We start from the raw sequence: 56,532 nt of genomic DNA, 5'->3' as shown, positions 1-56,532 counted from the left end.
GCGGCGTACTGGCGAACGAACTTGACGATGCGGCAACTCGGCCCGTTGTTCGGCATCTCAAAGTCCGCTGCTGGACGAGTCATCGACCACCTCGGGCCCCTGCTTGCCCTCCAGCCCCGCAAGCGATTCCGCAAGGACGCGGTGCTCATCGTGGACGGAACCCTGGTGCCTACGCGCGATCACTCAGTGGCTGAGCAGTCCAAGAACTACAGGTACTCCACCAACCACCAGGTCGTCATCGACGCCGACACCCTCCTGGTCGTCACGATCGGTCGGCCCCTGCCCGGCAACCGAAACGACTGCATGGCATGGGAGCTGTCCGGGGCGAAGAATGCCGTCGGGAACACCACAGTGATTGCCGACGGCGGATACCGCGGAACCGGCCTGATCATCCCGCACCGCCGCGCCCCTGGCCACGCCGAACTCCCGGCCTGGAAAGAGGAGCACAACCGCTCACACCGCAAGGTACGCGCCCGCGTCGAGCACACGTTTTCCCGGATGAAGAGCTGGAAGATCCTCCGTGACTGCCGGCTGAAGGGCGACGGCGTGCACCACGCCATGCTTGGCATCGCCCGCCTTCACAACCTCACCCTCGCCGAATAGCCAACCGGCACGTGGGGCACCGGTGTTCTCGATGTCCAGAAGATCATTGCGGGACATCCCTTAGGAGCGAAAGCATCGCTTTAAGGGCTTGGTCTTCCTGGGATTTAAGGGTCATGGTCTCGGTCTCCCCATCCTGAGAGGGACCGACGGCCGCGTGTTCGTCTACTCCGGGCCAGGATCGCGTAGCGGGTTACGGTGCCCGCAGTCCCAGCACTTCACAGTCTCCGGGAGGTTCTCGAATCGTGTGCCGGAGATGCCGAATGAGCCGTCGATGCGGAAGCCTCCGCAGCCCTGGCACGGCGTGGCCTGGAAAGGCTTGTCGCAGCGGAAGCAGTCACCTTCCGCGCTGTTCTGGTCGAGGCGGGTAACTCGGGTGTCTGCGCTGCCACATCGCACGCAGAACGCTTCTTGAGTCTTCATGGTCCTGGTGTACATCAGATCCGCAGCAACGTTCCCCCTGCTCCGATCCGGCGACGTCGCTGGCAGTCACCGGACGCGTGTCGATGCGTGAGGGCCTGCCGCACCAGGCCGCCCGGGACTGATGACCCGTAGCGCAGTTCACGGCTGGTCGGCAACGAAGCCGTGTCCACACGGACCGAACCAGTACCTGAGGGGATACCCGTCGCCGCCGCTCCGCACCCACTGGTCCACCGGGCCCTGGCATTCGATACACCTGGGAAGCGGCCAGTCATGCGGATGAGGGAGGTCCCCATCGTTCATGGCTTGCGAGCGCAGCCGCACAATTCTGTCGAGGGCCTCAAGCCGTTCGCGGGAAAGAATCATGCGCCCGTCGATGTCACGTGGGACCGGCATGTTGCGGCGGCTCAGTTGTAGCGGGGGTCGACATAGACAATGGCACCCTTAACGATGCTGCAGGGCCACGGGGCCCCGTCACATCCATTGCACGTCGGCTCCGTGCGATTGCTCGGAGCATGCTCGGTGAGGTGCTTGCCAGCGTCAGCCCTGACCGTGCGCTCGTCAGAGGACATTCCCCTGTACGTCTCGCTCGCCAAGGACAAGGCTCGGTCGTACGCAGCAAGTTGCGTGTGAAGGGCGTCCATCACTGAGGCCTCCCTAGGGACCATCCTTGGACTTCAGCAATGCGGGTGCGCCAGAGCGGCCGTTCCGGTCCTTGCGGCGTGATGCCTTCCATGCTGCCCAGGTAGTTGGTGATGAACTTGGCGTTCCTCAGGTGCAGGAACTGGTTCGGATCGTCCTGGTCGTGACCCGCTCGCTCCTGATCGATAGCGTCGAACACAGTCGCAAGGACGTCGGAACTACCTCCGATGGTCGCCAGCCATGCCTTGAACTCGTCTTGCCACCTGCCGTGACCGATCAGTTCTCCAGTCACAAGAGCGCCACCTACTTGCAGAGTCACGCTTACGGCCGACTTGTTAGATGAGTCCTCGTCCAGCATCGCGAGGATCGTCATCAGGTAGACGTCCCGGACGGGGTCAGGACGCACGACATGGCTGTGGCCCGCAGACTGATCTTCGCTCACGTTCACCATCCACACCTCTCGAGCGGCGTCACTGCGGCCGTGGCGCAGGAAGCCCTGATCAGTCCCCAACGGTATCGAGGGCCACTGACAATTGTGGCTTTTCTTCTGCCCCGTCAGTTGTCGGCACGGGCACGGGATCGGTCAGGGGACGGCGCCCGGCCGGTGGCGCGAGACGCGCGCGTCCGCGCGGGCCCCCTCGCAATCCTCCCCGTTCAGCTGATCAGTTTCGGCGCAGATCGAACCTTGTTTGGGAGTCGGCCGGCTCCTGGCGCAGCAGGTCGAGGCGGGCTTCAGCGAGGTCGAAGGCGCGTTTGAGGCCCTCCAGGAGGGCGGGCTCGATCCAGTAGATGCGCCTGCGGTCGTCCCGCTCAAGGAGGTTGGACCGGTTGTCGGGGCCGACCCGGCGCCGTACGGCGCGGATGCTGGTGAGCGTGCCGCCGATCCGCTTCGGGTCGATCGGTGTCTCGGGGTGCACGGCGAAGTGGTCCTGGACGTCGTCGTACGAGGCGGTGCCGCCCACTTCGACCAGGCGGCGCAGCACGGCCCGGGCGCCGGGCACCACGGCGGCGACGGTGTCGAACAGCATCCGCTCCGTCCAGCCCTGTCCCAGGTCCTCGCCGTTCAGGCTCTCGGGGCCCGGCCGGGGCACCGCCGCGGGGGCGTCGGGCCAACTGCTCGCCACGGCGGCGGGGTTGAGGCCGTAGGCGGCCTGCACGGCCGCGATTGCCTGCTCGTAGGTATCGGTCTGCGTGTCTATCGTCAGCTGCACACCTTCCCTCCCCGGAGCCGTGGTCCGCCCGGCCGGCGGGTCCCAGACCGAGACGGGCACGACGGAAGTCGTTGGCCGCGTCGCGTACGGCCTGCGCACCCTCCCACTCTGTCCGGAACTCCCGCTCGGGCAGCCGCCGGTGACGCACCAGTTCCTCAGCAACATCCGCCACTGTCTCGGGGGCAGCCACGGGGGTGCGCAGCACCGTGACCACGGTATAGAGCAGCACGTCATGGGGAGCGAACCCGGTCAGGGCGTAGTACCAGCCCTGGCGTTCCTCCCAGTCCAGCCGGATCCCGCCGCGGCCGCTAGTGCGGCTGACGTCCCAGGCGAGAGTGATGTAGGTGGTCAGGCCGCGCTCGAGGCCGTGGTGGCTGGCCCGTACGGTGCCCGGCGGGATGCCACGTGCGGTGAGGGCGTCGTCGACGGCCTTCACGTAGGGCCAGTGCGGCATCCCCTGGGGCTTGCCGCGCGGTCCTGGCGGGTCGAGGAGCACGGTTCTACCTCCAGCGGGAGCAGGTCGGGGGTGGGGTTATGAGGCGCGGCGGAAGACGGCGGCGGGGCCGATCACGCGGGGGCCGAACTTGTCGCGGACGCGGTCGATGGCGGTTTCGGCGGCGAGGCGGGCCTCGCGGCTGTCATCGAGGGAGAGCTGCCGGGGCGCCTGGTCGGCGTCGATGAGGTCTTCGCCCTTCAGGGCGATTCCGGTCAGGCGGCCGCGCTGCAGGCCGGCGGCGTCCATCAGCTGGTAGGCGAGCTGGCGCAGGTCGTCCTCGTGAGCTGACGGGGCGGCCAGGCGGCGGGTCTTGTCCCAGCTGCCGCCGCCGGCGAACTTCAGGGTCAGGGTCAGCGCGCGGGCCACCTGGCCGCGGCCGCGCAGCCGGGTGCCGAGCCGGACGACCATGTCGAGCAGGGCGGCGCGGACGACGGCGCCGTCCAGGGTGTGCTCATCGAAGCGGTGGTGCACGCTCGCCGTGGCGGGCAGGGCGCGGGGGACGACGGGGCGGGGGTCGATGCCGCGGGCGCGGTCGGCGGCCAGACGGCCGGCCTTCCCGCCAAGCAGGCGCTGTACGGTCGCGGGCGGCACCGCGGCGAGCAGGCCCACGCAGTGGATGCCGTAGTCGCGCAGTACTGCCGCCTGGCGCGGACCGATCCCGTGCAGGACGTCGACGGGCAGCGGTCCGAGCCAGCCGGTGACGTCCTCGGGAGCGATCGCCAGAACGCCGCCCGGCAGGGGGACCTGTCCAGAGGCGGTGGCGGCGATCGTGATGGAGGGCCCGACGCCGACCCGGACGTCGATGCCGAGGCGGGAGATCGACCTGACCCGCAGCACCTCCCCCAGCCGGCGGGCGTCGACGCCGTGGTAGCGCATCGCTCCGCGCAGGTCCACCAGGGCCGCGGTCGGGGGCAGCGCCTGCACCACAGGCGACAGGCCAGCCAGCTCCTCCAGGACCTGGCGGAAGGTCTCTTCCGGGAGCCGGTCCGGGCAGCGCACATGCATGACCAGGCCATGCCCGCCTGCCGTCGCGCGGGTGCTCATCGGCCTCACCTCCCCCACCACATTATCGAACATAAAATCGAACACGCGAGGGCGCGAGCGGTGATCATGAGCATAGAATCAAAAATGTGTTCGATGATCTGCCGCCCGACCTGGAGCGACTACACACCCTGCGGGTGTGGCATGCCCTGTGGCTGAACCGCATCGACGCGAAGATCGCCCTGCTGCAACGCCGCGAGGCCGAAGCCGAACACGGCCGACGGGCCCGGCCGCGGCCGCCGGAGTGGGTCGTCGAGATCGGCATCGGCACCAGCAAGACACCCGTCCAGGTCCACGCCGGCACCTGCCACATGATCGGCTCCCGCCGCCGCCCCGTCAGCCGCGACGAAGCCCGCCGCCTCCTGACCGACGGTCTGCACGCCTGCACCCACTGCCAGCCCGACACCCAGCTCCACATCATCGACTTAGAAAGTGTCCTAAGCGGTGAGGCACGTGGGACTCAACCAGAGCTGCTCAGCCTCACCGTGGGATGATCAAATCGGTGAGCTGCCCCGCAGTCGGCATCCGACCACGGTTGAAAACGACCGCGACAAACAGCACCACCACCGGCAGCAAAGGGACGAGTGCCGCCTCGGGCAACCCGAGGACAGCTGCACAAGCCATAACCAGCACGACCACAAGCCCCACCACTCCCATCCGCAATCGCTCCCGCGGAGCGGTCGGATCCACGTCGGCGAGTTGATCTGCGTCGAGAAGGTCGTCTATGCGGCCCTCGGCATAGCGTTCCGCGATCGTCAGCAGCATCACGATGAGGTCTTCAAGGGCCCGGCCCGGCTCGGAGTCCTGCCGTGCTTCGGCCTTTCGTAGCGCGCCCACCACCAGTGCGGCGTGTGCCTTGAACTGCCGCTCGTTGTGCCGTCTGGCTCTGGCGCGGCGGGTGCGGTGTGCCTTCCAGATCACTTGTTCAACCGGTTGCATGGAAACCCGGGGGATCTGGCAGTCCGGCTGGGTTTCCTCCCAGCGGCGAAGGACTGTGGCGCACTGGGCTGCGACCGTCAGTAGCGCCACGGCAGGCCAGCAACGGCGATACTCCCTTCGCGCACCCTCTTTGGCTGGGTACTCGCCGAGGGCCTCCAGGTCGTATGCGTCATGCGTCGCGCCGTTTCCAGAGCTGGTCAAGTTGGTGCGATTGAGAAGCCGTACTTCAGCGATCAAGATCAGGGCAAAGAACAGGAACGGCGGTACTTGGCCGATCACCGACAGGTCCCAGGTACGCACCGCCGTCGGCACAGCCACGATTTTGCTGAGCAGTGCCTGCACCAGGCCCGGCTGCGGTCCGGGATCCGCACTCAGCCGCAGATGCTCCCAGTCGGCCACGTTGTCGATGTTCGCCACAACGACTAACAGCAAGCCAAAACGGAGTGCCTTGATCGGCATGGCCAGGGGCAGAGCTCGCCACCATCGCACGACATACGCAGGGGTCAACCCGTAGCCGTCGACCCGATCCAGTATTCGAGGCGGCAGCAACAGGATCTGCATCAGAAGCGGGACAGCTCGACGCAACCCCGAGGCGAGGCGGAGTCGCTCGAACTCCTCCAAATGCCCAAAACACCACCGCTGCACGGGTCCAGGAATGAAGAACAGCGCGATCGCGACCCCGAGCACCAGCTCGATACCTACGACGAGAGAACCGATCAACACATCCGCAGTCTCACGTATCCCACCGGAAGCGACGCCCGGAACGCGAAGAACCGACGACGGCGATGACAGATTCGGCACCACCCTGGTGCATGGCAGCACACCTGCACCGGAAGCGCCCGGGGGCGTGGACCGCTCGTGCAGTACCTGGACGTGCCCTCCCGGACTCGCCGCTGCTACAGACGACTCGTCTGCTTCACTACGAACGCGGTCTCAGCCGCCCGGCGCACGGGCGTGCCATCGACCACGTCACTGGCTCCGCCCCCGACGACTCCTGACCCCTGGCCGCCGCACCGTCGGCGGCCCTGGCGCGGCGGCCCCGCCCGGCGCGCAACACCAGCGAACGCGCCCCGATCCCCTCGCCCGCCGCCCGGGACCTGACCCACCACCCACCTTCCTTGTTCTTCCTGCTGTGGGGCGTGGTCCGGGGGCGTAGAGGGGAGGTCAGAGCCCCGACCACGCCCGTACGGTGGGGGTGACCTGCACGGATGCGGCGGCGCCCGTCAGGCTCGCGCAAGAGAAGTCGCAAGAGTTGGTGCAGGAGAAGACGCGAGGGTTGGTGCAGGAGATGTTGCCGCGCGGCAGACCGGAGCACGGTTCGAACAGCAGTACCTTTACTCCGTGGCAGCTTCGTACGACTTCCCGAAGGACCTGACCGACGCTCAGGACGAACTCCGTCAGGTCCGCGCTGATCTGCAGACGCTCTACCGGCGGGTGCCGTGGTCGGTCGAACCGCTGGACGCGTGGGAGACGCACGAGAATGCCTGGCGGCCGGCATCGCGCCCCGCCTCCCCCGGCTGGGACCCCCAGGACGCGGCGGAGATCGCCCGGCTACGGGCACGGGAACGCGAACTCGCCACGGCGATCGTCACGCACCCGTACTGGAGCAACTTCGCCGCGGCCGACGTCCTCGCGGCCCGGACCGCGCTCAAGCACCACCACGAGCAGCAGACGGCCAGCGCCTCCAGCTAACCGCCGACGCTTGTCGTCCAGAGCGCGCCGCGCGGCCCGACCGTCCCCCGGCCGCCGCACCCGTCGACGGCCCGGCGCGGCGGCCCCCGCCCGGCGCGCAACACCGGTGAACGAGCCCCGCTCCCCGGCCGCGCCCGCGCCGCCCATCCCGCCCTCCCACACCTCAACTCCTGCCAGGGCATGGGCGAAGGGGGTCGCAACGGGGATGTCCGCGGCCCGACCACGCCCTACGGGCGGGGTGACCTGGGCGAATCCCGAAGTGTTGGTAAGGCTCGCGCAACATCCAGCGCAACGGATTCACATCGTGGCCCCCGGACGGCAGCCCGACACCGGCCCCCTGCGCGCGGCAGAACCATCAGGCGCTTCGTGATCGGCGTGCAGTCGTCTTCTTCGTGGTCTTCTTCGCCGTCGTCTTCTTGGCCGGCTGCTTCTTCGCGGCCTTCTTCTTCGGCATCTCGTGGACGTCGGCGTCCTCGCCACGGGATGCCTTGGCCTGCTGGACAGACTCGTTGAGTGCGGCCATGAGATCGAGGACCCTGCCCGGCTGCTCCGGCTCGGGGGCTTCGGGAAGGGGCTTCTCTTCCCGCTTCGCCTCAATGATCTTCGCCAGGGCGTCGGTGTAGGTGTCGGTGAACTCGGAGCCCTCGAGGTCGTCCTGAGTCATGCGGTCAATAAGGGCGAGCGCCTGCTCGATCTCCTCTTCCGACACCGTCTCGTGCGGCGGGTCGACAGCGGCCGGATCGCGGACCTCGTCCGGCCAGCGCATCGCATGCAGCACGATCGCATCGTCACGCAGGCGCAGCAGTCCCAGGCGTTCCCGGCCCGACCATGCATATTTGGCGATCGCGACCTTCGACGACCTGCCCAGGGCTTGGCGCAGCAGCTTGTACGGCTTCGCCGCGACCTGCCCGTCCGGCACCAGGTAGTAGCCCTCCGCGATGCGGATCGGATCGATCGACTCCAGCGGCACGAAGGCCTGGATCTCGATGGCCTTCGCCGTGGGCAGGGGCAGGTCCTGCAGCTCCGCGTCCGAGATCGCCACCACCTGGTCTTTGGCGTACTCGTAGCCCTTGCCGATCTCCGACTGGGGGATCTCGCGGTCCTCAAGGTCGCAGATCTTCCGCACCCGTACCCGGCCCATGTCCTCCAAGTGGTACTGGTGGAACTGGATCGAGTGATTCTCGGTCGCGGACGCGACGCGGATCGGGATGGTCACGAGACCGAAGCTGATCGCACCGGACCAGATCGTTCGGGGCATGGCAAGCCTCCTGCGATACGCCCCGAGCCCTCCCAGCCTAAAAGCACCACCGGCACCAGGCACCCGAGCAGCAGATGGCCGCCACCGCCAGCGGCTGGGTTCGCCAGCGCGCTGACCTGCCGTGGTCGGCCTCGTGGTCGGGTCCTCCGCCGTGGTCGGGGCTGGGCTCCCATGCCGACTCTCGTCCCCGGACGGGTGAAGCCCGCACGATCGCCAGAACCTTCACCGGCGACGGCACGTCATGCCGGGTATGAGGCCGATCCATGACACGCACGTTGAACAGCCGGGCCTGGCCGTCGTCGAGGTCGCAGCCGCCGACGATGCGACCGCCTTCGCCGTCCAGGACCTGCTCGCCGCCAACTACGCGATCGCACCGGCCGACCGCACGGTCCACGAGCCCGGAGAGCCCGGCGTCCGGCTGCGCCTCTTCCTGGACCTGCGCCAAGAGCCCGGCTCGTAGCGCTGCGGGGGGCAGCCGCGTCCCGCTGACCAGCCGTGGTCGCAGTCATGGACGGGGCTGGCGGCAGCGTGGTCGGCGCCGTGGCCGGTCTACTCGGTGGTGTGGTCGGGTCGGGAGCCCCGGCGGGAAGTGCCGCTCCCGTATCTCCCCATTGGTGTAGGCCGACGAAGCCGGTGGCGCCGGCCTACACCTGGAGCAGTACTGGACGGTTCGTCCATGGCCGGTACCACACCGCCGCAGCCTCGAGCCAGCGGGCCCGACAAGGGCACAGAGCTCAGTAGGTGTTTTTGATCCCTGGCCGTGAGCTGCGCCTGCCTGGATGATCTGTGGTGTGGGGGTTGGTGGGACGGCTCGGCGTTACTGCCGGGAGTGTGGTGATCCGCTGCCGCAGACGATGGCGGCGGAGGCGGTGTTTTGCTCGGGTCGGTGCCGGTCACGGCGGTGGCGGAGGCTTCATCGGACCCGGCAGCGGGTGGCTGCGATGCAGCGGGGAGAGCACGCGGAGTGCCCGGTGTGCGGGCGGTCGTGGACGGTGGGGGTGGAGCGGTCGAAGGCTGCGGTGTACTGCTCGGACCGTTGCCGGGTGCGGGCCTGCCGTCAGCGGCGGACATCACGGAATGACGTTACGGAAACGCCATAGCCGAACGCCTCGTGGACACCTTCAACACCCCATGTTGTGCACGGTAGTTGGGAGGGACTGCCGAGCGCTTCGAGCGCCCCCGGTTCACGCTCTGTCTCGGCGTGTCGCGCCCGCGTCACGGTGGACGGTGACCGGGGCCGGAGCCCCCTAGACCGGTCACGTCGTGGTGGCCGGGCCGGACCCGGGCGAGGCGGTGGTCCTCATGACCGACGTGGCCGACCGGATCGGGAACGTCACCCGGCAGCGTTACGAACAACTCGTCACCAGGGCGAAGGAGCTGATCGCCCAGATCGCCCGCTCGCAATTTGCTCTGGGTGACATGGCGTTGGAGATCGAGCCGATGAGGGCGGTGGGCGGGTCGATGCCGAACGGCACGGATGACTTGTTCACGGTGACGGAGTCGTTGCAGCTGTTCGCGGATGACATCGGCGTCGAGCGCCGGACTGTGGAGGACTGGCGCTACACCGCCAACCGATGGCCCGAGGGACGCCGCAAGGACGGCGTGTCGTTCACCGTCCACCGCATCCTCGCGTCGGTCGCGGACGAGGACGAACGATGGGCGGCGATCGCGGACGCACCGTTCAACCCACGCACCGGGGCGCGGCAGTGGACGCCGGACGGCGCGAAGCGAGTCGTCGGCCAGCGGGTCGACCGGCCGGTCACGGTCGATGAGAAGGTCCAGGCCGTCGCCGACCTGACCCGGGACGACGAAGTCGCCGCCCAGGTCGCTACCGACCTGCTGAAGCGGCCGGCGGTCACCGAACACGTCACCCCGGCCGAGCGGGTGCGGGTCGTCACGGAGCTGACCAGGGACGACACCGTCGCCCAGCAGGTGACCACGGACCTGCTGCGCCGCCCTACCGTGGCCCGCAAGACGATGCGGGACGACACTGCCCGGATGCTCGTCAACCGCGCCCAGTTCGACAACTCGCACGAGACACGCGACAGGATCCGGGAACGGACCCCGGCCGTCCGCGCGATCGAGCACACCATCGAGTACCTCGACCTGGTCGGCTCCTGCCACGGCTTTGTGGCCACGCTCGGCCGCCTGGTCCCGCAGCTGCGGGACCAGGAGTTCACTGAGGACGAGCGCGAGACCGTGCGCCGGCAGATCGGCCGGGTCCGAGCGGCGGCCGACTGGCTCGAAGGGGCGCTCGACAACGGCGAGTTCACCCTGGACGAGCAGCTGGTCCAACTACTCAAGGGCGAGGAGTAGCCATGCCGCGACGGCGGGAGGCCCGGCCGCTGGCCGAGCACTACGGCGACCTGGTCCGCGTCGCCCTGATGGAAGCCCGCCCCGCCGGCCTGCACACCTACCAACTCATGGCCGCCACCCGCCTGACCCGCTGGCAGGTCGGCCGCGGCATCCGGCACGTCCGCGATGTCGTCGCCGCGGAGAACCTGACGCCGATCACCTGGACACGGCGGGACGGGTTCATGTTCTCCGACGACCCCGCCGACTGGATCGAATACGACAAGCGGCAGTTCCGGCAGATCCTCGGCCGCCTCACCCGGGTGATCACGGGCACGCTCGACCCGCACCTGGCCCGCTACCCCGACGACGAATGGGCCCAGCTCGCCACCGCCCAGCTCACCGGGGTGCGCGCCACCCTCGCCCAGCTCTCCAAGTAGCCCCCGCCACCGATCATCCCTGCCGAGCCCGCCATGCCCGCTTCATCCCGTCGCCGCCGCTATCCCTCCGACACCTCCGCCGCCGAATGGGCACTCCTGGAGCCCCTGCTGCCCGTCCCAGCCTGCCAGACCAAGACCGGCGGCCACCCGGAGAAGTGGCCACGGCGAGAGATCGTCGACGGCATCCGCTACATCGTCGACAACGGCGCGAAATGGCGGGCGCTGCCTGCGGATTTCCCGCCGTGGGAGACGGTTTACGGGTTCTTCTGGCGGTGGAACCGGGCCGGGGCCGTCACCTACATCCGTGACCAGCTCCGGCGCCGGGTCCGTACCGGCAAGGGCCGCTGCCCGCACCCGGTGACTCTGATCGTCGACTCCCAGTCCGTCAAGGGAGCCTCCACTGTCGGCCGCAACAGCCGCGGCTACGACGCCGCGAAGAAAATCAACGGCCGCAAGCGACATATCACCGTGGACACGCTCGGCCTGCCCGTGATGATCACGGTGACGCCCGCCGACATCCAGGACCGCGACGCCGCCCGCGACGTGTTCTGGCGCCTGCGTCTCACCCAGCCGCAGATCACCCAGGTCTGGGCCGACCGCGGCTACGCTGGCGACCTCGTGGACTGGGCCCGCGACCGCCTCTGGCTGAGCCTGCGCATCGTCTCCCGGCCCAAGGGCGTCAAGGGCTTCGTCGTCCTGCCCCGCCGTTGGAAAGTCGAGCGCACGATCGGCTGGTGCATGAACGCCCGCCGCAACGCACGCGACTATGAACGTCTGCCTCAGCACTCCGAAGCCCACCTGAACTGGGCACTCATCACCATGATGACCCGGCGCCTCACCCGCAAAAACGCCCGCGCCAGCATGTGGACCAAGAGGCCCGCCTCAAGCTAGGGGCTGATCACTGAGCACGACGCCCACGACGCCGCTTGGCACGCCCGGATCCCCGGAATCCGTCTCGCAGGTTGATGAACTCAAGGGCTCCAGCGATCCCTCGGCCGATCCATCGCAGTAGACGGGGCGCTGAACTTGTCAGGTCATCCACGGTGTTTCCCCCCAGCGGCTTTCACAGCGGAGCCTGCCGCCATGATCGGAACTCTCCTCCACAAGGTATCCGATGTCACCGAGCCGAGTCCGACAGCCAGTTCGATGAGAGACGCGCCTGCTGACATGCCGGTTGAGGAGGCCGACGCACGCAGCGCAGACGTCGGGCAATCGGCACGCTCTGGTCTCCTGCCCGTAGCCAGTTTTGGGTTCAAAAACACCTACTCAGGGACTACCCGACTGGGTGACACCCTGCGCGAGTTGGCCGACGACATCGAAGACGGTCTGGCCGAACGCGGTAGGGGCGATCAGCACGCCGAACACCAACACGATCACGACGGTCAGCTTCTCGTCGTTCCGGCTCCGGGCCTCCGTACGCCTGCGCAGCCGCACGACGATGATGACCGCCAGCAGAACCGCAACATTGATCGACAGAACCACCGGCCCGCCCTCCCCGTCACACGAACGTCCCAGCCCACAAGTAGCTCGAACCACTCCATGCGGTGGGCTGATTACTGATCGTTGGCGGCAAAACGCTTCTGCCCGGCCGGATTTCCGGCCTTGACCGGCCCGCACAGCCGCGTTCCACCCCACAGGCTGCGCGGTGCGAGCAGAGGCCCTGAACCTCTTGTCGGGCCATGACCGCCCAGGGCCTCCGCCTGCCCGGGCCCGAACCCGGCCAGAGCTCGGTCCCGCATCCGCCACCGGAACGGACAAGGGACCGCGGACACAGCGCGGGCGGGTCACACGACCAACGCGAGCGGCATCCCAACGGACACGGCCCACGTCAGCGTCGATCCTGTTCGTCAGCCCTGCGGAAGGACTTCCGTGGGGGGCACGACACGACGGCCGTCACCGTGTTCACCCGGTTCCGGCATCACCGGCTCGAGAACTCCCCACGCAGCGCCTGCGCAGCCTTCTCGCAGGCGAGGGCGACGTGTTCACGGAAGGGGTAGATCTTCGGGTCGGTCGCGGCCCTCCGCAAGGCAGCGAGTGCCTCGATCCATTCCACGGCGTCTTCGGGCAAGGTGTAGGGCTCCCCGTTCAATCGTTGCGCTGCTCGGGGTGCCAGCGGGATCCGGTCCGGATCCTGGAGTACGACGGTGCGCACCACGGTCTCGGTGCGCTGCACGACTTCACGGACCGGCTCGCGGCTCTGGCCTCCGTCGCTGACCGGGCACTCTGCGCGGTCCTGCGCAGTGCGCAGCTCCCAGGCCCGGCGGCGGTGGACAGGGCTGCAGTAGCGCGGCGGTCTGCCCCGGCCGCTGTAGGCGACCGGTTCACCGCACCACGCGCAGGTGCGTCCCACGAGCTGCTCGCGTGCGGTCGACGTCTCGGAGACGGAACTCCGACCGAGATCGTCCGGCCCACCTTCCGGGGCTACTTTCGTCACAAACGAAACTCTAGAGGCGTGTGTACCGGGCCATTCACCTGGTTCCGGCGAGATTGACCCAGGAGTACGAGACCGCCGGAGCCGTCTTGCATCACCTGCATGACGTCGCCTTGGGCCAGGCCCTCGATGCGCACCCCGCACCGAGTCCTGCGCATGATGGACATAGCAGGGGGGCGAACCGCGAAGAGGATCGTCATGAAGCTCAAGGCCGCCAGCATCGCGGTCGTCGCGGTCCTAGCCGTCGGCGGCAGCGCGACAGCCTGCGGAGGTGGCGGAGGTGGCGGAGGCAACTCCACCCCGCCCAGCAGCACGCCACAGACGCCCCAGCAGTCGCAGACACCCAAGGCATCGCAGATGCCAACCGACAGCACACCCAGGCTGGCCGTGGGACAGACCCTCCACATCTCCACCTCGCCCGCGGAGCTGGCCAGGCCGATCCCTCCCGGTGCCGCCGACGTGACCCTGCTGGAGGTGCGTGTGTCCAAGGACTTCGACGTGCAGAAGGCAGAACCCGGCAAGCAGGTCGTCATCTGGAAGTTCAAGGTCACCAACACCGGACCGGACGAGTTTGACTTGTACCCGTTGACTGCGCCGAGCCGGTGGACGTCCAACGCCCAGGTGGCGACGCCGGGACTGTTCCTTGGTGATGTCGGTGACTCACTGCAGCCCGACCCGCGCCCGGGGGAGAGTGTCACCGGCTCCGAGGCGGCAGTCGTTCCCGACCAGGACGGGGTGCTGGAGTTCGCCGACCGAAGCGGCAACCCACTGTTCGAGATCGCCGTCACCCGGTAGAGAGTCACCAGCAGCGGTCGGCGAGGTTGCCGGACGAACCCCGCACCACCGAAACGGGGCAGAGGTGATCTCTACTCCATCCGCTCAACCAGGGCGAACGACGTGCATAAACGCCGGAAGCCTCCGTGCCCACGTCCACGGCCGCGTCGTCGGTCGAGGGGGTGGCCGTCCACTCGTACTTCAGCGCTCGGCCTCGAAGGTCACGAGGCAGCCCGCGCATGCTCTGCGAGGATCGATAAAGCCGGAAACCCCGACCGTCGATCACGAACTTCTCGAGTTCTTCCTTCGTCTGTCGCTGGAGTCTGGAGTTGGGAGGGCTGCTTCAACACACTCTGCGGCAGCGTCGTTTCGGGTGTTCACCTGTCGTTGGGGGTTCCCTCAATTCCCCACCGGTGCGCCCGCTCCGCGAGCCTCAACAGGTGATGCGTGAGCTGGCTTCCCTCTCAGCACGCAGCTCACCTAGTAAAGTTCGGCCGCATGAGCATCCCGAGTCCCAGAGGAGAACGAGAGAAGCTAATTACAGCTCTCACTCCGAAGCTGCGCAGGCACCTGAAGATCCGCGCCTTTGAGCACGGAATGGACATCCAGGACGCGACCGAGCACGCCATCAAGGCCTGGTACGAAGCCGATGACGTCCCCGAAGTCGACACCGAGGGAGCCAAAACCTGGGGGACGTTCCTCCCGGTCGGCGGCCCTGACGAGTTCAAGGCCGCCTGCTCGGAGCGCGGCATCACCTACGTGCAGGGTCTCGCGCAGGCGTTGACTCTGTGGCTCGACAACCACCCCTCCCCCACGACCCCGTTGGTGTCGCAGCCGGTCGTGCGGGTCATAGTGGCCAACCAGAAGGGCGGCGTAGGCAAGACATTCATCTCCTCCGGCATTGCCCAGGCTCTCGCAGAGGCCGGGCATCGCGTCCTGATCATCGACTACGACCCGCAAGGACACCTCACTGCCGAGCTCGGCTTCGAAGACCTCATGTACGAGGACGACGTCGAGACGCTGATGATGCACATGGACGGCACCGCGAAGGGTGACATCCATGACCTGCTGGTCGCGTTGGACCAGGAGCGCTTCGGTGAGCGGTTGCATCTACTTCCCGCGTCCGACGACGCGTTCCTCCGGGACGTCGCCCTGTCCAAGGTGAGCTTCAGCGAGGCCGCCCTGGAACGTGCTCTGGAGCCGTTGGAAGAGGATTACGACGTCATCATCATCGACGGCCCGCCCAGCCTTGGTCTGAACATGGACACCGCCCTGTACTACGTGCGCCGCCGCGAAGGTGAACTTGCGGACCGATCAGGCGTCATCACCCCCGTCTGGGCAAACAAGGCGTCCCACCGCGCCTTCCGGTTGCTGAAGTCCCAGAAGGACGACCTGTGCACGAAGGGCCGGATCCAGGTCGACTACCTGGGACTGATCATCAACGCGTACGACAGCCGCCGCGGCAAGCTCGTCAAGGAGAACAAGGATGAGTGGGAGAAGAGCAGTTCCCCGCCCGTTCTGGCGGTAATCGGCGACCTGAAGGAAGGCCGCGAGGCCGCTGACGGCGAGATCCCACTGCTTGAGTACGCACCGGACAGCGAACATGCGCAGGCGATGCGCGACCTGGCGAAGGAACTGGCGGTATGAGGAACACCAGCAAGAAGGACGGTCAGCCGCGGATCACGCGCGGCTTCAGCATGGACGAGAGTGCGGCAGGCGGAGAGCAGGAAGGTCCCCGGCGCGTCCGGACGCGCTCCCAGATCATGAGCGGGGAAGGCAAGAGGCCCCCGGCCTCGGTTGCACTGAAGCTGCTGGCGCACAATCCGTTCAACCCGCGCGAAGAGCTCGCCAACCTCGATGAGACCGCGGATTCGTTGCGGGCCAAGGGGCAAATCCAGCCGGTCACCGTGGCGCGGCGCGCTGCCTTCCTGACGGCGCACCCCGGGCAGGAAGAGACGCTCGCTGAAGCCGAGTACGTCGTCATCGACGGCAACCGGCGTCTGGCTGCCGCCCATCTGGCCGGCCTCAAAGAGCTGCGGATCGACGTCAACGACGACCTCGCGGCAAGTGCGGCGGACCTCCTGGAGTCCGCGCTGATCGCCAACATCCACCGCGAGGATGTAGCTCCACTGGACCAGGCGAAGGCTATTCAGGATCTCGTGAAGGTACACGGGTCGCAGGGCGAGGTGGCCAGGCGCCTGGGGAAGACGCCCCCCTGGGTGTCGCAGCGCCTAGCACTCCTGGAACTCACGCCCGAACTGCAGGAGCAGGTGGAGACGGGAGAGTTGAAGGTGGAACCGGCTCGCCGAATCGGCCGGCTCCCCAAGGCTCAGCAGGCGGGCGAGGCGAAGAAGGTCATCGAGGCCGCCAAGGCCCCTCGCCAGCGGCGCAAACCTGCGGTGGAACAGGCCGGCGAGGCCTCAACCGTTAACGCCGTTAATACCTCCGAGGGCGGGGCGCCAGCAGGTTCCCCCGCACCGTCGACCGTTAACGCCGTTAATACCCAGAGGGCTCAGGCCCCGGAGAGCGCGGCGCAGCCCGAGGCCGAACAGCCGGACCAACTGCCGTACGGCGATGCGCTCTCGGTGGTCACTCAGCTGCACCTGAAGATGACGCCAGAAGTCTTCGCTGAGGGGGCTCGCGTGTGGCTGAGGATCCTGCGCGAGGAGCACCCTGACGCGTACGTCACCCTGCTCCAGGAGCTGGACCAGCAAGCGCAGCAGCTTGCCTGATTTCCCACGGCCCTGAAACGCAAAGAGGCCCGTACGCCCCGAAGTTCGCGGGGCGTACGGGCCTTTGCCGTGCTCAAAGTTCTATGTCATGCCCCCGAGCGGCGAGCTCGTACAGCGCTCTGGTCACGCAGTTTCCGCCTGGTCGATGGTGGCCGCCAGGAGTGTCCTGGCCAGGTCCCACTCGGCCTGGCCACGTTGGGGTGAACATCTCGGGTACGTGGCCACGACCTAGTCGGCGCTCAGGTCCACCAGACGCGAAATCTGGTGGGCAGCAGTCTGAGATGGTCCAGTTCGGCGGCCAGTTCAGGCGCTGAGACCTCGAGGCGCTCGCCATCAACCAGCGGGGCAGAGCTGTAGATCTTGCGCAGCGCGTAGTTCCAGGCCGACGGGTCATCGGGAACTCCACCAGATACGACCTTCAACCGGTGCAGTTCGTATCGCAGCATGGTGCCCTCGGCACGTGTGGCTTCGAGAGAGTCGAAGGCGGACCACAGTTGCGGATCAGTCATCCGGGCCAGCCGGTATGGATCGGCTGCCCCGCCGTCGAGCAGTCGGCAGACCAGCCGCCGCACTACGGAGACTGGGCCCACATTCTCCCACGAGGTGTGCAGTCGTGCTTCTGCGCAGACGAGGTCGACAAGCGTTCCTGCCGTTTCGCGATCGGTTGAGATCGCAGCGTCCTTGAGTTCGAGCCGATCCAACAGAACGGCCGGATCGGCGTTGAGCCGCCCAGAAAACCGCCCGCTGCGGACGTAGGAGTCAAGGTGGTCGAGGTTGAGCAGGCTGGAGTGACTGCTCAGCGGGGAGGCGGACCGTTTGTCCATGGTGGCTACGACCGCATCAGTGCTGATGCCGTGCCTTGCGAGTACAGCGCGGACCGCGTCGGCCTGGAGCAGATCGGTGCCAATGGCGTGGTGGTTGAGGTCGGCGACGCCCTCGAAAGTGTGGCTGAGCGGCAGATGGCCGATGTCGTGCACCAGCGCCGCGACCCGCAGCACTTGGTCATCGCGGCGGAAATGCGAGACCAGGGCCAGGACCCCCAGGCTGTGCTCAAGCCTTGAGTACGACTGCAGGGTGCTGATCGCCGAGGCCCCGCCGTGCGCTATGAAGTGCAGGCGCCGCAGCGGCTCACTGCGCAGCAGGTCGACTTCCACCGGGGTGAGATGGACGGAGATGCGCCAGAGCGGATCAGTGAACACCTCGCGCAGGCCCACCACATTGGTCGGCACGGACCCTACGGCGACTGCCCCGCGGTCTTCCCCTAAGACTTGATCATTCCGGCTACTCATCGGGGCACTTTAATCCGCGGGTCCTGGCCATGCAGGTGAGATTTTCCATCCCCGCCTGCGATGGCCACAAGCAGCGAGACACCCCGAAGACCAGCGTCTCACCCCATCTGTCCAACCCCAGGTCAGCGACTTACCTCAGGCCACGATCACGGAGACGGGACAACAACTAATCGGTCTCGCTATTCGGGCGACATCGGCCGTCGGTTAAGGGGTATCGCCGACCTGTTGCGATCGGGCGTGATCGAGCACGGGTCGCGGGAGTTCGGTGCCGTACGCGTGGGTTTGGTTGAGTAGCTCCCTCAGGCCGGCGGGGGCGTGATGCCAGTGGTCGTCCAGGCTCACTTGCGTACTGAGGTCGTCCATGAGTTGGGAGATGACCCAGGCGGCCTCCGTGGGCCGGTCTCCTCCGCCGGGGCCCCACCAGAGGTGCTCTCTTGGGGTGCACGGCCCGGGATGGATCCGGTCGTCCGTGGTCCGTATCCACACGGTGTCTTCCAGGATCACGGACTTAAGCTGGGCGTCGGGATCCGGTATCCGCAGCGGGGCCAGGAAGACCCATGTGCTGTCGCGCGAGGACCCTTTGCGGATGACAGGAATGCCCGACGTGCAGTCGGTGTAGAAGGTCACGTCCTGAGCGTCGTCAGCGAGGACGGCGTGCAGTGCGGTAGGGGCGCACGGTGTCAGTTGCTGTCCCCATCGGCGGGCGGCGGACCCGCGGGCGTGCACTTCGGTGTGCGGTCCGAACGGCAGGAGGTCGGCTGCGTAGCGCATACCGATCTCCAAGGGTTCGTAGGCTTCGAAGAGCCGGCTGAAGGCGATGGTGCGCCAGCCTGCGGCGAGCACGTCATGGTCATCAATGCGGGGCAAGGGATAGCCCTCGGTGCGGTGCCGGGCAGCGATGAGGAGCGGGTCGCCGTGGGGATTCCCACCGTGCTCGCCGAAGATGCGTATCTCACTGTCAAGGCTGCCGATGTCTTGATTGCGCAAGGAGTTGGCCAGATCCACCAGTGCCGTCCCGGCGGCGTCGTCAGGCCACCGGACGGTGGCTGCCTGCCGCAACGTGGTCTCCTTTTCGTCGGGCAGGACCTCGGCGAGCGTGACAGGTGCGCCGGGTGACCATTGGCTGATCACGTCAGAGCGTCGCAGCGCACTGGGCCACCAGGGCAGCGGCTGTCCGACGAGTCGAGTGACCAGGCCCCACTGAGCCTCGTACTCCAGATGTGGCTGTGCGGTGTCGGCCGCGATCAGGGCCGGTCCCGTGAATCCGATATCGCCAAACAGGGCACACACTGTGATCACGCCCTGGGAGCCTGCGTCCTCGGCCAGCTCTACGGCCATGGCGCAGGCTGCACCGAAGCGGGTGATGTGCAATATGCGCACGACACCGAGATCTGTCTCCCAGTCCATGGCCGGCCCCTGTGAAGTGGGCTGGAATCCGACCCACTTGCCGGGAGCGACAGCCCGTGTGCCCAGGGATGGATCAAGCAGCACGGCGCCCCGCTCGCGAAACCGGCCGGAGCGGGCGGCCCAGACGTAGACCGAGCCGCCATCCCACCCCCAGTGGGGCTCCGTGCCGAGTACTTGGTCAAAGTGACTGAGATATCCCTCGGATCCATCAGGGAAGCCTTCTTCCTCCTCCAGGAGACGATCCAACTCGCCTTTGCCCAGGTGGAGGAGTCTCTCCACTTCGTGCCTGCGCAGGAATGCCATGTGCCGCCCGGCCAAGATGCCCTCTCCTTGGTGAAGTTGCTCTACGGATGGTGCCGTGCGACGTGCCGATTGCCACAGTCACAGGTGCTTCTCGAGTGGGAGGTACCACTGTGCGACGTCGGTGCGCGTGCGCCGAAGGGAGATGCCGCGCCCCAACGGGCTGCATCCATGAAATGACGTCACCGCAGCTGCTACCAGCAACATTGCGTCAACTTGCTTCGTGTCAGGACCCGTTAAGCATGAATGCTCCTACGATGCTGGCTCGGTCCTGTAGCGCCGTAAGGAGTGTGCGGTGTCAGCCATCGGCGGTTTCCCGTCTTACTCGGCCCGCGGGATTCGTTCGCTGCATAGAGGAAGGCATGGATGCCCAGCGGAATCTGGCACCTGGAGCCCCGGAGAATCCGGCCTTGGTACGAGCGTGCCGTGGCGGCGTCGGTCGAGCACCCGGAGATCCGGACGTATCTGGACCTGGACCGGCCGCAGGTCACCGAGGAGCACCTGCGGCAGGCCTTCGACCAGCCCCGGATCATCTCCGAGGTGCTGCGGGCCGATCCCGCCTACTTCGAGCTGCGCGGGAAGGCGGCCCGCGTCGACGCCTTGCGCCAAAGCCTCATCGAGGTCCGGGAGCAATGCCGCGCCACGCCCTTCTTGCCCCTCGTGTTCCTGGTGGCCCTCACTTACTGGCTGACTGACGCAGCGATCGGAATCCCATGGTGGGTGCGCCCAGTGGTCCTTATCTGGCCGCTCGGCTACTGCGGCTGGAAGGAGTTCAGGGACCCGGACAACCGGAGCAACTTCATCGACCAGATGCAGACTGCCGCGTATGGCGTGCTATGGGCAGGCCATACGCGGCCGACACCGAGGTGCGCCTGGCCTGGTGGGCGCTCGTCAAGCTGAAACGGACGATGAACCCGATCATGCGGCGCGAGATGACGGCGCTGCTCGGGCCTGATCACGAGTCACTGCTCGTGACCCACAGCCATGACGGTCTCATCGACGCCAGCAACTCCCGATACTGGATATCGACGCAGGTCGAGTCCGCCCTGCAGCGCAAGCTCGACCAGATGAGCGGCGGGGCGATCGCGATCTGCGGCCCACGGGGCGTCGGCAAGAGCACCCTGCTGAAGAAGGCCTGCCAGGGCCGGCTCGGCCCGTTTCCCGCACTACATTTCCACACCATCGTCCAGACGCCGGCCAACTACCGCCCCGAAGAGTTCCTGCTCTCGCTGTTCCAGTCGGTGTGCCGGGATTACCTCGCGCTCTACGGCCGCCGGCCGCGTACCCCGTTTCTGTTCCGCTCGCGGGCGCGTGCAGCGCACCGGCCCCGGCGCCTCTACCACTCGGCCCGCCGGTGGGCCCAGCTACTTTCCGGGCTCGGCCTGGTCGTCCTGGCGATTCAGCAGGAAGTTCGCGAAGTAGCCGATGCCATCTACCAGTCCGCTCATCCCGCCGCCGCAATCTGGGCGGTGGACGTGCGGGAGTGGACGGTGACCGCGTGGCAGGAGCATCCCACGATCTCCCGTCTGGTGCTGCTCGCGGCGGGAGCGCTTTTGGTGTGGTGGGCGAATCCCAGGACCTGGCTCAGCGGGAGGCCGGCGCGGCGCCTCGTACAGGACTGCCACAACTACCTGAATCTTCTGCAGCACATCCAGTCCGTCAGCGCCTCGACATCGCTCGGCGCGTCGGGCCGCGCGCTCACCCTGGGCATCGGCCGTACTAGCGGCAGCAGCTCACGCACCTTCACCTACCCGGAGCTGGTGTGGGAGTTCCGCAGCCTGTTGTCGCGCATCAGCGCCATCGAGCGCCAAGACAACTGGAAGGTCTTCATCGGCATCGACGAGCTCGACCGGCTGGGTTCGAGCGAGCAGGCACGCGCGTTCCTCGCCGAGATCAAGGCCATCTTCGACGTACCCCGCGTGTACTTCGTGCTGTCGGTGTCAGAAGACATCGGCGCGGCCTTCATCCGCCGCGGGCTGCCCACCCGCGACGTCACCGACAGCTCCCTGGAAGACGTGCTCGTCATCGAGGCTCGCGCTCTGGAGGAGTCCAGGCAGTTGCTGCAGATGCGGGTGCCGGGATTCACCGATCCCTTCGTCGCGCTTGTTCACGCGCTGTCCGGCGGGCTCCCGCGCGACCTCATCCGCTACACCCGCAAGGTGACCGAGACACACCGGCGCACCGGGCAGCCCGGGCTGGCGGCGCTCGCCCGGGATGTGCTGTGGGAGGAAGCCGCACAGGCCTTGGCTGGGTTTCGCGTACTGCTGGCCCGCCACGACGACTCCGCCGCCACCGCGCACACGGTGCACGACCTGCACACCCTCATAGCGCTGATCCGCGACGCCGACTCCACTCGAGCCAACCCCGAACTCGAACAGCGCATCCTGCAACTGGCGCACGCCGTGCATCCTCCCCACGGTGAGGGCGCCGACCCGATCGGCGAACGCGACCAGCGCTGGGAGGAGTTCTCGTGCTACCTCTACTTCATCGGCACCCTGCTCGAGGTGTTCGCGCGACGCAACTTCGCTGCCCGCAAAGCGGCCTACACAGGCCCCGAGAAACCGCCCGCTGCCGACCTGCAGCGACTGGCCGAAGCACGGTTGGAAATGACCGTATCCCCGCACAGCGCCCGCAAGATCCTCGAACAGTTCCGCGTGCACTGGGCACTGCGCCCCGCCACCCTGCCGCGGATCGTGCCGCAGCCTGGACCGGACGCGCAGCACAACCGAGCCGCAGTGCACAACCGCTCCTGACACCCTCCGCGTACGACGCACTGCTCCAGGAGCTGACCCAGTAAGAGCAGCAGCCTGCCTGAGTTCCCACAGCCCTGAAACGGAAAAAGGCCTGTACGTCCCGAAGTTCGCGGGGCGTACGGGCCTTTGCCGTGCTCAGAGTTCTATGTCATGCCGCCTTAAGTGGCGGTCTCGTGCAGGGCTGTGTCGCTCGCCAGTTTCCTCGTGGTCGATGGTGGCCGCCAGGAGCGCGGCGATGTCGGTCTCGTAGGGGTCGTGGTAGGCGGCGTGGTCGCTGACGGCGAACAGCGTCGTCTTGGCCACGGCCCCGGAGCTTCCCTTCTGCAGCAGGGCGTTGAGGCGGTCGGCGTCGCGTTCCGTGTGACGGCACTGGGTGTATGGGCCGATCCGGAGCAGGAGCTGCCCGAACTCGTCGTGCGGGTACCGGGCGATGTGCACGGCGTAGTGGGCCTGGGGCATCGCGACGTCGTCGGGGAGGTCCAGGCCCGCCGCGGCGTGGGTGAGCATCCGGTAGGCCGGGTTCCAGGTGCCGAGGATGGTCGACGTCTCGCAGCGCAGCCAGCCCTTGCTGGTGTAGCGGTCGGCATAGGGCGTGTACGGGTCGTCGGGGTGGACCAGGGTGACGGCGATGGCGTCGGGCCCGTGATCGTCGCCGGGGATCGGGTGGGCGCGCTCGATGAACGGGCCGATGCGGATGGCGATGTCCTGGCCACTGCCGGGCGTCCAGGGTTGCGGGTTCTTGCGGGCGGCGAGCAGTGCGCGGAACGCGTCGACGACGGCCTGATCCTCAGGGGTGAGGGTGCCGGGAGCGTGGCCGCAGCGGCGGAAGAGACGGTGCTTCACTAGGTGAACCTGCCTTCCAACTGGGGGATGGGGGTGCGGGCGAACCCGTTCGGGTTTGGGTGGGCGCCCTCGCGAGGATCGGTCCCGACCGTCTGCACTCGCGGTCGTGACACCAACGTCCTGAGACGGCGCGGCTAGGTGGTGGGTGTGCTCGCGTCGGCGGCCGCCGGCTGGGCAGCTTTCGCCTCGAGTTCGGTGTGGCGCTGTTGGAGCTGGTCGATGGCCGCGTGATCGGTCAGGGCCGTGGTGATGAGATCGCGCTGGTACTCCATGCCGGCGACGACGCCGCGGTGGTAGCGGCACTGGTCCTGTGCTTCGGCGCAGGCCGGGCAGTCCTCCCAGTTCATGTCGTCGTACGGTGCGGTCTCCGGTCCGGGGAGCTGCGGCCTGGCGGGGCCGTTGGGGGCGGGGAAGAGGTAGGTGCGGGTGAACAGGTCCTCGCGCCAGGTGGGCGGCAGCTCGGTGAGAAAGGCGGCCAGAGCTTGCGCGATGGCGGGGTAGTGGTCGTACAGGGATGACCACAGTCGTTTGGCCTCGGTGTCCGGGTCGCTCGCTGCGTTGAGCCAGTCGGCCTCCCGCGCGTAGTCGCGGATCTTCTCGCGCCGTTCCTCCCAGTGGCTGGTGTCGATCCCGGCCTGGATGGCCGCGCCCATGACGCGGGTGTCGTTGAGGAAGTCAGGGTCCATCTGGCGGTGGGCGAGGTCTTCGGCGGCGGCCAGGTCGCGGTCGGCGAGGGCGGCCAGGGCCTGGTCGGTGAGGAGGGCGGAGCGCTGCGTCCAGAAGTCCGCGTTGGCGTAGGCGGCACCCAGCAGCCGGGTGCGCAGGTGGGTGAGGCGGGTGGTGGTATCCGTCATGAGGGTTCTCTCGGTGAGTGGGCTGGTGCTGCGGGGCGGCCGGAGCATGTCGACGGCCGCCCCGCAGGTCAGGGTTGGGCCTGTGCGGCGGTTTCAGCCGCTGAGGCGGATCGGCATGAGGAGGTAGCGCAGCGCCTGGTCGTCGCTGCCGTGGCCGCGCAGGACGGCGGGCTTGGTGGCGGTGGTGAACTGGAACTGGACGCGTTCGGCGTTCAGGGCGTTGAGGCCGTCGATCAGGAAGGACGGGTTGAACGCGATGCTCAGCTCGCCGCCTTCGAGGCTGGTGTCGACGTTGTCGACGGCTTGGGCGTCGTCGCTCGTGCCGCCCTCCAGCACGAGGGTGCCTTCAGCCGTGAACGTGAGCTTGATCGGCGATTCCTTCTTGGTGGAGACCAGGGAGACGCGCTGCGCGGCCGCCTTGAGCGCCGCGACCTCCACCGTGGCCTCGTGCTCGAACTCCGTGGGGAAGAGCGCCTCGTACTTGGGGAGTTCGCCCTCCATGGCGCGGATGGTGTTGGTGTGGCACTCGCCGCGCAGCGTGAACAGGCCCGAGCTCGCGGTGGGCAGGGCGATGTCGACGGCGGTGTCGTCGGCGACGGCCTTGGCGGCGTCGATGAGGGCCTTGGTCGGGATCACGGCGGTGCAGTCGGGCAGGTCGGCGTCCTTCCACGCCAGGGTGCGCACGGCGAACCGGTAGCGGTCGGTGGCCTGCAGGGTGAGGGTGCCCGCCTCGTTGTCGTGGCGCAGGCCGATGCCGGTGAGCAGCGGCAGGGTGTCGTCCTTGCCGACCGCGCTGGCGACCTGGGCAACCGCTTCGGCGAGGTCTGCCCCGGCGAGGGTGCCGGTGGTGGCGCCCGGGTCGGGCAGGGCCGGGTACTCCTCCAGGGGCAGCGTCGGCAGGGTGAAGCGGGCGGATCCGGCGCGCAGCAGCATGCGGCTGCCGGTGAGTTCGAGGTGCACGTCGCCGCGGATGGTGGCGATGATGTCGGACAGCAGCCTGCCGGAGATCAGGGCGCGGCCGTTCTCGGTGACGGTGGCGGGGGCACCGGTGTCGGCGGACACCTCGTAGTCGAAGGCGCTGACGCGCAGCCAGTCCTCGTGTGCGTCCAGGAGGATGCCGGCCAGGACGGGGACCGGCGGTCGGGCGGGGAGGCTGCGGGCGGCGTAGCCGACGGCGGCCGCGAGATGTTCCTGTCCGATGGTGAGCTTCACGGGCGGATCCCTTCAGGGGTGGCGGGGAGGTCCAGGAGGAGCTGTTCGGTGCCCGGGGCCGCGGCAGTACGGAGGGTCTGCGGGCGGGTGGGCGGCATGACCGGGGTGGCGGCATCGCCGACGTCGACGGCAAGTTGCCCGGCGTCGGCGAGGGCCCGGGCGCGGGTCGTGGCGCGCGTGACGGCGTGGTGCCCGGCGTCCAGGTGCAGGTGGCAGCCCTGGCACATGGCGCGCAGATTCGCCGGGTCCACGTGTTCGGGGGTGTGATCGAGGTGGGCTGTGGTGAGGCAGACGGTGCTGCCGGTGCCGCACGCCGGAGCGCCGTGACGGTTGGGGCAGCGGCCGGGGTGGGTGCCCCGGCCGCATTCGCCCTCGCACTCGCACCGCCATCCGGCCCGCTCCTTGATGGCCAGGGAGATCTGCGGCCAGTCGGGCGGGTAGCGGTGGACGTTCTCGGGCCGGATCGGCACCGCTCTATGCCGTGAGGGCGTGCACGAGCCGGTCGCAGTTGCGCTGCCGATCCTTGGGGGTGAGGGGCTGGCGCGGCATCGGCCCGTTGAGCTCGCGGTCCAGGCGCACGATGCGGGCCTGGTTCACGGTCAGCGGGGTGTGCCGGGCGGCTGCGGCCCGCTCGCGGCGGGCCTGGTCCTGGTCGGCGAGGACGTCGATCCAGTCCGGTCCGAGGCGGTCGACCAGCCGCTTCCGCAGCGCCTTGCGCTGGTGGGGGGTGGTGGCCGCGAAGATCCCGACCTGGGTGAGGTCCTTGTTGACGAGGGCCCACTTGAGGCAGTCGGTGACCAGGGGGCAGCCGGAGCAGGCACGTCGGGCCTTCGCCAGCTCCTGCTCCTTGCGCAGTCGCCGTAGTCGCGGTCGAACAGCTGCGGCTCGGTCTGGCAGCGGGTGGGGGTCGGGCTCTGCGGCTGGGGGAACCGCGGGTCCGGCGTGCCGTGATCGCTGTAGTGGGCGACACCGGTGCGCGTGCGGGTCATGAGGTGGCCTCCGGGAACAGCTCGATCAGGTGGGGGAGTTGGGTGAGGACCTGCTCGAACACGTCGAGCGGGACGCGCCATGGTCCGAGCGCCCCGCGGCACGGCACCGGCAGCGGCAGCTCGTGGACGTCGTCCAGCTGCACGTGAAAGCAGCCGGGCTGCGCCCACGGGGAGCACGGGCCACCGGTGTCGGTGTAGGAGCCGTGGGTGCCGGTGATGCGGGCGACGGCGAGGACCGCGCTGAAGTGCAGCTGGTGGCCGCGGATCGTGCGGGCCACGAGCGGGTCGCGCAGCGCGTGCCGGTCCATGCCTGACTCGGCACCGGCGTGCAGCAGGCGCCAGCCCGGCGCCCACGACTTGGGCCGGTTCTCGATCCGCTTGTCGCCGTGCACGATGCACGCCGTCCAGGGCTGCTTGATGGTGATGCCGCGAATCCAGTCGGGGGCGTACAGGGTCGGGTTCATGCAATCGCCCCCAGGCTGGCGGTGCCGGGGCGGCCGACGCGGCGGCCGTTGACCGACGCCGCAGTGGCGTGAGAGCGGTCGGCGAGGACGGCGCGGCCGGTGTGCTTGCCCGCGTACATGGCGGCGTCGGCAGCCCGCAGCAGCATCGGCAGGTCGGTGGTGCCGACCGTGTCGGGGGTGGCGGCGCCGATCGAGACGCCGACGTCGACCAGGTGGCCGTCGCCGATGTCGACGGGCTGGGTGAGCGCGGCGGCGAGCTGGTCCAGGCGCAGCCGCCGACGCGCCGGGCCGATCCGTACCGCGAGGGCGAACTCGTCTCCCCCGAGCCGTCCGACTACGCCGCGGCTGCCCGCCCATGTGGTGAGCCGGTCGGCGGTCGCGGCGAGGACGCGGTCGCCGGCGGCGTGCCCGAACGTGTCGTTGATCTGCTTGAAGTGGTCGACGTCGCAGATCAGGACCATCGCGGCCGTCGTGTAACGCGCGGTCAGTGCGGTGGCCCGGGCCGTGTAGCCGTCACGGCCGTACAGGCCGGTGAGCGGGTCGCGGCGGGCCGCGGCGAGTTGGCGGTGCAGGCTGACGGCGTGGACGGTCCAGCCGGTCAGCGGCACAGCGGCCGCGGCGATGACGAGTGTGCGGGATGGCTGCCCTAAGGCGCCGGGTATGGGCATGATGGGATCTCCTCCCGCCCGTACGGGCGGACAAAGGGAAGAGGCGCACCCCGGGCTGTCCAGGCGTGGGGGTGCGCCTCTTGCTGTGTGATCTGGTGGGGTGTGATGCCGGGCGGCAGGGCCCGGTGCGGCATGCTGAAGGCTGCCGGTGTCGTACGACGCTGGTGGCCTGGGGGCGTCCGTGCGCCCTGACTTGCCGATGCTGCGGGCGCCTCCAGGCTCAGAGGACCGCGACCGGCCTGCCCAGCGGGGCGACGGGCCGGATACTGCGGCAGTCCCCCAGGTTCTCGTCGTGCACGGACTTGCCGTGGGTGGGCCGGAGTTCGGCGAGGATCTCGATCAGCATGTCCTGGCTGTCGAGCACGATGTCGGTGTAGCCGTGGCCGCAGGTGCACGGCACGATCAGGGTGAGCACGTCGACCGCTCCGTCGAAACCGATGCGCAGGGTGTGGTGCAGCCACAGCCCGCCGTCCAGCCAGGCCGTCGCGCCCGGCTCGAAGCCGAAGCCGGGGGCGTGCAGGGCGGGGTGGCCGGTCCAGTCCATCGCGTCCAGCACCCTGCCGAGGGTGTCCGGGTAGGCGGTGTAGATGTGGTGCGCGGCGGCTGTGACGGCGTCCTCGCGCTGTTCGTCCTCGGTCGGCTGGCCGACGGCCTGCGCCATGTCGAGCAGGTGGGCCAGCGGCGAGTCCGCCGCATAGGGACGGGTCGCCGCGTTCAGGGTGTCGTGCATGTGGAGCTCCCTTCCGGGTGTGATGGGCCGGGCTGTCCGGTCCTGCGCCCGTTCCCGCCCTCGCGCCGGCGAGCGGCGCAGGGGCGGGAGGGGACGCAAGGTCGTCAAACCAGGGCGTTCGCGGCGGCCGCGAGCAGGAGGGCGAGCGCGGCCAGGCTCAGGTCGACCGCGCGCCGCAGCTGGCTGTTGGTTCAGGCGGCCAGCCGGTGCGCGACCGCGGTGACGACGTAGCTGGAGGGGTCGGCCGGGGTGCCGTCGTAGCACTCCAGGCAGGTGCCGAGCTTTTTGAGCGGGAGGCAGTGGAAATAGCGCCGGCCGCAGGGGCCGGGGCAGGTTTGCCGAGCCGCCATCGCCCTGTCGAGCGCGGCTTCCTTGGCGAGCGTCATCGGCAGCTTCGGCTTCGCCAGGTCGATCCGGTACAGCCAGGCAAAGCGCCGGCCGCCGCGGCATTCGATCCGCGCAACGGGATCCTGGCCGCCGGGCCGCAGCCCCATCTCCCGCAGCTGCCTGCGGGTTGCCAGATTCGCGTGTCCGGCTTGCTTCCACCTAAAGACCGGTAGGGAGCCGTCGCCGGGATCGTGCGGGTCGACGTCGACCAGGTCGACGTCTTCGTGCTGCGGGGCGCCCATCATCGCCACCAGGCGCCGGGCAGCCGTCGGGGCCGGTGCGGGTAGCGGAGGCCGGGCCGGTGCGGGCGGGGCCTGCCGATCCGGCGGCGCGGTCGGGGAACGAGCACGAGCGATCTCCTCCAGCAGGTCGTGGACAGCGCCTCGCCCCCGACACAGACGATGTGTCGGGGGCGAGGCGCGGGTGCGGCGGGTCAGGAGGCGCCGGTGGGCGTGTGCGTGCTGTGCGGGCCGGGCGTGGCGGGGGCCGTGTGTCCCGGGCGCGGGGTGTTCGGCTGCTGCGCGGGAGCGTCGCCGATGTGGGTGCCGACGTAGTAGCCGGCCAGCAGGCCCAGCAAGAGAAGCACCTTGTGCCGGTTGGCTCACCACCAGGTGGGGGCCGGGGGCTCCGTGAGGATGCCTATGACGGTGGGGCCTTTCGCCAACGCACGATCTCCTTCTGTCTCGGGGAAACGGGGCGGCCGGGCGGCCTGTCCGGACCTCGCGCTCTCGCGGCTGTGCGCGAGCAGGGCGAGGACCAGGCGGAACACCCGGACATCGACGCGTGACGGACTCACAGACTGCGGGCCCGCACCCCGTGAATGAGGTGCGGGCCCGCAGTGGCAGATCCTTGATCTAGTCGGACGGAAGACGCTTGCCGGTATCGGCGTCGTAGGCGATGCCGGTCGGGGACAGACGGACGGTCCGGGCCTGCGCCCGGGCGCCTTCCGTCCACGACTTGCCGCCGACCGCGACGTGGACGGTGATGTCCGCAAGCGGGTCGGTGACCGGCAGCGAGAGCTCCGGGGACTTGGGATACCAGCGGCTGTCGTCCTGCGTGGTGTACGCGGTCTTGCCGGATGCGTCGATGCGCAGGTACTTCACATTGCGGTCCGCGTACGTCCGCAGTTCCACGACGACACGCTCGCGGTCGGTGCTCCACTGGGCCACGACGTCGGCCTTCACCCCGTCGACATGGAGTTCTGCTCCGGAGCGCCCCCTGTAGGCGGCGGCCTTCTCCTGGCGTTCCTGCTGCGTCTGGTCGTCGGCCGCGTACTGGTAGACGCCCGCGATCGTGATGCCCAGGGCGGCTATCGCGGTGACGTAGGGCCAGGCCCGCCGACGCGGTTGCGGCTGCGGTTGGTCGGCCTGAGGTTCAGGAGCGTACGGCTGGGGGCCGCGGTGCCATTCCGGGGACGTGCTGTCGCCGGTCTTCTCGAACCATGCAGCGTCGTCGTTGCCCATGTGGGCGACGGTAGCGCGCAGTTGGACGGCCTGTCCGGGCTCCCCGCGCAGATCCGCCACCTGGGCCCGGGTCTCCCACCAGGCAAGGGCCTGGGGGGAGTTGAGGCCGTGGGTGGTGATGTCCTCGCGCTCGTAGAGCGTCGCCAGTTGGGAGGCCTCATCGAACCGGCCTTCCATTGCGGCCTGGAGGACGCGCTCGTGCCGGGTGAGGGTGCCGATGACGTTCGGCGGGAGCGACTCCCAATCCCATGCGTCGTCAGCCGCGGTGAAGGGTGCGTGCAGATCCTCACCGGGGTCAACGACGGCGGTGTCCACGCCCGGATCGGTGAGCGTCTCCGCCAGAACGGCGGTGGTGTCCTGCTCAACGGCCAGGTCCTGGACCATGGCCTGCTGCGCCATGCGGCGCCGCGAGGACGTGTCCGTCAGCGCGATCTCGTCCTCTGTGAGGATGGTCTGGACGACGTCGGTGTAGTCGGGGCCGACCTTCCACACCGCCTGTCCAGGACCAAGGGTGGGGAGGATGTCGATGAGCGCTTGCGGCAGTCCGAGCAGGGCACCGACGATCGCGGCCTCTTCCGGTCCCAGGCGCCCGACATGGGCGATCTCGCACAGCTTCGCCAGGTCCCGTGCCTTGCCCTCCCCCAGGTCGGACAGGGTGTGCATCACGACGTCCAGCGACAGCCCGGCCTTCCGGCTGTTCTTCAGCAGCCGTTGGATCAGCTCACTGGTCGCCGGGGACAGCAGGATCTGCCAGGCCTCCTCCAGCACCAGGTGGCGGTGTACGGCGGTGGACTGGCGCAGCCACACGTGCTCTGCCCAGCAGGAGACCGCAGCCATCAGCGAGGGGATCGCCGGGGAGTTGCGGTCCAGTCGGGTGAAGTCGAAGGACAGGATGGGCAGGTCGGTCTCCGGGAGGCTGGCGTCCTGGCCGTCGAACAGGCCGGTCAGCGAGCCTTCGGTGTAGCGGGACAGGGCAATCGCTGGGCCCTCGCCCCACTCGGTCAGCTTGGCGGCCGGCCACCGGCCGTCCTCCGGCGCCACCAGCGCATCGACCAAGCCGTCCAGCGAGGTCGCTTTCGGGTGGGCGAGGGCGTGCTGGAGGGCGTGGGCGGCCTGGTGGGTCAGGGCGCTGGGTTCGACAGCGGCGATCAGGGAGCGCACCAGCTGCTCGCGGACCTCCCGCGGGAACAGCTCGCTGACCGGGTTGAGGGTGAAGGAGCCGGCCTCGATGACCCGGCCTCCGAGGGAGCGGACCAGCGGCGCCCACTCGCCGCTCGCGCTGTCCTCGCCGAAGGAGTCGACGACGACGTACTGGTGGCCGTGCTCAAGGATCTCGCGCCGGGCGCGGGTCTTGGCCGTGGTGGACTTGCCGGAGCCGAGTCCCCCCAGCGCGAGGCTGCTGGTGGAGGGCAGGATCCTGTCGTCGGTCAGGACGGGGGAGAGGTGGAAGGCGCGGCCGTCCAGCAGGGAGCGGCCGATCGGGATGCCGGGGAACGTGGTGTTGGAGGCGATGAGGGGTGCGGTGATCGCGGCGTGGTTGGAGGGCAGGCGGATCACAGGATCGCCCCTTTCCGGGTGGAGGCTCCGTGCGGGGTGGTCATCACGTGGGCGCGGTGCTGCTGGCCGGGCAGCCAGTCGAGGCGGATGCGGTGCCGGTCGGCAGCGAGGGAGGCCTGCCAGCGGGCGTCGGTGACGGCCTCCGGGCTGTCGCCCCACACGGTGAGGTAGCCGTCCAGGTCCACGAGGGTGGCGCCCTGTACGAGGGCGCCGTGCCGGGTGCCGCTGGCGATGGCGTTGGCGTCCTGCTTGACCTTGTCGGCCGTGAACGCCTCGGAAGCCGCCTCCTGCCACTTCGCGGAGCGGCGGGAGGCCGCCACCGGCAGCGGCCGGTACAGCACGGCGAAGGAGCGCTCCGCCTGGTCGTCGAGCAGGAGTTTTCCCATCAGGTCGCCGCCGGTCTCGTCCGGCCAGCCGGTGACCCGGGCGGTGGCCGCGTACCGGCCGTCGTCCAGGTGGACCCAGCCGGTGCCGCGGTCGGTGACGGCGGGCAGCGGCTCGGAGGCGAGTGGAGTGAGGGAGCCGAGGCGGGCGAACTCGCCCTCCAGGGTGGCCAGGATCCGGTCGGGCTGTCCGACCAGTGCCTTAGGCACGTGGACGGAGATTGTCTGGGTGTGGTCGGTGAACTCGCCGACTGTGGCGTGGTGGGTGACGTGCACCTGGACGCCCGCCTGGCGGGCCTGCCCGGCCGCGAACGTCAGTGCCCTGGAGAACGCGTCGTGGAAGGCGGTGCGCCGCGCATCGTCCTGCATGGTGCCGTGGCCCGGGTACAGGGCCCATGTCGCCGTGGCGCCGGGCTGGTTGGTCATGGATGCGGGCACGGTGCGCTCGCGCAGGTGCCGGTAGCCGACCGTCGCCCACCGGGCCATCGAGCGCGGGCCAGGCGCGAGGTTGAGCGCGGCCGCGGTGAGACCGACTGCGCCGAACGTCCAAACCGGGGGCGGGGCCATGACGGCCGATGCCAGCATGGCGCTCCCGACACCGGCGTTCACCCGGGTCAGCAGGGTCTCGGCCGGGCTGAGTCCGCGCTGGAGGGCGGGGATGCGGTAGCCGGGTGTCAGGGAGTACATCGGAACAACCTCCGGAAGATTGAGAGCGAGCCGCGCCGGGCCCGGCGTCCCTCTCCAGCAATGCGGAGAGGCAACGCCGGGCCCGGCTGGGCTCGTTACGGGGTGGAACGCCGGGTACGTGCCGGCGGGGGAGTTGTCCCGGCCTGGCCGTTGGAGGCCGGAGCCGGTACAGGCTGCGGGCCCCCATCTCGGGCAGCGCGCAGCCGCGAGCGACGGTCGGCGTCCCGGTTCGTCTCCGTGACGGCGGACTGTGTGGTCAGCCGTCCCGGCCGCTTCTGCTGCCGAACGCCATACGCGGCGAGCAGAACCCCGCGGTCCTGGTGCACCGCGCGACCCGGGGTGTCGACGGTGCGCCGCGGGCGCGGGGCGTTCTCCCGCTCGTAGACATCCGGGGCTCCGGCCCGGACGACTGCGTGGGCCACCCGGTTGTCGGTGCGGCGTTCCACGAAGGTCCGGGCGCCGCGCGCGATCTTGGGTCCGAAGTACGGGATCCCGTGGAAGATCATGCGCAGCATCAGGGCGTCCGCGGCGAGCAGGAGGACGGTGTCGACCACCAGCGAGCCGTGCGCGAGGGTGACGAACGGGGAGATCACGAGCAGGGCGAACGGGCAGAGCATCAGCCCGAGCAGGCGCATCGCCCACGTCTTCACGGCCGTCGTGTCGCCCCCGCGTGCCAGCGAGGCCAGCACGAGCGGGGCCATGCACACGAACGCGAGGATGCCGAGGTTGCGGGTGAGGAAGACCAGCGCAGCAGGGGCGAGCGCGACCACGAGCGCGGAGATCATCAGCAGCCGTGCGAGCGGGACGTTGGTGTCCGCACCGTGCTGGATGTCGTCGAGGATGACGTTGAACAGGGTCGACTCATTGCTGTCGAACGCGGCCGTGAACGCTGCGCTCACGGCCTTGTTCAGCATCATCACCGCCCCCGGCACCGCCGCCATGCCGGCGACGGCCGCCAGGGTCCAGCCCGTCGATGCCCCCATTTGCTTCAGCCGGGGTGCGCCCTGCCAGGCGGTCAAGCCACACACGACGACCACACACACGAAGATCGCGACGGCCAGATGCTGACCGAGCCACAGGAACGGCTCGTACAACGCGCTGTCCGCACTTTTCGGCGCCCACGCGTCCTTCGGCGCGACCAAGGCATTGATCTTCCTGAGGAGGCTCTCTGCAGTCTTTTGGACGTTTTCGGAGGCGCCGTCTGTGATGCCGCCACCGCTGCCGCTGGACGGGAGCCCGTGATCCTCCTCGCACAGCGCCCGCATCGGCTTGGCGACTAGGCGGCACGGGTTGTCGTCTTTGCCCTCCGATTCGCAGATCTCCCAGGCCTGGCCTGTGAGCAGACTGCAGTTGTCGTTCTTGCCCGCCATGCCGGATCAGCCCTTGGCCTGGGTGACGGTGGAGAACAGGGTGTCGCCGTAGAGGGCGAGGACGACCGCGACGAACAGCGTGCCGATCGCCATCGACCCCTTCCTGAGGGCGCCCTTCGGGTCGCCGGACAGCTGCAGCAGCATGCGCAGCGCGATGACCACGATGACGGCGGCGATGCCCTTGGTGACCAGGCCGCCGCCGGTCAGGCCGATGGTGTCGAAGAAGTCCTTGAAGCCCGTGGACATGTCGATGGGCTTGGCGAGGAAGACGTTCTTGGGCATGGGTCAGATCTCCTTGTGCTGCTGGGGTGTGGGGCGGGCCAGGGCGTACAGGTCGGTCAGCGCGTCGAGGGAGTCGAGGCGGACCTTGGTGCCGGGGCGGGGGGCGTTGAGCATGTAGCCGCCGCCGACGTAAATTCCGACGTGGTGAATTCCTGCTGCGGTTTTCCCGTAGAAGACGAGATCGCCGGGGCGGGCGTCTTCCGGCTTTACCGGCTCGGAGGCCGCGTACTGCTGGGCTGCCGTGCGGGGCAGGGAGATCCCGGCCTTCGCGTAGGCGTAGAGGGTGAGCCCGGAGCAGTCGAACCCTGTGATGTTCGCTCCGGATTTTCCGGCGGGTGAGCAGCAGATTCCGGTGCTGGGTCCGTTCGCGTTTCCGCCGCCCCACGAATAGGGCTTTCCGATCATCGCGTACGCGGCGTTGATGACGGTGGCGGCCTGTTGTGCTGGCGAGATTGTCCCGTCGGATTGCTGGTCGGCGAGTGCCTGAATCGATTTGACGTAATTCTGTGTCTCTTTGAACGGGGGAACGCCGCCGTATTTGCGGACGGCGCCGCTTCCTGCGTTGTAGGCGGCCAGCATGTTGGACTGCTGGTCGCCGGGCACGTCCTTGACGTCATTGGCGATCGCGCACAGGTACTTGGCCGCCGACGGGATCGCATCGGCGGGGTCGGTGACGTCGCGTTTCCCGTCGCCGTTTCCGTCGATTCCGTGAGATTCCCATGTAGACGGCATGAACTGTGCGATGCCCTCCGCTCCGACCTGCGAGCGGGCTTTCGGGTTGAAATTGGATTCCTGGGTAAGAAGCGCGGCGAGCAGGTTCGGCGTAACCGCCGGACAGGTGTTTCCCGCCGCCTGGATCAGGGATTTGTACTGGCTGGGCACGGACAGGCTGAGCAGCGTTGAGGCGGGGTCGTCGCCGACGGCTTGCAGGCACGCGGCCACGGCGACGGCCGCGGTCGCGCCTACACCGATCGTGACGGCTGTAGAGGCACGCAAGGGCCCTCCTCTCTCCTTTCGGGGTGTTGTGATCGTTTTCGCTGATCAGGACCGCTGTCAGCATCTGCCAGGAGTCCGCCAGGAGTCCGCCGGGCACCCGCCGGTCCGGCAGGTGGAAGCCGCCGGTCGGCGGGTGTGTGGCGGACTCCTGGCGGGTGGTCCGGCGGGTGCTGGCAGGGGTCAGGACCCGGACTTGGCGGCCGCTATGAGGTCGGCGAGGTAGTAACCCCGCACGCCCTTGTCGTCCTTGCTCGAAGCGACTCCGAGCAATTTCGAGAGCTGCTTTCCGCGCTCTCCGGGACGGGTTTCCGTGATCCCGATCGCGGGAGCCAGGTCGGCTGTGTACATGAACTCGGCATCGGCATCTCGCATCAGATCGATCGCCTGCTTGAGCGGAGACAGCGGACCCTCGTCAAGCTTCTCCTCCTGGCGGTCATGGACCTCGTCCACGACGCTCCAGATGAATTCATCAGAGAAGTTGAAGCCTCGGATCAACGTGGAGCGTCCATTGGCGAAGAGAACGGCCTGACCCTTGATTTCGGGGTCCAACAGAGCCGGATTGATCGGGGCGATTGTGTCGAAGTACGTATCACCCAGGGCGACCTTTGCGGTCCCCGAAGATGCCACGTACAGGCAGATCCGGTAAAGGAACTGGTCCCTTACGAGAACGGGAATCGCGTCCGTGGAAGGGCGCTGTGTCATCAGTACGCTGGAGATTCCAGATTCCAGCGCCTTCGCCACCAGCAGCCGCGCCTTTTCTGCGATCCTCGCGGCCTGCTCTTTCCCCTTCGTCGACCCGTCGTGTGCGAAGAAGTCGGCGGTTTCATCGACGATGAAGAAAACCGGCTTGAATACCGGTTCAGGCTGCCGATTGCGAATCGCTTCCATCTTTTGCGCGTAACGGCTCTGGACGCGTGCGCTCAGCTCATCGACCATGTCCTCGAAAACGGCCGGGTCGTCGGACGACTCGTAGCGGACCGCGATCTTCTCGAACTTGGTCAGCCCGCAGAACTTCCCATCGAGCAGGTACAGCTCGAAGTCGCCGTACGCGATGAGCAGGCACGTGATCAGGCCGTTGACCAGCGTGGTCTTGCCTCTCTGCGTCATGCCAGCGACCAGCATGGACGCCTTGTCGAACGTGGGCACCCCAGCGAGCTGGCCGATGACGTCGTGACCGAGCGGCACCCCGGCGAAGGTCTCGATCTCCTGCCGGGTCGGGGTCGGAAACTCCCTGGTGAACGGGGGCTCGTGCAGCTTCAGCAGCTGCACGCGGCGCTCGTTGTCGCGGCTGCGCTCCATCTTCAGGTGCAGACGCGTGACCCCGAACATTCCCGCGACCGTGCCGAGGCGTTTTTCGACGTCCTCGTAGGTGCGGGGCTTGGGCATCAGGAAGTTGTAGCTGACGGCATTCGGCAGCGCCTCGATGGCAAGCTCGTCGGTGCGGATCACCTGGTCCTGACCGATTGCACCGGCGGTGCGCAGTGCTGCGGTGAGCTCGGGGTGCGCCGGGGCGGCCTCCACGGCCGTCTCAGCCCCGAGCCCACCGGCGGCGGGCGCCTCCTGCTTCAAGGCGGCCGCGGTCTGCGGTTCGCTCGCCAGCCACTGCTTCAGGCGGGCGCGGAGCTGCCAGGCCGCGTAGCCCAGGCCGACCAGCACTCCGGCGGTCAGCAGGACGGTGGCCGGCCACGACAGACCGAGCTTGTCCTTGATGGCCGCGAGGACACCGAACACGATGGCCAGGGCGCCGATCGCGCCCGCCGCCTGCCCGTAGGTGTCCTCGCTGACCTGGGATTTCTGGGACTTTCCGCTTCCCACATCCCCTCCTTTCGTGATGCAGGCATGCGGGGTTATTGGGTGGTGCGGTGCGCGCCGGGGTCTGCTCGCCGGGTCTGCGGCCGTGCCGCTCGCCGGGTCTGCTCGCCGGGTCTGCACCGCGCTCGACTGCGGTCGTTCTCCGTTCCGGCAGTCGCAGCAAGGGCCAGCCCGCACAGGCGGGCTGGCCCTCACTGGTGGTGCCGGACGCGTTGGTCAGGCGTCCGCGTCCTCCTCTTCCTCGCTCTCGCTGGGGTCGCCTTCCTCCTTCTCCAGCAGCGCGCCCCATGCGCGCCGCACCCGCTCCTCGCTGCCGACGAAGCCGGCCTTGCGGTAGGCCTCACCGGCCTTGCGGTAGGACGGGGGCGGGTCCTCGCGGTAGCGCAGGTGCCGCAGCACGACGTCCAGCTGAGCGTCGGTCAGGGGCTGGCCGGGCTGCGGGGTCGGCACGCCCGCGACGATCGCGAGCTGCGCGAGTGTGACGGCGTCACGGTCCGCGTCACCCCCGCCGTGCCGGTCGCTGCCGGAATCGCCCTGACCTGCGTGACGGTCACTGGCCCCCGTGCCGGAGGTGTCACGCCCGCCGGGCAGCGCGGGGTGATCCGCGCTGGGGGCGTCACGGTCGGCCGTGACGGGCAGGGCGGGCGCGGTGGGCGTCCACGTGCCGAGCTCGGGCAGCCGGATCGCTGCGACGGTGGCAGGCAGCGGCTTCTCCGAGACCGTCTTGGCGGTGGACACGGCCTGCGTGTGCAGGTCCTCGGTCATGGTCTGCTGGATGCGCAGCTGCGTCTTGCGGTACTTGGTCTCCGCTTCGGCGACCCGCTTCTCCAGCGTGGTGGCCAGGTCCAGCAGCTCGATCCGGTCCGCGGCCTCGGCTTCCATCTCCTCGAGGCGGTCGGCGACCTGCTGGCGCTTGGCGTCGATCCGCTCGCGGGTGGCGGGGGACACCCGGCGTCCCAGCGAGGGCAGCGCGATCCACCAGGCGCCCTTGGTCGCGACGATCGCGACCGGGGTGAGGATCACGGCCAGGCTGAACTCGCCGTGGGCGTTGAGGATCAGGTCGGTGGTGGGGATGGCGGCGTTGATGGCCGTGAGGGCGAGGCCGGCGTACTGGACGCGGCGGGCGCGGGCCCGGTTGTTGCCGGAGAGGATCTCCGTGGCCTGCATGACAACCCAGAGGGCGTCCAGGGCGCCCACGGTCGGCACTGCCCAGCTGCCGAACTTCGGCTGGAGGATTTGGTAGCTGACGTACATCGACAGGATGGCCACCCCAAGGGTGACGATCCCCAGGACGGTGATCACCATCCCGCGCTGGGACGGCGTCTGCTTCCACCAGCGGTCCTGCGAGTTCTCCGAGTTCATGGACTTTCTCCTTTCTCGTTCAGTTGGCGGCCGCGCCGGTCAGGCGGCGAGCGTCGGTGGGGCGGTGCGGGGCGATGGTGCGGCCGTCGGGCAGCAGATCGCCGGTGTCGTCGAAGAGCAGGACGCCGTTGCACAGCAGCGACCAGCCCTGCTCCGGGTGGGCGGCCACCACCAGGGCGGCTTCAGCGTCCGTGCTGTCGGCGGTCGGGCAGGCCGGGGTGTGCCGGCACAGGGAGCGCGGCTGGCGGCGGGTCGGGGTGCGCATCAGGAACCTCCAGGCGGGTGAGAAGCGGGGTGCGCGGCTGCGCGGCTCCCCTGGACCGCGCCCGGACCGGCCGCCGACGGGGGCGGGGCCGGGCCGGGCGGGTCAGGCAGCCGACAGAGGTGGCGATGTCGGGCTGGGGTGATGGCTCATCAGTGGCCGTTGGCCTGGCAGGCTCCGCAGACGCCGCCGGGCCAGTTGTCGAACCAGCCGGAGCAGACGCTGCATTGGCCGCCGTTGCGGCACAGGTGGTGGCGTAACCGTGCGAGGCGGCGCCTCATGCGAGGGCCTCCGTGCGGCGCGCGGTGGCGGCCTCGCGGACCAGGTAGTCCGAGTCGGTCCACACGGAGCCGATCGCGAACGGCTCGCTCCCGGCGCGGGTGACGTCCTTGACGATCAGCGCCCACTGCGCGCAGCGCCGGTTGAGCAGGCCGCGGGCCCTGGCCGGATCGCGGGTGACGGCGATGACCTCGAACGCGCCGTCGCTGTTCTGGTAGATCGCCCCGACCCCGCGCGGGCCGATCTGGTCGTCGACGACGCGGCGCAGGGCTTCGATCGTTGCCGGGTCGGGCAGCACGGCGTGTGCCTGTGGGTGGGGGCGGCCGCCGGACGGAGTGGCCTGGCGACCGTCCCGCTCGTGCGGGGCGGGACGGATCGGCAGCTGGGGCTTGGTGTCCAGGGCGGGCTGAAGTGTCATGATGCTGGGCATGCAGGTCGTTCCTTTCACCGGTTGACCTGCGACAAGAACCCCCAGGGCCGCAATCCCTGGGGGTTCGTCGCGTGCGTGGCCCCGCCGGGATCGGCGGGAAGTGCGTCCTGCGCACTCCGTCGGCGACCAGCCCCGCAGTGATGCGGGGCTGGTCGCCGACGGGCAGCGCAGGCTGCGGGTGCCGGAAGGGGGAGAGGAGCGGGTGGTCAGTTCTGCGGCTGCACGTCCTGCTGGCGCTGGCCGTTGGCCGCGGGCCGTACGACGAAGCCGGCGCGGGTGAGCTGGACCGTCTCCACCTGGCGCGTCGTGCGGTACAGATCCGGGCGAGTGCTGCGCATTCGGTCGTGGGCGATCCCGGAGATCCGGGCGCCAAGCTGGCGGCCCGTCTCGCACGGGTTGTTCGCCTGGCACGGCGAGCAGGTGGTGCGGTGCTGCTGAAATGCCGTACGCAGCTGCCCGTACAGGGCGGGGATCTCGGTCTGGGCGATGCGGCGGATCCGCTGGCGCAGCTCGATCACGGTGACGCAGTGTCCGGAACGGCACTGGGCACAGTCGTCTTGGAGGTGCTCGGCAAGCAGCTCGCGCGGGCCACGCGTGGCGGGGGTCATCTGGCCCGTGGCGGGCGCGGCCTGCGGGCGCGGCTTACGGACCGGGCGGGTGGTGCGTCGGCTAGAAGCCGTGCTCTCCGCGGCGAGGAGCCGCTGGGACCACTGCTCGGGAGTGAGGTCGATGTCGATGCGCTGCCCGCTGCCGTCGCAGCGGCGGCCGTTCGCCGGCCGGGCCGCACTGGCGTCGTCGCGGTAGCGGCGGCCCTCGGGCCGCGGCTGGTCAATTCCGTCACGGTGCGGGTGGATCATCGAGCGGGTCAGGCGGCGCCAGGTGTTGCACTTGGGGCAGACCACCATGCGGGGCTCGCCCTCACGGAGGTTGAGGTTCTCGGGGCGGATCGTGCTCGCCTTGATGGCGGGACGGCCGTTGTGACGCATTCGTTTTTCCCTCTCCCTGGTTGCGATTGCGCTCTCCTTCGGCCAGGAGACGGGCGAAGCCCGGTCCTGACCGGCGGGCAGCGCAATAGCTGCGGGTGGCTCACCTGGCTGTGCTCCGAGGGACCGCGTCGAACTCGTCACCCCGGCCGCGCCTGCAAGCAGCGGTCAGCCAGACATATGAAGTTGATCGGGTTGGACCGCAGGTCCAGGGCCCGGCTAGATCAGCCCTCGAACCTCGTTAACGAGGTTCGAGGTGCCCTAAGTACACCCATCATCGTTAGCGATGTCAAGAAGTACGTTAACGATGTAGCCTTCACTGACGGCTCCCCTGTAAGCCCGGGCGCCCCACTCGGGCGCTCGGTAACAAGCGCCGTAGGATCGCTAGCGAGGTAGGGAGACGTATGGCAGAGACGAACGTGCGGCGCACCAAGAGCCAGCAGATCGCCGACGATCTGAAGGCCGCGATCGAGCGCGGAGATTTCGAGGCGGGCGACCGGCTCCCGGGCGAGAACGCACTTGCCGCGCAGTACGGCGTCGCTGGTCTCACGGCCCGTCAAGCACTCAAGAACCTGGCCACCGAGGGTCTTGTGGAGATCAAGAAAGGTGCTGGCGCCCGCGTCATTTCCTTCCACCCCATTCGCCGGCGCGGCATCCAACGAGTCGCGCGGGAACAGTGGGGTGCAGGGAAGTCGATCTGGTCTGCCGACGACGATCGTCCGCAGACCATCGATGTCCGAGTCGACTCCCTGGCGGCACCACCACATATCGCTCGAGTTCTGGACCTTGCGGAAGGTGAACTGGTTTGCGCTCGGTCGCGCCGCTACGTCGTTGAAGAGCGACCAGTCATGCTTGCCGTCTCCTACCTGCCGAACAGCCTGGTCGAAGGCTCGGCCGTCACTCGCATCGATACAGGCGAAGGCGGCATTTACGCTCGACTCGCCGAACTTGGACATGCGCCAGCCCACTTCAGAGAAGAACTCCGAAGTCGACTGCCCACCGCAGAAGAGGCCGCAGGCCTCGAAATGCCAGCGGCACGCCCAGTCATCAAGCTTTGCCGCACCGCCTTCGACCAGGAGGGCCGCGCAGTCGAGGTCAACGAGATGACCCTCGACTGCGCGGCGTACGTCCTGGACTACGAGTTTGACGCGTGATTCTGATGCGTCACCACCCATGGTTCTCACCGCCCCTTCCTCGGAGGGGCCAGGAGCGCCTTGAGTACCAGGCCGGTGACACTGGTGCTGGCAAAGGTGGTGACGATGTCCCGGACCACCACCAGAAACACCGATGCGACCAGGCCAGCGGTCAGAATCGCAGCAACGTGGACAGCCACCCTTCCGGGACGACCACGCGGTCGCGCACTTGTGTCAGGTCTCGTACAAGTGCAGCCGTGTGTCGACGTCGGCGCTGTGACCATGAAGTCGACGTGACGGCCATGTGCGTCAGCGACGGTGTGCGTCGTGCTGTGGGCATGCCGAATCTCGGTCATCTCGCTCTCCTGAAGTGGCAGTTGGGAACTCCGGCTGGTGGAGTCGCCATTACAGGTGTAGGCGTGATCTTCAGCAGCTTCTACGGTTGGCCTGTATCCGTCCGGCGGATACAGGGACTTGGATACATGGAGGGGGCCCGGAATGGGGCAGCGGCCGAATGTGCTGACGCCGGATCAGTCGCCCCAGCACCGCCTTGGCTACATGATCCGGGAGCTGCGCGAGGCGCGCGGCATGTCGATGCGAGACCTCGCCGCCAAGACGTTCGTCTCGCACTCCAAGGTGCAGCGATGGGAGAACGGCGACCGGCCGCCGAAAGAGCGGAGTGAAGTCGAGCTCATCGACCAAGCCGTTGGTGCCGGCGGGTTCCTGATCGAGCTGTGGCAGGAGATAGACCGAGGTGTCACCGGGGCCAGGCATGTATCCGATCCAGCGCTCCATGTATCCGATACATCGCCAGACCTGGCCACGGCCCTGTCCCGGGCGGCAGCGTCAGACAGTGAGGGGATCTTCGTCCCCCGACGTCTCGACGATGGAACGGTGGTGCTCGTGGCACTCGATCGACGTGCGCTGTTGCGCGCCGGTGTGGGGATCGGGGCGGCAGCGGTGGCTGGCCTCCCTGCGCCGGCGGCCGCGGTGGTCAGCCCGGCGGAAGACCCCTTCGGGTTCGCGAGAACTGCTTCCGAGAGCTGGTCGGGGCTTCGGCTGTCCCGGCCTGTGCCCGACTTCGGGGTCGACTGGCAGGCTCTGCTGCCGGGTGGCCGTTCCATGCTCGGCTCACAGCTCTCCCTCCAGGTCCACCCCGCGCGCAGGGAGGGAAGCCGTGTGGTCGTGTCCATCCCTGACCAGCGTCGCGCGGAGGAGTTCCTGTCCCGGCCGCACCGCAGTCTTCTGGTCGGAGCGGTCAACACCGAGGGCATCTCGAAGTTCTTCGCCCTGGATGGGCGTGCAGCTCGCGGCAAGCTCGCGCGCAACGGCGGTGTGTATGAGGTCGCCGCGCCCGCTGCGTACGAGCTGGACGATCTCACCTACGGCATTCTGTGGGCCGTCAGTAACTACGACGATGCTCTTCAGGCTGATGACCAGGCGCTTTCCGAGACGCGCAGCGATCTCAAGGCGTATGAGCGGCTGTCTTCCTCCGCGGTCAGCCGGGAGGCCGCGCCCGGGCTGAACGGGGTGGCCCACATGTGGCTGGGCTCGGACTTCTGCGCGCGCCACATCCTGAAGGCGTTGCCGGAGCTCCCGGAGCTGCCAGCGTTCTGGACGCGGGAGCAGCGAGGTGAGGAGGCCAGCGCGTGGCTGATCTTCGATCACAAATTCCCGTATCTGCGGGAGACCACGAAGGCGCTGGGCGGCGCGAGTACCCGGGCGTTCTGCATCCCGGAGGAGGTCGTCCGTTCGTCTCCGAGGTACGAGCGGATCTTGCTGTTCTTGGCTGTGGCGCTGATGGAGTCGCTCGGGATCCACGCGCAGTTCACGTCCGATCCTGCGTACGAGTCCGTTGAGGGGTTCGTGGTCGCGCCCGACCGGGAAGCTGTGATCGCGAACTGGGTCCGGGGTGAGGGTATGTGGCATGTTGACGTGACCGCCCGGTCCTCGGTGGTCCGTGATTTCACGATCGCGGCGCGCGATGTCGATGCGGACTCGCTCACCGCGGCGCCGACGGCTGCGGGGCGGTTGCGTGCTCTGGCGCAGTACCTCGATCTGCCGTGGGCCTGGTTGATCCAGCGGTGCGGCCAACTCGCCCGGTACGGATCGTCCGGGCTGATCCAGTCCCGCAGCCGGCTGGTCTCCGCAGCTGGCATCGACGCCGCGTGCGCGTACGTGGCCTCTCTTCCCGCCGATCACTGATCCCGCACCATCTGCCTGTCCACGAAGGGGAAAGAGGCCATGGCCGACACCGTCCGGCACGTCGCAGTGATCTCACTCGGCGGCACCATCGCGATGACCGCACAGACCGACGGCGGCGCGACGCCGACGCTGTCGGCCGACGACCTCGTCGCGGCCGTACCGGGTCTTGCCGACACCGGCATCCACGTCCAGGTGCACGACTTCCGCCGACTGCCCGGCGCCTCGCTGTCCTTCTCCGACCTGTTCGAGCTAGCCGCGACGATCGAGACGCTCCCGGTCGACGGCGTGGTCGTCACCCAGGGGACGGACACGATCGAGGAGACGGCGTACCTGCTGGACCTAGTCACCACCGGCGACATGCCGATCGTGGTCACGGGCGCCATGCGTAACGCGAGTATGGCGGGAGCGGACGGCCCCGCGAACGTGCTGGCCTCGATCCGCGCCGCGGCCAGCACGGAAGCCCAGGGCGCCGGCTGCGTCGTGGTGTTCGGGGAGGAGATCCACGCTGCCCGCTGGGTCCGCAAAACGCACTCCACGAGCCCGACCGCCTTCACCTCGTACCCCGGGCCGATCGGCTACGTCGCGGAAGACCGCGTACGGATCCTTGCCCGCCCCGATACAGCCCCGACGATCGCTCCCCAGGACGTCGCCGCTCCCGCCGTCCGCACCACCATCTTCACGGTCGGGATCGGAGACGACGGGACGCTCCTCCAAGCCCTCGGGGACCACGTCGACGGCCTGGTCGTCGCCGCGTTCGGGGCCGGACACGTGCCGATGGCCTGCGTGGACGCGCTCACCGATCTCGCCAAGCGCATGCCGGTCGTCCTGGCCACCCGCACCGGATCCGGTCCTGTGCTCCGGCAGACCTACGGTTTCCCCGGCTCCGAGTCGGACCTGCTCGCTCGCGGCCTGATCTCCGGCAGCACCCTGGACCCGGTCAAGGCGCGCATCCTGCTGCACCTGCTCCTGATGACAGGCGCTGACAAGGACCAGATCCTCCAGCTCTTCAGCACCCTCTCGTAACCGCCCCAACAGCCCCCAGGACCCCCACTTTGCGCAGCTACGAACTGACCACCGGCCGCACCTTCGGCGTCACCTTCGACCACGGCGACGACTTCTTTCCCACGCTCGCCGACTTCTGCCGCCAGAACGGCGTACGGCACGGCTACATCCCCATGTTCATCGCAGGCTTCGCCGAAGCGGAGATCGTCGGCGCCTGCGAGAAATTGGAGAACCCCGAAGCCCCCGTGTGGAGCAAGGTCCATCTGACCGGGGTGGAAGCGATGGGCTGCGGAACGCTCGCGTACGACGCTGGGACCGACACAGTCCTGCCGCACATCCACACCTCGTTGGGGGAGAAGGCGCGATCAGCCGCCGGGCACACGAGCCATCTGCTCAGCGCCCAAGTGCAGTTCCTTGTCGAGATGCTCGTAGTCGAAGTCACGTCGCCAGTGATGACCCGGCCCAACAACCCCGATCTCTACGACGTTCCCTTGCTGACCTTCGGCACGTGAGGGAAGCGTGTGAATGCCCCGCGCCCTGGCCGCTGTTCCTCGGATTGAGTCCGTTCCATCGAACGACACGCCGCCAACCGCACTGTTTACAGCGGAGAGTTATGTATAGTTTCGGTTCACGTGAAGGGAGGGGGAGCAGTGTCTGAACTACTCGATGCGGTCGATGCTCTGCTCGCGCGACCAGATGTCTTGCCGCCACCAACTGTGCGGGCGAATCTCCGCAAAGCCGCGGACCTGACGCAGGATGAGGTGGCTGAGGTTTTCGGGGTAACCCGCGTCGCGTTCCACCGATGGGAGACCGGCCAGGCAAAGCCCCATCGGCGACGCCTGCACGCCTACGCCCACCTGCTGAAGGGCTGGGCCGAGAAATACCCGGAGGCGGCGACAGCGGCTGAGACACCCGTGCGAGAGGCAGGCTGAGGAGAATGACGCTCGCCCGATCCCCGTAAATGCGAAGCGGCCCCTGTCGCCACAACAGGAGCCGCTTCCAAGTCCGACTCATCCGAGCTACCAACTCTGAGTCGTGTTCCGGTGAGGTGACCTCGCCGGGGGTGATGCCCGTGAGCCCTAGAGCCCGCGTGGTCACCTATACCCAGAGTATGCGCTACAGATTGCGCAACGCCACTACTCCGGGATTCTGCTAGGTCACACCTGCTGGTCGCGGCTCCCCTACCTGGGGAGATGACCCAGTTGCACCGCCCGTTCCACCGTCCGCCAAGGCCGCGGACCACAGATCTTGCCGGTGTGTCCGGCGCACTCGCGCATTCGGCAGCGCCCGCGGAGAGGCTCCGCAGCTCTTGCCCGTCTACTGAGGCGCCCGGGCCCGCTGCCTCGCCTTGCCGCAGCGTCGCTTCGCGAACCGCCCAGGCCACTGCTGCCCTCAGGGTGCGGGAGGTGACGCGGTGATCCAGCACATGAACCTGGTCTTCCAGGCCGACGGGCTGAGCGTGGGTGAGGGCGCGTTTCTGCTGGCGTGCTGCAACCACACCGACGCCAAGGGCTACGTGATCGCGTCCATGCAGCAGTTGGCAGACGAAGCCCACATGAAGATGACGGCCGCGAAGTCGAACAAGCAGCGGCTGATCCAGCGTGGCCTGCTGGCGTCGAGCGAGCGGTACAGCCCGAAGAACGGCGCGCGGATCGCGGACCTGTACCGCGTGAACCTGGACCTGCTGGCAAGCATGAAGCGTGCACGCACCGACTATGGGCCGACCCTCGTGGAGGAGCTGACCTTCAACGTGCCGAGGGAAACTCCCAGGTCAAACCCCCCGTCGGATTCCGACCCCCCTCAGGGGCGAATCCCGACCCACCCCCGTCGGATCCCGACCGACCCCCCGTCGGAATCCGACGGGGGTGCAGGGTCGGATTCCGACCCCCTTCTCCTTCCTTCTACTACTCCCTCTTCTCTCTCTCCTGGCTCAGGGGACGTTGACGGTTCAGTGGACGTCCCTCCGGACGGAGAGAGAGAGGATGAGGCTTCGCCCGAGGGACAGAACCCCTCCGAGGCTGAGCTACCGCAGCAGCGGGAGCGGACAGGCCAGAAGGCAGCAGGGGAACGGGTCGTGGCGGCGTATGCAGAGGCACTCGGGCGACCGGTGCTGAACGGCACCCGGGCCAAGCTGGAGCGCCAGGCCGTTGAGCTGCTGGCACAGGGTTTGCCAGAGGCGTGGCTGTGTGACCGGGCTCGGGAGATGGCTCCGCGCGGCTGGTCCAACCTTGCCCAGCACGCTGAGCGGTGCACTGCACCGCTCCCGTCCGAGGTTTCGAGCCGGAGTCGCCCTGGCTTGCCCGAGTGGTGCGGGGAGTGCGGGCAGGGCACGCCGGCCGCGCGCCTCAATCCGCGGTTTCGGACCCTCGGAGAGCTGGGCTCAGGAGAGAAGTGCCCCCGCTGCCATCCGGACCTTGCAACTCTCGCGGGTGCGTAGAACGTGCTGTGCGCCCCGTGTAGGCCCGGGCGGGTATCCAGCGGGGGGCTTCCTCCTTTGCTGCAAGATCTGTCCACAGCGGCCAATACAGGCGATCAAGGAAGGTGCGATGTCTCAGCCGATGCCGCATTCCCTCGTGGCGTCCCGTTCAGACATCGCGGCCCCGGTATGTGGTGCGGAAGACCAGCAGAGCCCAGAAGCGGGGCTCGGGGTCGAAATGAGGGTAGTGCGACGTCGGGAGAGCACCGCCGTACGTGCTCACACTGTCCAGTCGCCACCCGTGCACTTCGACGCCCTCGACCGCGGCTGCCAGCAGCTGCTCCGGCGCCTCGTGCGGGGCGTAGGGGTGGTTCAGCGGCACGCTCACGGAGAACACCTTCGCCGGCGATGTGCGCGCCTGAGCGGTGATCTCCTTCAGCCAGTCATCCGCGCTCGCTGCTTCCACGGTCATGTCTCCCCCTTCCCCTGTCGGGATGGGCGCGGAACATCGAGTTGGACTTCCGCGGCTTCAAGGGTCCGCCGTGTGGTTCAGCGGCGGCCGAACGGCCACCAGCCCCGGCGTGTGCGGCCGAGTGGGGGAGCCGTCGGCCGTGGTGGTGCTGGAGGTCGTGACGGCAGCGGGGGATGTGCTGGGGGTGCGGGTTCAGCTGGGGTCGGCTGCGGTACGGCCGGTCCGGGCGGGGGAGTTTGTGCCGGTTCCGGCGGTGGCGTGGGGAGCGAAGCGGGCGGCGCTGCGGGCCCGGATGGCCGGGTGGGGCGTGGCCTGGGGGAGGGCCGTACTGGATGCGGGGGAGCGGACGGGCGTTCGGCGGCAGCCGCCGAACTGGTCTGCCGGGCCTGGCGGAGGGTGCGTTGGGCGAGGGAGAGCGGTGCCGGGCAGTGGGGCGGGCTGCTGTGGCCTGTGGTGGCGTCGTAGGTCCAGTGGGCGAGCTGCCAGTGTTCTTCGGCGAACATCTGCACCTCGGTCCGGCCCGTGCTGGGTGTCCAGGGCTTCCAGGTGCCGACGGCCAGGACGAAGGCGCCGGCGGTGAGCGGCTCGAGGAGGCTGGGGTGGTCGGAGCGGATACGGACGGTGTAGCCGGGGCCGTCGGAGAGGCGTAACACCGGGCGCTCCTGGCGGTCCTTCTCGACTGCGGTGATGCGGCCGTAGACGGCCACCGGATGAGCGGGCTTCACCCCGCTGGTCAGGCGGGCGTGCAGCCGGGCGTGATCGGCGGCAGCGGGACCGTGGCAGAATTTGTCCCAGCTCACCGCCGACTTTTCGCCGGGGCGGCGCACCTTGAACTGGGCGACCACGTCCGGGTCGTAGCCGTGCTTCTGCAGGAAGCGGGCGATGACGACCGCGCTGTTGATCAGCGGGGGCAGCAGCGGGCGCACCGTGGAGATGTTCACGCCGAACGTGTCGCCGACAGACGTGGCGTCGGGGTCGGCGGTGGGGATGGTGGCGCCGACCTGTCCCAGGTCGTCGGGCAGCACCAGGTGCAGTTCGTCGCCGTCGATGACGGCCACGCCCTGAGACCCATGCGCGATTTTCTGGAGAACTTCAGTCGGGTTGAGGGGGCACTCCTGTTCGTGCGACTGGTCCGCTGCGAGCCGGAACAGCGCGCCCCGGGGATGACGGCCCACCGAGGTGCGCTGCGAGACCACCGCCGTCACACAGAACGGGCAGACCAGCGAGACCTTCTGCCTGCGCCACCACGGCTCATCGTCGATCTCGTGCGCGAAGACCCTCTTGCCGACCTTGCCGACCTTGCCGTCCTGGAACAGGCGTGCCTTGTCCACCGCCGCCGACCCCCTTGATCCACTGTGTTCAGGGGACCACGAAGGCGGGGTGCGGGGAAAGACCGGCAACGTGTGAGGGGCCGGCGGTGACCGCCGGCCCCTCACACGTCGTGTCGGCACGGGAAACGAGCCGACGGTCGCGGGAGCCCTCGCGGCAACGCGGCCGCCCACGACGATGTCCCGAAGTCATAGGGGGAGCCCACAGACGGAACGGGATCCTCAGTGCCTGGCACATGAGGCGTCCAACAGAATCGGCACTCCCCACAGCAGTGCACAACCACGATTGAGACGGGACCGGCGCAAAGCTCGGAGAGCCCCATCGCTGACCTGCACATTCCACGCCTGTGAAGGACTCAGTTCGCCGCGCCCAGGTTGAGACAGGGACGGGTCAATACCCGGGCGTACGCCGGGCGGTGGTCATGAGCACCCTGTGCGGTGCGCCAGCATCGTTGGACAGTCACTCGCCTGGGCGACGGCAACCGCCCTCGCAGTGACGCCAGTTGGGGAGCCCGAACAGACACCGAACGGGAGAACACTATGACTCACACTGCCCGCGCCGCATGCGTGGTGCCCGGCGACCGGCCGCTGAACGCTCCGGAGGCGACCATCGTCGTGGTCGTCCTGGTCCTGGCCGTGCTGCTCGCCCTCGCGGGGATGCCAGCCCTGTCCGTCCTGGTCCTGCTCGCCGAGGCGACGGACACGGGGGTGCGCCTGGTCCGCCGGGCACGCTCCGGCAAGCAGGCCACGGCGGAGGGCTGAGCGGTGGGACGACGGGAGAACCCGATCGCCCCGTGCGAGAGGGAGCTGGAGAAGCTGGTCCGCTGCCTGCGCGACCACCGCGGCCGCGCGGGCCTGAACTACAGGGAGCTCGCCGTACGGTCCGGGTGTAGCGCCTCGACGCTGATCCGGGCCGTATCCGGCGAGCAGATCCCGAAGTTGAAGACGGTCCGGGCCTACGCCGCAGCCTGTGGCGCCGACCCCGATGAGGCCGAACGGCTGTGGAAGCGCGCCCGCTACCGAGCCGTCCGCGGCTGCCAGGAGCCCGTTCCGCGCCCCCGGTACGTCCGGAACTTCGCGGAACTGCGTACGGCGCTGGCCGACCTCTACCAGAAGGACGGCGCCCGGCCGTTCCGCGAGCTGGAGGCGGCCAGCAGCGGCGTCCTGGCCCACGCCACGGTCGGGCGCTTCCTCCGCCAGGAAGGCGGCCGCCCCACCCGCCAGTTCGTCCGGGCGTTCGCCATCGCCTGCGGGGCGAAGGGGATGGTGCTGCGCGAGTGGGAACACGCGTGGGACCGGGCCGAGGAACAGCGGCTCGGAGCGCCCGCAGTCATCTCCAGGCGCCGGGCCTCTGAAGTCGTTCTTGCAGACGGCCGCCCGGTGTACCTCCACTCGGACCCCGAGCGCACGCCCGACGGGCAGGAGGTCCGGCGTATCACCCCCGCAGGAACGCAGCCGACCGGCGGGACCCTCGTCAAGCTCTCCCGCTCGACCGCGGCGAAGCTGGCCGGGGCCTGCCCTGTCTGCGCAGCACAGAACACTCAGGCGTTTGCTGCCGTGCTGCCGCCGGCCCGATCCCCGCAGCCGGTGCTGCGGAGGAGGGCGACCGCCGGAGTCGCTGGGGCAGGTACCGAGAGACCGCGGAGGGCGCCGTCGCACCTGATGGTGAAGACGGTCAGCGTCGGCAAGAGCAGCAACGGTACGTCGATCGTCGCGTAGCGGCGTCCCTGATGGAACCGCAGCTCACGGCTGGTTTGGTCCCATTGGGAACCAGGAGCTGGTCCTCGAGGACCTGACCTGAGCAGGTCGAGGTGTCGGCCAGGCGCGTTCACCGGCCGATTCGTTGACCAGGTGACGCGCCTATCCGGCCTCGGGCAGCTGAACCTCGGCTACATCCCTTGGGGCAGGCGTGAGGGGCCGGCTACGCGCGCCGGGCGAGGTCCTCGGGGGTGGGCTGGTAGCGGGTCACGTGCGGGTGGCCGCTGTAGTCGACGGTGGCCGTGTGCCGCAGGACGTCGTCGTCGGCTTCGCAGAAGACGTACTCCACCAACCGTGCCTGGGGCACGCGGTCTCGGTGGTGTGTAGCGGCAAACGAGCGTGCCAGGTGCTCAGCCCGAAATCATCGCTACGATGCGGTCCAGACCGGCAAGGATGCCTGCGGCTCCGACCGTGGCGCCACCTTCCGCGAGTGCTGCCTTGAGGCGCTGTCCGGCACTAAGTCGGACCTGTGTGTCCCGGTTGGAGTCATCCAAGATCTCGACGTCCTCAATGAAGCTGTCCCGCTGAGTCACATCGAGTTCAAGCTGGGGTGCGACTTCGCGCAGTTGACCGATGAGTTCGGCGAGTTGCGTAGGTTGAACACCCACATGCTGAGTGACGTGCACGCCCTGCGCTCCTGCGGCGCCGGCGGAATTTTTCTGAGTGAAGTTGTTGGTTACGGGGCCCGCCGCTTGGGGCTGTTCGCTCACGAACTGGCTCACTTTCTTCCCGGACAGGACGCAGTCGATGCCACGCAATGTCAGTGTCAACGACTCTGGTTGGTGACCGGTGCCGATACGGAACGTTGCCAAGCCATGCCTGTGGAGATATTGAGCAGCACGTAGGACTTCGTCGATCGTCGTGTGCTCGCCCAGGGACACTGCGGCGCCGATGAACCGGTCCAGCCGCACCGTGTCGGTCGGATCTTCGGCGGCTGCATCGACCAGTTCGCCGACCAGATATTCGAATCGGGTTGTGCGATTACCGCGCAGTGAGGGGTTTGCGAGCTGGCGGCTGCGCCGACCCCAGTAGTCTCCGATGTCCTCAAGACTGCGGTAAATCCTGATTCGCGGGTCAACCCCCAGTTCCCATCCGAACAGGCCGACGTTGTATTCCCAGCGGACTGTGGGTGTGGCCTCCTCCGGGGGGCCGTCTTTCGGGATGACGAAGGTGCGAAGGGGGACCGGGCTGGCCAGCGACTTTGAGTAGACACACCACGGCTCCTCGCGCGACAGGACGAAGCCCAGGCGCAACAGCTCCCCCAACTCCGGTCGGGAAAGTAATCCGGTCTCGGCTTGGGCATTTTCGCTGTGCAGCCGGACCGGCTGTTCACTGCGCGCGGGCCAGTGTTCCTCGATATGAGCCAACGTTCGTACCAGAGTGACGAAGGTGTCGATTACGTCAGCAGTTTCGGGACAGTGAGCGACACCAGCGATGGTCAACTTCAACAAGGTGTCCGACGAAGGAACGGGGTCCCGCGAATCGGGCCAGCCCACCAGGAGATGTGGGGGAAGCTGCGCCAGCACCTTCACGACGTCGATGCCTCGCTGGTACAGACTCCGGTCGACCATACGGAAGGTAGGCCAGCCTTCCTTCGCTGCTTCCTGCCAGACCAGTTTGAGCAGCAGGCGCTGTTCGTCGTTGCGTGGCACTGGGAGGCGATCGACACCCGCTGGCTGTCGTGACACAGCTCAGTCTCCCGCCTCGTTTGGCACAGGCTCCTGGGAGATCTGCGCGCTGGCCAGCACGCAGATCCCGGACGACCGATTCTACGGACCCGGGAACTTCAACGACAGGCGTCTCCCCGCACTCAATTCGTACGCCATCCGTACGCCAAACGTACGCGCCTCGTACGTTTCATGGGGTAGGGTGTGAGTCAGGAGGTGTTCCATGTCCGAGCTGTTCGACGCGGTCGACGCGCTGGTTGCGTCCCGCGCCAAGCTGCCGCCACCGGCGGAACGCAAGCGGCTGCGCACTGCGCACGGCCTGACGATTGACGAAGTGGCAGGCGCGCTGAAGGTGCGGCGGGCCACGGTGTCCGGCTGGGAGTCCGGCAAGACCGAGCCCCGCCCCCCAGAGCGCGACGCCTACGCCCGGCTGCTGGACCAGCTCGCGGAGCTCTACCCGGTGGCGCCCTCAGCGCCGGAAGAGACGGACGCCCCGGCAGTGTCGGCCACGTTCACCGCCTCGCCAGACCCGGCGGAAGCGCAGACCCTGCCCGCTGGTGCGGCTGTCGAGACTGCGGACATGCCTGCAGCCGAGAACACCCCGCCCAGCCCCGCCCCCGCTGCTCCAGCGGCCGCGACGCGTCCGGCGCGCACCATCAGGCCGTCGTCGACGTCGCGCCGCCCGGGCGCGAAGAAGGCGGCCCCGGCTGGAATTCCGGCGGGCGACACCGACCCGCGGTTCGAGAACGGACCGCTCGCGGTCGTCGACGTCGACGCCGACGGCCAGGTCCTCGCGTACTGCACCGGCGGCCTGGTCCTGGACGTGCCCGCCAAGTCGATCCCGTCCCTGGTGGACTGGACGCTGCGCGAGGCGAAGCTCGGTCAGCCGAAGATGGCCGGCCCGGGCAAGGACGCCGACCCGCTGATCGTCCTCACCCGGTCCGCGCTGGAGCGCTACGGCCTGCCCGTCGGTCTCACGGATGAGGAGCGGCTCGCCGGGCGGATCCCCGAGGGCCACAAGGTCATCAAGCAGCTGGTCCGCGCGGAGTGGAAGCTGACCAAGCGCGGGTTCGGGCCGTGGGCGAGGATCTACCGCCCGGCCACCGGTTCGGAGCGGGCCTGCGTTCAGCTGTGCATCCCGTCATGGAACGCGCTGGACACCCGGCACTGGGGCGAGGCCGCCCAGCTCCCGCCGGCGGAACTCGCGCGCGTGCTGGGCGTGTACGCGTCCCGGGTGATGACCCCGCGCGGTTCGACCGCGGTGACCGGTCTGGAGCTGATGACCGCGCTGCACCCGCCGACCCGGGCCTCCGAGCCCGACACCGACGGCAAGCGGCACTCCGAGCACAACCCCGGCTCGCTGGGCAAGGACCCGGTGGACTGCGCGCCGTGCGAGGCCCCCGACGGGCACCCGCTCCTGAAGGACCTGCCGCGCTTCCACGTGCGCGGTCCGGCGGAGAAGCTGTTCGAGGAGGCGTACGACTGGGCACGGCCCATGACGGATGCCGAGTGCACCCTGCGGCACCTGGTCGGCATCGACGTGAACATGGCCTTCGCGGCGGGCGCCAACGGCCTGGTCGTCGGCCTCGGCGCACCGACACACGTGAAGGCGCCGGTGTTCGATGCGAAGCTGCCCGGCTCCTGGCTGGTAGACCTCTCCCATGTGGACCTGTCCCGGGTCAAGGTCGGCAAGGACAGGTGGGCAGAGTTGGACGCGGGTCTGCTGCCCAGCCCCTTCACGCCGAAGGGCGAGCGCCCCGAGGGGCCGGCCTGGTACGCGACGCCCACCGTGGCGTACGCGGTGGAGCTCGGCTACGAGGTGCGCCCGCTGGAGGCGTACGTCCGCTACGAGAACGGCCGCTACCTGGACGGCTGGTACCAGCGGCTGCGCGACGCCTACCTCGCCACGATGGCCGACCTCGGTGTCGACGCCGACCTGGAGCCGGCCGACTTCCTCGCCGCGATGGACGGCTACAAGGAGCGTGACCCGGAGCTGGCGATTGTCGTCTCCGCGGTCAAGGCGACGGTGAAGGGTGGCATCGGCAAGCTGCGCGAGCGGCCGCGCGGCGAGGGCTGGCGTCCGGGCGAGCCGTGGCGGGCGCTGTCCCGCCCCACCTGGCGGCCGGACATCCGAGCGGCGGTCATCTCCCGCACCCGCATCAACCTGCACCGCAAGATCGTCAAGCATGCCGTCTTCACCGGCCAGTACCCGATCGCGGTTCTGTCCGACTGCGTCGTCTACGCGGCCGACGGCACCTCGCCGCTGGACTTCCTGCCTTACCGGGACGGCAAGCCGCTGCCCGGCGGGTTCAAGCTCGGCATCAACCCCGGCCTGGTCAAGCACGAGGGCACCCAGGAAGTCCTGTGGGGCGAAGAGGTCCGCGAGCGGTTCAACGCCCCCGAGCTCAACCTCGCCCGGTACATCAAGGACGGCACCGTCACCGACGTCGACAACGGAGAGTAGGAGAAGGCGACCATGAGCCTGTTCGGGGACGGCCTGGACGCCGCGGTACAAAAGGCGTTCACCCGCCCGGCGCCCAAGAATGCGGGCCCGCAGATGCGGTACCTGGTCAAGCAGCTGGGCGGCACCAAGCCGGTCGCCCAGATGCTCCGCATCTCTCAGCGCACCGTCGAGCGGTACGTGAAGGACCAGATCAAAAAGCCCCGGCCGGACCTCGCCGCACGCCTGGAGCGCGAGGTGAAGAAGCGGTGGCAGCCGCAGATCCGGGCCAAGGCCCGGCAGAAGGCGGCGACCACCGGCGGCATCGTCGTCGACACCCGCGCCCGCCTCGGCTACACCGCCCCGATCGGATCGACGGACCAGGACCGCATCCGCCACCTGACCGTCGCCCTGCCACCCCGCTACGCCGCCCGACTCTTCGACGCCCAGGAGGCCGGCGCCACCGACCAGCAGCTGAAGGAGATCGCCGCCGAAGCACTCAAGGAGGTGTACTTCCAGGACGGTGGCCGCCGCGCCGGAAGCCTGGAGGAGGTCCGGTTCACGGACATCGAGCACCTGGAGTTCGACCTGTAGCAGCCGCGCCCCGAACAGCCCGCGAGCCCGGACCAACTGGTCCGGGCTCGCTCGCGTATCCGCAGGGGTGGGATAGCCGCCGGCTATCTGCCCATCAGCTCGTTGAGCAGGGCGACAACAACGACGCCGATCGCCGACCGGCCAACGGAACGCTTTGTTGGCGTGGAGACGTAGGTCGTCAGGGCTTCATCGTGGCTACTTTTTGATCGCGTGCCTTCTTCAGGGCGGCGTCGGCGGCCGAGACCTTGTCGTTCGGCTTGCCGCTGTCCGCCTTCTTCGGCGTGCTCGACTGCTTGTTGTCGGCGATCTGGGCGTCCCGGTTCTTCGCCTGCCGATCCTGCTCCGCCTTGGCCTCCTGCTTCTTCACAGTGTTCGTCGCGTGCGACTGCTTGTTGTCGGCGATCTGGGCGTCCCGGTTCTTCGCCTGCCGCTCCTGCTCCGCCTTGGCCTCCTGCTCTGTCACGGTGACTGTGGTTGTGTCTGACTGCTTGATGTCGGCGATTTGCGCGTCCCGGTTGTGAGCCTGCCCGTCTTGCTCGGCAGCGCGCAGTTTCTTGACGCGGTCGGTGACGCAGGTGTCGTACCCGGCGCACTCGCTTCGTGCCTGCTGGTACAGCGGGTCGGAGTTGGACTCCTGCGCGTCCTTCGCCGAGTTGGCGATGTCCTGGGCGTTCTGATCGCGCAGTTTCTTCACGCGGTCGGTGACGCAGGTGTCGTACCCGGCGCACTCGCTTCGTGCCTGCTGGTACAGCGGGTCGGAGTTGGACTTGTCTGCCATGGCCTTCGT

General features: G+C 68.5%; 56 protein-coding genes and 1 pseudogene (1 of these 57 only partly in view). 22 read left to right on the top strand and 35 right to left on the bottom strand.

Going from position 1 to position 56,532, the window contains the following annotated elements:
* On the top strand, positions 1 to 603 hold the 3' portion of the coding sequence (locus ACI2L1_RS24845; RefSeq protein ID WP_404741544.1) for a transposase. 168 nt of this gene lie to the left of the window's left edge; only the last 603 of its 771 coding nucleotides appear in the window; its start codon lies off the left edge, out of view; the stop codon is at positions 601 to 603.
* A gap of 1,060 nt (positions 604 to 1,663) precedes the next feature.
* Here ACI2L1_RS24845 and ACI2L1_RS24840 read toward each other — a convergent pair.
* The 4 genes and pseudogenes from ACI2L1_RS24840 to ACI2L1_RS24825 form a co-directional block, all read right to left on the bottom strand.
* Positions 1,664 to 2,104, bottom strand: a complete 441-nt coding sequence (locus ACI2L1_RS24840; RefSeq protein ID WP_404741543.1) for a hypothetical protein — start codon at positions 2,102 to 2,104, stop codon at positions 1,664 to 1,666.
* Positions 2,105 to 2,324: 220 nt separating this feature from the next.
* Positions 2,325 to 2,873 carry a hypothetical protein gene (locus tag ACI2L1_RS24835; RefSeq protein WP_404741542.1) on the bottom strand — a complete coding sequence of 183 codons (549 nt, stop codon included), beginning with the start codon at positions 2,871 to 2,873 and terminating at the stop codon, positions 2,325 to 2,327.
* 166 nt (positions 2,874 to 3,039) lie between these two features.
* Positions 3,040 to 3,327 (bottom strand): annotated as a pseudogene (locus tag ACI2L1_RS24830) (DUF6292 family protein); the annotation flags it as partial.
* A gap of 78 nt (positions 3,328 to 3,405) precedes the next feature.
* The gene (locus ACI2L1_RS24825; protein ID WP_404741541.1) at positions 3,406 to 4,413 is read right to left on the bottom strand and encodes a hypothetical protein; all 1,008 of its coding nucleotides are present in this window, start codon (positions 4,411 to 4,413) and stop codon (positions 3,406 to 3,408) included.
* An 86-nt stretch (positions 4,414 to 4,499) separates the two neighbouring features.
* Between ACI2L1_RS24825 and ACI2L1_RS24820 the strand changes: the two genes are divergently transcribed.
* Positions 4,500 to 4,904 (top strand): DUF6233 domain-containing protein, encoded by a 405-nt coding sequence (locus ACI2L1_RS24820; RefSeq protein WP_404741540.1) that lies wholly within the window; start codon positions 4,500 to 4,502, stop codon positions 4,902 to 4,904.
* On the opposite strand, the gene ACI2L1_RS24815 is transcribed toward ACI2L1_RS24820, so the two are convergent.
* Positions 4,891 to 6,072 carry a hypothetical protein gene (locus ACI2L1_RS24815; protein ID WP_404741539.1) on the bottom strand — a complete coding sequence of 394 codons (1,182 nt, stop codon included), beginning with the start codon at positions 6,070 to 6,072 and terminating at the stop codon, positions 4,891 to 4,893. The two genes, ACI2L1_RS24820 and ACI2L1_RS24815, sit on opposite strands and share 14 nt — an antisense overlap.
* A gap of 618 nt (positions 6,073 to 6,690) precedes the next feature.
* Here ACI2L1_RS24815 and ACI2L1_RS24810 point away from each other — a divergent pair.
* The gene (locus tag ACI2L1_RS24810) at positions 6,691 to 7,041 is read left to right on the top strand and encodes a hypothetical protein (protein ID WP_404741538.1); all 351 of its coding nucleotides are present in this window, start codon (positions 6,691 to 6,693) and stop codon (positions 7,039 to 7,041) included.
* 355 nt (positions 7,042 to 7,396) lie between these two features.
* Here ACI2L1_RS24810 and ACI2L1_RS24805 read toward each other — a convergent pair whose 3' ends face one another.
* Positions 7,397 to 8,299, bottom strand: a complete 903-nt coding sequence (locus tag ACI2L1_RS24805) for a Ku protein (RefSeq protein WP_404741537.1) — start codon at positions 8,297 to 8,299, stop codon at positions 7,397 to 7,399.
* Between the two features lie 250 nt (positions 8,300 to 8,549).
* On the opposite strand from ACI2L1_RS24805, the gene ACI2L1_RS24800 reads away from it, so the two are divergent.
* From ACI2L1_RS24800 to ACI2L1_RS24785, 4 genes are all read left to right on the top strand, one after another.
* The gene (locus tag ACI2L1_RS24800) at positions 8,550 to 8,759 is read left to right on the top strand and encodes a DUF6207 family protein (protein ID WP_404741536.1); all 210 of its coding nucleotides are present in this window, start codon (positions 8,550 to 8,552) and stop codon (positions 8,757 to 8,759) included.
* Positions 8,760 to 9,601: 842 nt separating this feature from the next.
* Positions 9,602 to 10,615, top strand: coding sequence for a DUF6192 family protein (locus tag ACI2L1_RS24795; RefSeq protein WP_404741535.1), 1,014 nt, complete (start codon positions 9,602 to 9,604; stop codon positions 10,613 to 10,615).
* A gap of 2 nt (positions 10,616 to 10,617) precedes the next feature.
* Positions 10,618 to 11,031 carry a hypothetical protein gene (locus tag ACI2L1_RS24790; protein WP_361710018.1) on the top strand — a complete coding sequence of 138 codons (414 nt, stop codon included), beginning with the start codon at positions 10,618 to 10,620 and terminating at the stop codon, positions 11,029 to 11,031.
* Between the two features lie 33 nt (positions 11,032 to 11,064).
* Positions 11,065 to 11,922: an IS5 family transposase gene (locus ACI2L1_RS24785; RefSeq protein WP_404741534.1), complete on the top strand. Its 858-nt coding sequence runs from the start codon at positions 11,065 to 11,067 to the stop codon at positions 11,920 to 11,922.
* Between the two features lie 375 nt (positions 11,923 to 12,297).
* Here the strand turns inward: ACI2L1_RS24785 and ACI2L1_RS24780 are convergent, their stop codons facing one another.
* Positions 12,298 to 12,513, bottom strand: a complete 216-nt coding sequence (locus tag ACI2L1_RS24780; RefSeq protein ID WP_069757814.1) for a hypothetical protein — start codon at positions 12,511 to 12,513, stop codon at positions 12,298 to 12,300.
* Positions 12,514 to 12,949: 436 nt separating this feature from the next.
* Entirely contained in the window at positions 12,950 to 13,465 is a 516-nt protein-coding gene (locus ACI2L1_RS24775; RefSeq protein ID WP_404741533.1) for a hypothetical protein, read from the bottom strand.
* 195 nt (positions 13,466 to 13,660) lie between these two features.
* Here ACI2L1_RS24775 and ACI2L1_RS24770 point away from each other — a divergent pair, with 195 nt between their 5' ends.
* The 3 genes from ACI2L1_RS24770 (at position 13,661) to ACI2L1_RS24760 (ending at position 16,968) form a co-directional block, all read left to right on the top strand.
* Positions 13,661 to 14,257, top strand: a complete 597-nt coding sequence (locus ACI2L1_RS24770) for a hypothetical protein (RefSeq protein WP_404741532.1) — start codon at positions 13,661 to 13,663, stop codon at positions 14,255 to 14,257.
* 426 nt (positions 14,258 to 14,683) lie between these two features.
* Entirely contained in the window at positions 14,684 to 15,883 is a 1,200-nt protein-coding gene (locus tag ACI2L1_RS24765) for a ParA family protein (protein ID WP_404741531.1), read from the top strand.
* Positions 15,880 to 16,968, top strand: a complete 1,089-nt coding sequence (locus ACI2L1_RS24760) for a ParB/RepB/Spo0J family partition protein (RefSeq protein WP_404741530.1) — start codon at positions 15,880 to 15,882, stop codon at positions 16,966 to 16,968. The genes ACI2L1_RS24765 and ACI2L1_RS24760 overlap by 4 nt, the downstream gene beginning before the upstream one ends.
* A 239-nt stretch (positions 16,969 to 17,207) precedes the next feature.
* Here the strand turns inward: ACI2L1_RS24760 and ACI2L1_RS24755 are convergent, their stop codons facing one another.
* Both ACI2L1_RS24755 and ACI2L1_RS24750 read right to left on the bottom strand, forming a co-directional pair.
* Positions 17,208 to 18,197, bottom strand: a complete 990-nt coding sequence (locus ACI2L1_RS24755; protein ID WP_404741529.1) for an HD domain-containing protein — start codon at positions 18,195 to 18,197, stop codon at positions 17,208 to 17,210.
* Between the two features lie 264 nt (positions 18,198 to 18,461).
* Positions 18,462 to 19,982, bottom strand: a complete 1,521-nt coding sequence (locus tag ACI2L1_RS24750; RefSeq protein ID WP_404741528.1) for a hypothetical protein — start codon at positions 19,980 to 19,982, stop codon at positions 18,462 to 18,464.
* Between the two features lie 348 nt (positions 19,983 to 20,330).
* On the opposite strand from ACI2L1_RS24750, the gene ACI2L1_RS24745 reads away from it, so the two are divergent.
* Together ACI2L1_RS24745 and ACI2L1_RS24740 are read left to right on the top strand one after the other, a co-directional pair.
* Complete coding sequence (locus ACI2L1_RS24745) at positions 20,331 to 20,864, top strand: hypothetical protein (RefSeq protein ID WP_404741527.1); 534 nt, start codon at positions 20,331 to 20,333, stop codon at positions 20,862 to 20,864.
* On the top strand, positions 20,801 to 22,717 hold the full coding sequence (locus ACI2L1_RS24740) for a P-loop NTPase fold protein (protein ID WP_404741526.1): 1,917 nt from the start codon (positions 20,801 to 20,803) through the stop codon (positions 22,715 to 22,717). The genes ACI2L1_RS24745 and ACI2L1_RS24740 overlap by 64 nt, the downstream gene beginning before the upstream one ends.
* A gap of 135 nt (positions 22,718 to 22,852) precedes the next feature.
* Here ACI2L1_RS24740 and ACI2L1_RS24735 read toward each other — a convergent pair whose 3' ends face one another.
* From ACI2L1_RS24735 to ACI2L1_RS24640, 20 genes are all read right to left on the bottom strand, one after another.
* Complete coding sequence (locus ACI2L1_RS24735; RefSeq protein ID WP_404741525.1) at positions 22,853 to 23,560, bottom strand: hypothetical protein; 708 nt, start codon at positions 23,558 to 23,560, stop codon at positions 22,853 to 22,855.
* A 134-nt stretch (positions 23,561 to 23,694) separates the two neighbouring features.
* Positions 23,695 to 24,414: a hypothetical protein gene (locus ACI2L1_RS24730; protein ID WP_404741524.1), complete on the bottom strand. Its 720-nt coding sequence runs from the start codon at positions 24,412 to 24,414 to the stop codon at positions 23,695 to 23,697.
* Positions 24,415 to 24,507: 93 nt separating this feature from the next.
* Positions 24,508 to 25,626, bottom strand: coding sequence for a DNA polymerase III subunit beta (gene dnaN / locus ACI2L1_RS24725; protein WP_404741523.1), 1,119 nt, complete (start codon positions 25,624 to 25,626; stop codon positions 24,508 to 24,510).
* Entirely contained in the window at positions 25,623 to 26,096 is a 474-nt protein-coding gene (locus ACI2L1_RS24720) for a hypothetical protein (RefSeq protein WP_404741522.1), read from the bottom strand. Before ACI2L1_RS24720 ends, dnaN begins: the two co-directional genes overlap by 4 nt.
* 4 nt (positions 26,097 to 26,100) lie before the next feature.
* Positions 26,101 to 26,427: a hypothetical protein gene (locus ACI2L1_RS24715; RefSeq protein ID WP_404741554.1), complete on the bottom strand. Its 327-nt coding sequence runs from the start codon at positions 26,425 to 26,427 to the stop codon at positions 26,101 to 26,103.
* A gap of 184 nt (positions 26,428 to 26,611) precedes the next feature.
* A complete protein-coding gene (locus ACI2L1_RS24710; RefSeq protein ID WP_404741521.1) occupies positions 26,612 to 27,079 on the bottom strand; it encodes a hypothetical protein in 468 nt (155 codons plus the stop codon).
* Positions 27,076 to 27,747: a GGDEF domain-containing protein gene (locus ACI2L1_RS24705; RefSeq protein WP_404741520.1), complete on the bottom strand. Its 672-nt coding sequence runs from the start codon at positions 27,745 to 27,747 to the stop codon at positions 27,076 to 27,078. Before ACI2L1_RS24705 ends, ACI2L1_RS24710 begins: the two co-directional genes overlap by 4 nt.
* A gap of 220 nt (positions 27,748 to 27,967) precedes the next feature.
* Positions 27,968 to 28,477: a hypothetical protein gene (locus ACI2L1_RS24700; protein ID WP_404741519.1), complete on the bottom strand. Its 510-nt coding sequence runs from the start codon at positions 28,475 to 28,477 to the stop codon at positions 27,968 to 27,970.
* A gap of 191 nt (positions 28,478 to 28,668) precedes the next feature.
* A complete protein-coding gene (locus ACI2L1_RS24695; protein ID WP_404741553.1) occupies positions 28,669 to 29,106 on the bottom strand; it encodes an RRQRL motif-containing zinc-binding protein in 438 nt (145 codons plus the stop codon).
* Between the two features lie 191 nt (positions 29,107 to 29,297).
* Positions 29,298 to 29,441, bottom strand: coding sequence for a hypothetical protein (locus ACI2L1_RS24690; protein WP_404741518.1), 144 nt, complete (start codon positions 29,439 to 29,441; stop codon positions 29,298 to 29,300).
* Between the two features lie 277 nt (positions 29,442 to 29,718).
* Complete coding sequence (locus ACI2L1_RS24685; RefSeq protein WP_404741517.1) at positions 29,719 to 31,884, bottom strand: hypothetical protein; 2,166 nt, start codon at positions 31,882 to 31,884, stop codon at positions 29,719 to 29,721.
* The gene (locus ACI2L1_RS24680) at positions 31,881 to 32,954 is read right to left on the bottom strand and encodes a hypothetical protein (RefSeq protein ID WP_404741516.1); all 1,074 of its coding nucleotides are present in this window, start codon (positions 32,952 to 32,954) and stop codon (positions 31,881 to 31,883) included. Before ACI2L1_RS24680 ends, ACI2L1_RS24685 begins: the two co-directional genes overlap by 4 nt.
* 95 nt (positions 32,955 to 33,049) lie before the next feature.
* Complete coding sequence (locus ACI2L1_RS24675) at positions 33,050 to 34,324, bottom strand: hypothetical protein (protein WP_404741515.1); 1,275 nt, start codon at positions 34,322 to 34,324, stop codon at positions 33,050 to 33,052.
* 6 nt (positions 34,325 to 34,330) lie between these two features.
* On the bottom strand, positions 34,331 to 34,606 hold the full coding sequence (locus tag ACI2L1_RS24670; protein ID WP_404741514.1) for a hypothetical protein: 276 nt from the start codon (positions 34,604 to 34,606) through the stop codon (positions 34,331 to 34,333).
* 3 nt (positions 34,607 to 34,609) lie between these two features.
* Positions 34,610 to 35,602 (bottom strand): NlpC/P60 family protein, encoded by a 993-nt coding sequence (locus ACI2L1_RS24665; protein WP_404741513.1) that lies wholly within the window; start codon positions 35,600 to 35,602, stop codon positions 34,610 to 34,612.
* A 180-nt stretch (positions 35,603 to 35,782) separates the two neighbouring features.
* On the bottom strand, positions 35,783 to 37,417 hold the full coding sequence (locus tag ACI2L1_RS24660) for an FtsK/SpoIIIE domain-containing protein (RefSeq protein WP_404741512.1): 1,635 nt from the start codon (positions 37,415 to 37,417) through the stop codon (positions 35,783 to 35,785).
* Between the two features lie 213 nt (positions 37,418 to 37,630).
* On the bottom strand, positions 37,631 to 38,776 hold the full coding sequence (locus ACI2L1_RS24655; RefSeq protein ID WP_404741511.1) for a hypothetical protein: 1,146 nt from the start codon (positions 38,774 to 38,776) through the stop codon (positions 37,631 to 37,633).
* 19 nt (positions 38,777 to 38,795) lie between these two features.
* Complete coding sequence (locus tag ACI2L1_RS24650; RefSeq protein ID WP_404741552.1) at positions 38,796 to 39,008, bottom strand: DUF5999 family protein; 213 nt, start codon at positions 39,006 to 39,008, stop codon at positions 38,796 to 38,798.
* A 307-nt stretch (positions 39,009 to 39,315) separates the two neighbouring features.
* The gene (locus ACI2L1_RS24645; RefSeq protein ID WP_404741510.1) at positions 39,316 to 39,747 is read right to left on the bottom strand and encodes a hypothetical protein; all 432 of its coding nucleotides are present in this window, start codon (positions 39,745 to 39,747) and stop codon (positions 39,316 to 39,318) included.
* Positions 39,748 to 39,953: 206 nt separating this feature from the next.
* Positions 39,954 to 40,733, bottom strand: coding sequence for a hypothetical protein (locus ACI2L1_RS24640; protein ID WP_404741509.1), 780 nt, complete (start codon positions 40,731 to 40,733; stop codon positions 39,954 to 39,956).
* A gap of 401 nt (positions 40,734 to 41,134) precedes the next feature.
* Here ACI2L1_RS24640 and ACI2L1_RS24635 point away from each other — a divergent pair, with 401 nt between their 5' ends.
* The 6 genes from ACI2L1_RS24635 (at position 41,135) to ACI2L1_RS24610 (ending at position 47,507) form a co-directional block, all read left to right on the top strand.
* Positions 41,135 to 41,884 (top strand): GntR family transcriptional regulator, encoded by a 750-nt coding sequence (locus ACI2L1_RS24635; protein ID WP_404741508.1) that lies wholly within the window; start codon positions 41,135 to 41,137, stop codon positions 41,882 to 41,884.
* 477 nt (positions 41,885 to 42,361) lie between these two features.
* Entirely contained in the window at positions 42,362 to 44,068 is a 1,707-nt protein-coding gene (locus ACI2L1_RS24630) for a multiprotein-bridging factor 1 family protein (protein WP_404741507.1), read from the top strand.
* A 39-nt stretch (positions 44,069 to 44,107) separates the two neighbouring features.
* Positions 44,108 to 45,091 carry an asparaginase gene (locus ACI2L1_RS24625; protein WP_404741506.1) on the top strand — a complete coding sequence of 328 codons (984 nt, stop codon included), beginning with the start codon at positions 44,108 to 44,110 and terminating at the stop codon, positions 45,089 to 45,091.
* A gap of 29 nt (positions 45,092 to 45,120) precedes the next feature.
* A complete protein-coding gene (locus ACI2L1_RS24620; RefSeq protein WP_404741505.1) occupies positions 45,121 to 45,582 on the top strand; it encodes a PPC domain-containing DNA-binding protein in 462 nt (153 codons plus the stop codon).
* A 120-nt stretch (positions 45,583 to 45,702) separates the two neighbouring features.
* On the top strand, positions 45,703 to 46,002 hold the full coding sequence (locus ACI2L1_RS24615) for a helix-turn-helix domain-containing protein (protein ID WP_404741504.1): 300 nt from the start codon (positions 45,703 to 45,705) through the stop codon (positions 46,000 to 46,002).
* Between the two features lie 482 nt (positions 46,003 to 46,484).
* On the top strand, positions 46,485 to 47,507 hold the full coding sequence (locus ACI2L1_RS24610) for a hypothetical protein (RefSeq protein ID WP_404741503.1): 1,023 nt from the start codon (positions 46,485 to 46,487) through the stop codon (positions 47,505 to 47,507).
* A 148-nt stretch (positions 47,508 to 47,655) separates the two neighbouring features.
* On the opposite strand, the gene ACI2L1_RS24605 is transcribed toward ACI2L1_RS24610, so the two are convergent.
* Both ACI2L1_RS24605 and ACI2L1_RS24600 read right to left on the bottom strand, forming a co-directional pair.
* A complete protein-coding gene (locus ACI2L1_RS24605; protein ID WP_404741502.1) occupies positions 47,656 to 47,958 on the bottom strand; it encodes a hypothetical protein in 303 nt (100 codons plus the stop codon).
* A gap of 77 nt (positions 47,959 to 48,035) precedes the next feature.
* Positions 48,036 to 49,289: a hypothetical protein gene (locus tag ACI2L1_RS24600; RefSeq protein ID WP_404741501.1), complete on the bottom strand. Its 1,254-nt coding sequence runs from the start codon at positions 49,287 to 49,289 to the stop codon at positions 48,036 to 48,038.
* Between the two features lie 537 nt (positions 49,290 to 49,826).
* On the opposite strand from ACI2L1_RS24600, the gene ACI2L1_RS24595 reads away from it, so the two are divergent.
* Positions 49,827 to 50,048, top strand: coding sequence for a hypothetical protein (locus ACI2L1_RS24595; RefSeq protein ID WP_404741500.1), 222 nt, complete (start codon positions 49,827 to 49,829; stop codon positions 50,046 to 50,048).
* A 3-nt stretch (positions 50,049 to 50,051) separates the two neighbouring features.
* Positions 50,052 to 51,005 (top strand): helix-turn-helix domain-containing protein, encoded by a 954-nt coding sequence (locus tag ACI2L1_RS24590; RefSeq protein WP_404741499.1) that lies wholly within the window; start codon positions 50,052 to 50,054, stop codon positions 51,003 to 51,005.
* Positions 51,006 to 51,207: 202 nt separating this feature from the next.
* Here the strand turns inward: ACI2L1_RS24590 and ACI2L1_RS24585 are convergent, their stop codons facing one another.
* On the bottom strand, positions 51,208 to 51,351 hold the full coding sequence (locus tag ACI2L1_RS24585) for a hypothetical protein (RefSeq protein ID WP_404741498.1): 144 nt from the start codon (positions 51,349 to 51,351) through the stop codon (positions 51,208 to 51,210).
* Positions 51,352 to 51,394: 43 nt separating this feature from the next.
* Positions 51,395 to 52,696, bottom strand: coding sequence for a hypothetical protein (locus tag ACI2L1_RS24580; protein ID WP_404741497.1), 1,302 nt, complete (start codon positions 52,694 to 52,696; stop codon positions 51,395 to 51,397).
* 238 nt (positions 52,697 to 52,934) lie between these two features.
* Between ACI2L1_RS24580 and tap the strand changes: the two genes are divergently transcribed.
* Positions 52,935 to 55,175, top strand: coding sequence for a telomere-associated protein Tap (tap, locus tag ACI2L1_RS24575; protein ID WP_404741496.1), 2,241 nt, complete (start codon positions 52,935 to 52,937; stop codon positions 55,173 to 55,175).
* A 12-nt stretch (positions 55,176 to 55,187) separates the two neighbouring features.
* The gene (gene tpg, locus ACI2L1_RS24570) at positions 55,188 to 55,745 is read left to right on the top strand and encodes a telomere-protecting terminal protein Tpg (RefSeq protein ID WP_404741495.1); all 558 of its coding nucleotides are present in this window, start codon (positions 55,188 to 55,190) and stop codon (positions 55,743 to 55,745) included.
* Between the two features lie 178 nt (positions 55,746 to 55,923).
* On the opposite strand, the gene ACI2L1_RS24565 is transcribed toward tpg, so the two are convergent.
* On the bottom strand, positions 55,924 to 56,532 hold a 609-nt coding region (locus ACI2L1_RS24565), incomplete at its 5' end, for a hypothetical protein (protein WP_404741494.1).

The sequence above is a fragment of the Streptomyces sp. NPDC019531 genome (genome assembly GCF_044903305.1).
Lineage (GTDB): Bacteria > Actinomycetota > Actinomycetes > Streptomycetales > Streptomycetaceae > Streptomyces.
Note: the sequence above shows the minus strand (reverse complement) of the source record. Positions and strands in the feature narration are given on the sequence as shown.

Bases quoted from the DNA above. Each gene is read 5' to 3' on its own strand.
- ACI2L1_RS24825 (WP_404741541.1), bottom strand. From the start codon at position 4,413: ATGAGCACCCGCGCGACGGCAGGCGGGCATGGCCTGGTCATGCATGTG.
- ACI2L1_RS24805 (WP_404741537.1), bottom strand. From the start codon at position 8,299: ATGCCCCGAACGATCTGGTCCGGTGCGATCAGCTTCGGTCTCGTGACC.
- ACI2L1_RS24800 (WP_404741536.1), top strand. From the start codon at position 8,550: ATGAGGCCGATCCATGACACGCACGTTGAACAGCCGGGCCTGGCCGTC.
- ACI2L1_RS24795 (WP_404741535.1), top strand. From the start codon at position 9,602: ATGACCGACGTGGCCGACCGGATCGGGAACGTCACCCGGCAGCGTTAC.
- ACI2L1_RS24790 (WP_361710018.1), top strand. From the start codon at position 10,618: ATGCCGCGACGGCGGGAGGCCCGGCCGCTGGCCGAGCACTACGGCGAC.
- ACI2L1_RS24785 (WP_404741534.1), top strand. From the start codon at position 11,065: ATGCCCGCTTCATCCCGTCGCCGCCGCTATCCCTCCGACACCTCCGCC.
- ACI2L1_RS24770 (WP_404741532.1), top strand. From the start codon at position 13,661: ATGAAGCTCAAGGCCGCCAGCATCGCGGTCGTCGCGGTCCTAGCCGTC.
- ACI2L1_RS24760 (WP_404741530.1), top strand. From the start codon at position 15,880: ATGAGGAACACCAGCAAGAAGGACGGTCAGCCGCGGATCACGCGCGGC.
- ACI2L1_RS24745 (WP_404741527.1), top strand. From the start codon at position 20,331: ATGCCCAGCGGAATCTGGCACCTGGAGCCCCGGAGAATCCGGCCTTGG.
- ACI2L1_RS24740 (WP_404741526.1), top strand. From the start codon at position 20,801: ATGGGCAGGCCATACGCGGCCGACACCGAGGTGCGCCTGGCCTGGTGG.
- ACI2L1_RS24730 (WP_404741524.1), bottom strand. From the start codon at position 24,414: ATGACGGATACCACCACCCGCCTCACCCACCTGCGCACCCGGCTGCTG.
- ACI2L1_RS24710 (WP_404741521.1), bottom strand. From the start codon at position 27,079: ATGAACCCGACCCTGTACGCCCCCGACTGGATTCGCGGCATCACCATC.
- ACI2L1_RS24705 (WP_404741520.1), bottom strand. From the start codon at position 27,747: ATGCCCATACCCGGCGCCTTAGGGCAGCCATCCCGCACACTCGTCATC.
- ACI2L1_RS24700 (WP_404741519.1), bottom strand. From the start codon at position 28,477: ATGCACGACACCCTGAACGCGGCGACCCGTCCCTATGCGGCGGACTCG.
- ACI2L1_RS24695 (WP_404741553.1), bottom strand. From the start codon at position 29,106: ATGGGCGCCCCGCAGCACGAAGACGTCGACCTGGTCGACGTCGACCCG.
- ACI2L1_RS24680 (WP_404741516.1), bottom strand. From the start codon at position 32,954: ATGTACTCCCTGACACCCGGCTACCGCATCCCCGCCCTCCAGCGCGGA.
- ACI2L1_RS24675 (WP_404741515.1), bottom strand. From the start codon at position 34,324: ATGGCGGGCAAGAACGACAACTGCAGTCTGCTCACAGGCCAGGCCTGG.
- ACI2L1_RS24670 (WP_404741514.1), bottom strand. From the start codon at position 34,606: ATGCCCAAGAACGTCTTCCTCGCCAAGCCCATCGACATGTCCACGGGC.
- ACI2L1_RS24655 (WP_404741511.1), bottom strand. From the start codon at position 38,776: ATGAACTCGGAGAACTCGCAGGACCGCTGGTGGAAGCAGACGCCGTCC.
- ACI2L1_RS24645 (WP_404741510.1), bottom strand. From the start codon at position 39,747: ATGCCCAGCATCATGACACTTCAGCCCGCCCTGGACACCAAGCCCCAG.
- ACI2L1_RS24640 (WP_404741509.1), bottom strand. From the start codon at position 40,733: ATGCGTCACAACGGCCGTCCCGCCATCAAGGCGAGCACGATCCGCCCC.
- ACI2L1_RS24635 (WP_404741508.1), top strand. From the start codon at position 41,135: ATGGCAGAGACGAACGTGCGGCGCACCAAGAGCCAGCAGATCGCCGAC.
- ACI2L1_RS24630 (WP_404741507.1), top strand. From the start codon at position 42,362: ATGGGGCAGCGGCCGAATGTGCTGACGCCGGATCAGTCGCCCCAGCAC.
- ACI2L1_RS24625 (WP_404741506.1), top strand. From the start codon at position 44,108: ATGGCCGACACCGTCCGGCACGTCGCAGTGATCTCACTCGGCGGCACC.
- ACI2L1_RS24605 (WP_404741502.1), bottom strand. From the start codon at position 47,958: ATGACCGTGGAAGCAGCGAGCGCGGATGACTGGCTGAAGGAGATCACC.
- ACI2L1_RS24595 (WP_404741500.1), top strand. From the start codon at position 49,827: ATGACTCACACTGCCCGCGCCGCATGCGTGGTGCCCGGCGACCGGCCG.
- tap (WP_404741496.1), top strand. From the start codon at position 52,935: ATGTCCGAGCTGTTCGACGCGGTCGACGCGCTGGTTGCGTCCCGCGCC.
- tpg (WP_404741495.1), top strand. From the start codon at position 55,188: ATGAGCCTGTTCGGGGACGGCCTGGACGCCGCGGTACAAAAGGCGTTC.